Here is a 57208-nt window from a genome sequence, read left to right as displayed (position 1 = left end):
GATGTCCCCGCGCAGATGCAGGAAGAGCAGGAGCGCGACCATCGAGCCGAGCGTGCAGGACACCGCCGTGGAGGCGGCGGCGATGGCCGTCAGCCGGGCGGGGCCGAGACCGACCGCCGAGAGCCCCGGCCGCGGCCGCGTGCTGGGATCCGTACGCGCCACCGCCACCGCGAACTGCGCGGTGGCCGCCAGCGGGATGAAGCACCACAGCAGGCGCAGCGTCGAGGCGGCCGAGTCGTCGGGGTGGCCGACGGCGTACCCCAGCGTGCACAGCAGCAGGAACCCGACCCCCGCGGACGCCGCGGAGACGAGGAGCCGTCGCAGCAGGACGAGGGGGTGGGTTCCGCGGACTAGACGGAGAGCGAGCACGCGGTGACGCCCTCCGCCCCGGTCGTCGGTGCCACGGTGCTCACCCGGCGCCCGTCGAGCAGGGCGACCGTGCGGTCGGCGAGGGCGGCGACCTCGGTGTCGTGGGTGGCGAGCAGCACCGTGATGCGGTGCGAGCGGGCCGCGGCCGTCAGGGTGCGCAGCACCTGCGACCCGTCGGCGCTGTGCAGGGAGGCGGTCGGTTCGTCGGCGAACAGCACCGACGGGGTGGTGACGAGGGCGCGGGCGATGGCGATCCGCTGGCGCTGCGACTGGGTCAGGGCGTGCGGCCGCTTGCGCCCGCACATGCCGATGTCGAGCCGCTCCAGCCACTCCAGGGCGGAGGTCCTGGCCACCCGGTGGGAGACCCCGCGCAGCAGCAGCGGCAGTGCGGCGTTCTCCCAGGCGGTCAGCTCGGGGACGAGCCCGGGCTCGGGGTCGATCCAGCTGAAACGATCCCGCCGGAGCCGTTCGCGCTGGGCCTGACCCATGGTGTGCACAGGGGTGCTGTTGAACCAGACCTCGCCCTGCTGGGCGACCGCCTGCCCCGACAGGCAGTGCATGAGGGCCGTCTTGCCGCTGCCGCGCGGGCCGACGAGGGCGAGGATCTCTCCCTCGCGCACGCCCAGGGAGACGCCGCTGAGCACGGTCGTGTCGCCGAGGGAGTAGTGCAGGGAACGCGCCCAGAGCACGTCGTTGTCCGGTGGGGCCATCGCGTACACCTCGAAGTCGATCGAAGTCGGATCTGATCTCTGGTCCCCCGTGTTCCCCCGTACGGGGGAACGAAAGGACGGGCCTTTGGGTCACTGGGCACCGTAAGGATTCAGATCCGCTTGTACGGACAGCACGCGGCCCGGGCCGCCGCCATCCACTCGGATGGCGGCATGCCCGGGCCGGGGTCACGCCGTGAGGGCGGCGTGAGGTCGTACCGGTGTCAGCCGGACGGGATCAGAGCTTGGTCCACGCCTCGGTGAGCACCGAGCGCAGGATGCCTTCGATCTCGTCGAAGGTGCCCTGGTCGGCGATCAGCGGCGGGGCCAGCTGGATGACCGGGTCGCCGCGGTCGTCGGCACGGCAGTACAGGCCGTTGTCGAAGAGCGCCTTGGAGAGGTAGCCGTAGAGCACGCGCTCGGTCTCCTCGTCCGTGAAGGACTCCTTGGTGACCTTGTCCTTGACGAGCTCGATGCCGTAGAAGAAGCCGTTGCCGCGGACGTCGCCGACGATCGGCAGGTCGTGCAGCTTCTTCAGGGTGTCGAAGAAGTTGCCCTCCTGGTCCAGCACGTGCTGGTTCAGGCCTTCCTTGTCGAAGATGTCGAGGTTGGCGATCGCGACCGCCGACGACACCGGGTGGCCACCGAAGGTGTAGCCGTGCAGGAAGGTGTTGTCGCCCTTGTAGAACGGCTCCGCGAGGCGGTCCGAGATGATGCAGGCGCCGATCGGGGAGTAGCCCGAGGTCATGCCCTTGGCGCAGGTGATCATGTCCGGGACGTAGTCGAACTTGTCACAGGCGAACATCGTGCCGAGGCGGCCGAAGGCGCAGATCGTCTCGTCGGAGACGAGGAGCACGTCGTACTGGTCGCAGATCTCGCGGACGCGCTGGAAGTACCCGGGCGGCGGCGGGAAGCAGCCGCCGGCGTTCTGCACCGGCTCCAGGAAGACGGCCGCGACGGTCTCGGGGCCCTCGAAGAGGATCTGCTGCTCGATCTGGTCGGCGGCCCAGCGGCCGAAGGCCTCGGGGTCGTCGCCGTGGATCGGGGCGCGGTAGATGTTGGTGTTCGGCACCTTGTGCGCGCCGGGGACCAGCGGCTCGAAGGGGGCCTTGAGGGCGGGCAGGCCGGTGATCGACAGGGCGCCCTGCGGGGTGCCGTGGTAGGCGACCGCGCGGGAGATGACCTTGTACTTGGTGTGCTTGCCCTGGAGCTTGAAGTACTGCTTGGCGAGCTTCCAGGCGGTCTCGACCGCCTCGCCGCCACCGGTGGTGAAGAAGACCTTGTTCAGGTCGCCCGGGGCGTAGTGCGCAAGCCGCTCGGCGAGCTCGACGGCCTTGGGGTGCGCGTACGACCACACGGGGAAGAACGCGAGCTCCTGGGCCTGCTTGTACGCGACCTCGGCCAGCTCCTGGCGGCCGTGGCCGGCGTTGACCACGAAGAGACCCGCGAGACCGTCGAGGTAGCGCTTGCCCTTGTCGTCGAAGATGTAGGTGCCCTCACCACGCACGATGGTGGGGACAGGCGAGTTCTCGTACGACGACATGCGGGTGAAGTGCATCCACAGGTGGTCGTAGGCGGTCTTGGAGAGGTCCTTGCTCACGGCTATCGGGTTCCCCACATATAGGTCTGCTTCTTGAGCTTGAGGTAGACGAAGCTCTCGGTGGAGCGCACGCCGGGGAGGGTGCGGATGCGCTTGTTGATCACATCCAGCAGGTGGTCGTCGTCCTCGCAGACGATCTCCACCATCAGGTCGAACGAGCCCGCGGTCATCACCACGTACTCGCATTCGGCCATGGCAGTCAGCGCGTCGGCGACCGGATCGAGGTCACCCTCGACGTTGATGCCGACCATCGCCTGCCGCCGGAATCCCACGGTGAGCGGGTCGGTGACGGCGACGATCTGCATGACGCCCTGGTCGAGCAGCTTCTGGACGCGCTGCCGTACGGCCGCTTCCGACAGGCCGACGGCCTTGCCGATGGAGGCGTACGGACGGCGACCGTCCTGCTGGAGCTGCTCGATGATCGCCAGCGAGACGGCATCGATCGTCGGGGACGAACCGGTTCCGGTTCTGGAGTTCGTGCTTTGACTGGCCACAACCTCACTGTGCACCGAGACTCGTCTGTCTGGCAAGCCCGAAGCGATGTAATTCGTTGTTTCGGCTTCGCGATCACACTGAATCCGAAGTTGTGAGGCGTCGGGCCTGTCGAAAGCGTCCGCCGAGCGACTACTGTGGGGGTGTCTCATCCATCGGGACAGACGAACTCTGAACGACAGGAGGGGTGGCAAGTGACCACCGAGCTGCGCCGGCTGCGTAACTACATCAACGGGGAGTTCCGGGACGCCGCCGACGGGCGGACCATCGAGGTGGTCAACCCGGCCACGGGCGAGGTCTTCGCCACGTCTCCGCTCTCCGGGCAGGCCGACGTCGACGCCGCGATGTCGGCCGCCGCGGCCGCGTTCCCGGCCTGGCGCGACACCACGCCCGCCGAGCGTCAGAAGGTCCTGCTGAAGATCGCGGACGCCTTCGAGGAGCGCGCCGAGGACCTGATCGCCGCCGAGGTCGAGAACACCGGTAAGCCGGTCGCTCTCACCGCGAGCGAGGAGATCCCGCCCATGGTGGACCAGATCCGCTTCTTCGCGGGTGCCGCGCGGATGCTGGAGGGCAAGTCCGCCGGCGAGTACATGGAGGGCCTGACCTCCATCATCCGCCGCGAGCCGGTGGGTGTCTGCGCCCAGGTCGCGCCGTGGAACTACCCGATGATGATGGCCGTGTGGAAGTTCGCCCCGGCCCTCGCCGCCGGCAACACGGTCGTCCTCAAGCCCTCGGACACGACCCCCGCGTCGACCGTCCTGATGGCCGAGATCATCGGCTCCATCGTCCCCAAGGGCGTCTTCAACGTGATCTGCGGCGACCGTGAGACGGGCCGCGCGATGGTCGAGCACCCGATCCCGGCGATGGCCTCCATCACCGGTTCGGTACGCGCCGGCATGCAGGTCGCCGAGTCGGCGGCCAAGGACGTCAAGCGTGTCCACCTGGAGCTGGGCGGCAAGGCGCCGGTCGTCGTCTTCGAGGACACCGACATCGACAAGGCCGTCGAGGACATCTCGGTGGCGGGCTTCTTCAACGCCGGCCAGGACTGCACGGCCGCCACCCGCGTCCTCGTGCACGAGTCGATCCACGACGAGTTCGTCGCCGCGCTCGCCAAGGCCGCGACCGACACCAAGACCGGTCAGCCGGACGACGAGGACGTGCTGTACGGCCCGCTGAACAACGCCAACCAGCTGAAGCAGGTCTCCGGCTTCATCGACCGCCTGCCGGCCCACGCCAAGGTCGAGGCGGGCGGCCACCGCGTCGGCGAGAAGGGCTACTTCTACGCCCCGACCGTCGTCTCCGGCCTCAAGCAGGACGACGAGATCATCCAGAACGAGGTCTTCGGCCCGGTCATCACGGTGCAGTCGTTCCGTGACGAGGAGCAGGCCCTGGAGTACGCCAACGGCGTCGAGTTCGCGCTCGCCTCCTCGGTCTGGACGAAGGACCACGCGCGGGCGATGCGCATGTCCAAGGCGCTGGACTTCGGCTGCGTGTGGATCAACACCCACATCCCGCTGGTGGCGGAGATGCCGCACGGCGGCTACAAGAAGTCCGGTTACGGCAAGGACCTCTCGGCGTACGGCTTCGAGGACTACACGCGCATCAAGCACGTGATGACGTCCCTGGGCTGATCACCACGGTGAGACGCGACGGGCGGCCGGGATTCCTCCCCGGCCGCCCGTCCGGCTTTTCCGGGGTGGCCCCAGCGGCACCCCTCTTTTTGAACGCGTTCAGACGGGGCGTACGCTGCCGTCATGAGCGACACGAACGGGCCGAGAGCCCTTCTCAAGCGCATCCGCGTCTGGCTGGCCGTCTTCATCGTCTGCCTGGTCCTCAGCGGGGCGACCGCCTTCCCGCTCGTCACCGAACTCCGCCTCGCCGACGAGGCGCTGACCTCCTGGGCCGGGCCGGTCGCCGACGCCTTCCCCGGACTCCTGGAGTGGATACAGCGGGTGCGGGTGGGGGTGGACACCGCCGACGCCCAGTACCCGTTCCTCCTCTACGGCACCGACTGGCTCGCCTTCGCCCACCTGGTCATCGCCGTCGCCTTCTACGGGCCCTACCGCGACCCGGTCCGCAACATCTGGGTCATCGAGTTCGGCATGATCGCCTGCGTCGGCATCATCCCGCTCGCCCTGATCTGCGGGCCGATCCGGGACATCCCCTTCTGGTGGTCCGTCATCGACATGTCGTTCGGCGTCCTCGGGATCGTCCCGCTGCTCGTCGTACGGCGGATGATCAAGCGCCTGGAGGCGCTCCAGGCCGCCGGAGCGCCGTAGGGCCTCTCGTGTGGATCGTGCCGGGCTCGGGGGTCCGCTACGGCTTGCGTCCCACCGCGCCGAACTGCGCCACCTCGCTCGCCGGGGCGAACCGCCAGCTCGCGCACGACACCACGCCGGGCTCCAGGATGTCGAGACCGTCGAGGAACGAGGTGAACTCGGCGCGGGTGCGGGCGGTGATCGGCGGGGTCGCGTTCTCGTTCCAGAACTCCATCGCCGCCACGTTGCCCTCACCGCCGAGCTCGGGCTCCAGGGTGGGGTGGGTCAGGACGAGATGGCTCCCGGACGGCATCGCGTCCATCAGCGTGCGCACGATGGTGCGCGCCTCGTCGGTGTCCAGGACGAAGTTGAGGATGCCGAGCATCATCACCGCGACCGGCCGGCCGAGGTCCAGTGTCTTCGCCGCCGCCCGCAGGATGCGCTCCGGCTGCCGGGCGTCGGCGTCGACGTACTCGGTGACACCCTCCGGGGAGCTGGTCAGCAGGGCGCGGGCGTGCGTGAGCACGATGGGGTCGTTGTCGACGTACACGATCCGGGCGTCCGGCGCGACGCGCTGGGCGACCTCGTGGGTGTTGTCCGCGGTCGGCAGGCCCGTGCCGATGTCCAGGAACTGGCGCACCCCCCGGTCGGCGGCCAGGTGGGTCACGGCGCGGCCGAGGAACGCCCGGTCGGCGCGGGCCACTTCGCCGATGCTGGGATAGAGCCCGGTGACCTGGTCGCCGACCGCCCGGTCCACCGGGTAGTTGTCCTTGCCGCCCAGCCAGTAGTTCCACACCCGGGCGTTGTGGGCGATGTCCGTACGGATCCTGTCGGTTCCGGTCACCTCGGAGTACCCCTTCGCAGTTCGGCGGCGAGCGCGTCCACGCGGTTGGTGGTGATGGCGTCCACCCCGCACGCGATCAGCTTACGCATCGTGCGCCGGGTGTCCGCCGTCCAGGCCGAGACGAGGTAACCGTCCCGGTGGACCCGGTCCACCAGCTCGCGACTCACCAGTCCGAAGCGGTAGTTGAGCCAGCGCGGCCGGACCGCGTCCAGGAGCACGGCGCGGGGCGGGGAGAGCGTCGTCCAGGTCAGGGCGATCTCCGCGGCCGGGTCGGCGGCCCTGATCTGGAGCATGGCGACGCCGCCCGCGCAGTAGTACACCCGCTCGGCCGCCCCGCACTCGCGGACCGTGCGGACGATGGTGCGGACCGACGTCTCGTCACCGCCGGGCAGATCGAGCAGCAGCCGGTGCGGCGCGGCCGCGATCAGCGCCTCCCGCAGGGTGGGGACGCCGTCGTGGGTGAGCTCGCGGAGCTCCGCGAGGGAGAGCCCCGAGAGCCCGCGGTCGTGGCCCCACAGCCGCTTGAGGGTGTCGTCGTGGAGGAGGACGGGAACGCCGTCGCCGGTGAGCCGTACATCGATCTCGACGGCGTCCGCACCGGCCTCGATCGCCGAGACGATCGAGGGGACGGTGTTCTCGCGGACGCGGTACGGGTCGCCGCGGTGGGCTACGACAGTGACGTGGTCCATGGGCCCATTGTCGCGGCTGTCAGCGCGCCAGCCAGTTGTCGGTGTACGTGTCGATCTCCGCGTTGATCCGGTCCTTGCCGGCCGCGTCGAGGAAGGACGCCTCCACCGCGTTCTTGGCGAGGGCGGCCAGACCGCGCTCGTCGAGGTCCAGGAGCCGGGCGGCGACCGCGTACTCGTTGTTCAGATCCGTGCCGAACATCGGCGGGTCGTCGCTGTTGATCGTCACCAGGACACCGGCGTCCACCATCTGCTTGAGGGGGTGCTCGTCGAGGTGCGCGACCGCGCGGGTCGCGATGTTCGAGGTCGGGCAGACCTCCAGGGGGATCCGGTGCTCGGCGAGGTGGGCCAGCAGGGCCGGGTCCTTCACGGCGCTGGTGCCGTGGCCGACGCGCTCGGCGCGCAGGTCGTTCAGGGCGTCCCAGATCGTCTGCGGGCCGGTCGTCTCGCCCGCGTGCGGCACGGAGCGCAGACCGGCCGCGATCGCCCGGTCGAAGTACGGCTTGAACTGGGGACGCGGCACGCCGATCTCCGGGCCGCCGAGGCCGAAGGAGACCAGGCCCTCGGGGTGCAGGTCCACGGCGAGCCGGGTGGTCTCCTCCGCGGCGTCGAGGCCGGCCTCGCCGGGGATGTCGAAGCACCAGCGCAGCTCGACGTCCAGCTCGCCCGCGGCGGCCTTGCGCGCGTCCTCGATCGCCGCCATGAAGGCGTGCTCCTCGATCCCGCGACGGGTCGAGCTGAAGGGCGTGATCGTCAGCTCCGCGTACCGGATGTTCTGGCGGGCCATGTCGCGGGCGACCTCGTAGGTCAGCAGCCGGACGTCCTCCGGGGTGCGGATCAGGTCCACGACGGAGAGGTAGACCTCGATGAAGTGGGCGAAGTCGGTGAAGGTGAAGTAGTCGGCGAGCGCCTCCGGGTCCGTGGGGACCTTGGAGTCGGGGTGGCGGGCGGCCAGCTCGGCGACGATGCGGGGGGAGGCCGAGCCGACATGGTGGACGTGCAGCTCGGCCTTGGGGAGTCCGGCGATGAAGGGGTGGAGATCGGTCATCGGATCATCGTAGGCCGGGCCGTTCCGGCCGCGGAGGGAGGTCGTAGCATGGCGGAACCACGATGGGGGAGGGCCCATGTCTGACAACAGCGACCAGCCGCGGGGCGGGTACGACCCGGCGGATCCGTGGGCTCCGCCGAACCGCGACGGGGTGGAACTGAGCAAGCCGGCGACGCCGCCGGCGCAGGACCGTCCGCCGGTGCACGACCAGCCGACGATGACGTCGATGCCGGCGGGGGACTCGGACACGGGCCGGCTGCCGCCGCCTCCGGTCGCACCCGGCGGCCCGGCCGCGGCCCCCGGAGCCTACGGCTACCCGACGGGCCCGGCAGCGCCGATGGCGCCCTCGGGCACGGCCGGGTACGGCTACCCCGGCTACCCGGCGTACGGCACGCCCGGTTACGGCGCCGGCGGCTACGGCCGGCCCGGCTGGCAGCAGCCCCCGTCCAACGGCATGGGTACGGCGGCGATGGTGCTCGGCATCGTCGCCGTGTTCGGCTTCTGCCTGTACGGGTTCGGCGTCGTCCTGGGCATCCTCGCGCTGATCTTCGGGATCATCGGTGTCAAGAAGGCCGGCCGGGGTGAGGCGACGAACCGGGGCATGGCGATAGCCGGCATCGTGCTGGGCGCGGTCGGCATCGTGGTCGGCGCGGTCTTCCTGGGCTTCATCGTCTGGGCGATCCAGCAGGACCCGTCGACCTTCGAGGACAACCCGGAGGACCCCTTCGCGACGACCCTGGTGGTCGACGCGCGGTAGGGCGTGACGGGCGCGGATCAACGCCGGGAAAGGGGCGGGCGGTTCGGAAGGCCCCCGCCCCCGCCTGCCTTCCGCCCCCCGTCCCCGGGGTCAGCGCAGGCGTTCCCGCGCCTCCATCAGGGCGAAGCCCAGGAGGTTGAGCCCGCGCCAGCGGGAGGGGTCCTTCGCGCGGGGGTCGTCGGCGGCCAGGCCGATGCCCCATATGCGGTCCAGCGGACTCGCCTCCACCAGCACCCTCCCCCGGCCTTCGGCCGGGGGTACCCCCATCTCGCTTCGCCCGCCCGTGCCGACCAGGAACCCCCGCAGCGCCTCGTCCGAGGCGAACTTGTGGACGCTGCCCTCGACGACGATCCCGAAGCGCTCCCGCTCCCACACCGCCTCGTCGAAGCCCCGCACCAGGCGCCCCGCCTTCTTCGCCGCCGCGGGCGAGCGCGCGGCCAGGGCCGCCCGCTCGGCCTCCTCGTCGCCGAAGAGCCGCGCCTTCGCCGCCATCATCCAGTGCTCCGCCGTCGCGTACCGCACCCCGTCCACCTCGAACGGGGACGGCCACCACTGGCTCAGACAGCTCGCCGAGAGCTGCCCGTCCGGCCTCGGCCGGTGCCCCCAGAAGTGCAGCCACTTGACCTTCTCACCCCTGCTGACCTGCTGCGTCAGCTCCTCGATCTTCCCCATGCACGCGAGTCTGGCAGTCACCACTGACACTCCGTACGGGTATTTCGCGGCACCCTCGACACTTGGTCGACCGATTCCGTCGCGTAATCAAAAGGCAACAACGGAATCCCTTGTTGAGTGAGAAGCCCTCTGTCAGGATCGGCACTCAATTCGAGCTGGGACAACGGAGAGCGTCATGGGCAACCGCTTCCAGGTGACGGACCGCTTCGCGGACGGCGCGCAGTACATCGGCGGGCGGCTGAGGCCCGGAACCTCGGGTGAGGAACACAGCGTCGTCGATCCGGCCACCGGCGAGAGCGTGTACACCTACGCGCTCGCCTCCACCGACGACGTCGACGCCGCCGTCGCGGCCGCCGCCGACGCCTTCCCCGCGTGGGCCGCCGCCACCCCCGGCGAGCGCTCCGACGCCCTGCACCGCTTCGCCGGCGTCCTCGCCGAGCAGGCCGAGGAGTTCGCCCGCGCCGAGTCCCTCCAGTGCGGCAAACCCATCAAGCTCTCCACCGGGTTCGACGTCCCCGGCACCGTCGACAACACCGCCTTCTTCGCCGGCGCGGCCCGCCATCTCCAGGGCCAGTCCGCCGGTGAGTACAGCGGCGACCACACCTCGTACGTACGGCGCGAGCCCATCGGCGTGGTCGGCTCCATCGCCCCCTGGAACTACCCCCTCCAGATGGCCGCCTGGAAGATCCTCCCGGCCATCGCCGCCGGCAACACGATCGTCCTGAAGCCCGCCGAGATCACCCCGCTCACCTCGCTGATGTTCGCGCGGGCGGCCACGGAGGCCGGCATCCCCGACGGCGTCGTCAACATCGTCACCGGCGCGGGGCGGACCGCCGGCGAGCACCTCGTCGGCCACCCCGGCGTGGCCATGACCTCCTTCACCGGCTCCACCCCGGTCGGCAAGCGGGTCGCCGAGATCGCCACCTCCACCGTGAAGCGGCTGCACCTCGAACTCGGCGGCAAGGCCCCCTTCGTCGTCTTCGACGACGCCGACCTGGAGGCCGCCGCGCGGGGCGCCGTCGCCGCATCGCTCATCAACACCGGCCAGGACTGCACCGCCGCCACGCGCGCGTACGTGCAGCGCCCGCTCTTCGACGCCTTCGTGGCCCGGGTCGCCGAGCTGATGGAGACCGTCCGCCTGGGTGACCCCTTCGATCCCTCCACCGACCTCGGTCCGCTGATCAGCCACGCCCAGCGCGACCGCGTCGCCGCCTTCGTCGAGCGCGCCCGCGGCTACGCCACGGTCGTCACCGGCGGCGAGGCCCCGGGCGGTGACCTGAAGAACGGTGCGTACTATCGTCCGACCCTGATCACCGGCGCCGCGCAGGACAGCGAGGTCGTGCAGTCGGAGATCTTCGGACCGGTCCTGGTGGCCCTGCCGTTCGACAGCGACGACGACGGCATCCGGCTCGCCAACGACACCCCGTACGGCCTCGCGGCCTCCGCCTGGACCCGCGACGTGTTCCGGGCGGGCCGGGCCACCCGCGAGATCAAGGCCGGGTGCGTCTGGGTCAACGACCACATCCCGATCATCAGCGAGATGCCGCACGGCGGCTACAAGGCCTCCGGATTCGGAAAGGACATGTCGGCCTACTCCTTCGAGGAGTACACGCAGGTCAAGCACGTGATGTACGACAACACGGCGGTCGCCGCGAAGGACTGGCACCGCACGATCTTCGGGGACCGATAAGCATCGATATGCGGCTACCGCCGCGTGGCCCAGCCGCCCGACCAGCGGCCCAACCTCCCGAAAGGGCACAGCGCATGGAGCAGTACGAGCCCGACAGCCTGTCCGCCGCGCAGCTCGCGGCGGTGCGGCGCAGCCTGACGAGCGGCCGGGGCGCCCTCACCCGCCGTTCGATGCTGCGCGCCGGAGGTGTCGGCGCGCTCACGGTCGGCGGCCTCGCCTCCTTGAGCGCCTGCGGCATCCCCCCGGCCAAGCGGGAGGGCCAGGGGCCGGCCTCCACCGACTTCTCGGCCAAGGAGAAGCAACTCACTTTCTCCAACTGGACGCAGTACATCGACATCAGCGAGGACGAGAAGTCCCGCCCCACCCTGGAGGCGTTCACCAAGCGCACCGGGATCACGGTCAAGTACACCGAGGACATCAACGACAACGTCGAGTTCTTCGGCAAGATCCAGCCCCAGCTCGCCGCCGGCCAGGACACCGGCCGTGACCTCATCTGCGTCACCGACTGGCTCGCCGCCCGCATCATCCGCCTGGGCTGGGCGCAGAAGCTGGACCCGGCCAACCTGCCGAACGCGTACGCCAACCTGGCCCCGCAGTTCCGCCGCCCCGACTGGGACCCCGGCCGCTCCTACTCGTACCCGTGGACCGGCATCTCGACCGTCATCGCGTACAACGTCAAGGCCACCGGCGGCCGCAAGGTCGACTCCGTCACCCAGCTGCTCGACGACCCCACCCTCAAGGGCAAGGTCGCCTTCCTCTCCGAGATGCGCGACACGGTCGGCATGACCCTGCTCGACATGGGCAAGGACCCGGGCACCGTCACCGACGCCGACTTCGACGCCGCCCTCGGGCGGGTCCAGAAGGGCGTCGACACCAAGCAGATCCGGCGCTTCACCGGCAACGACTACACCTCGGACCTCAGCAAGGGCGACATCGCGGCCTGCCTCGCCTGGGCCGGAGACCTCATCCAGCTCCAGGTCGACAACCCGGACATCCGGTTCGCGATCCCGGCCGCCGGTTACATGACGTCCACCGACAACCTCCTCGTCCCCGCCAACGCGCGGCACAAGACGAACGCCGAGAAGCTCATCGACTACTACTACGAGCTTCCGGTCGCCGCCCAGCTCGCCGCGTACATCAACTACGTGTGTCCGGTCGACGGGGTGAAGGCCGAGCTCGCCGAGATCGACCCCGAGCTCGCGAACAACACGCTGATCCTGCCCGACAAGGCCATGGCCGCGAAGTCGCACGCCTTCCGCTCGCTGACCAGCGAGGAAGAGACGGCGTACGAGGAGAAGTTCGCCAAGCTCATCGGTGCCTGAGCAGCCGTCGACCACCCCTTACGAACCGGGATCGCAACCCATGACTGACACGAACACCGGCGGCGACGTCCGTCTCACCGGCATCAGCAAGACCTACGGCTCCTTCACCGCCGTCCACCCGCTCGACCTGACCGTCCCGCAGGGCTCGTTCTTCGCCCTCCTGGGCGCCTCCGGCTGCGGAAAGACCACCACCCTGCGCATGATCGCCGGCCTGGAGGAGCCCACCACCGGCACCGTCTTCCTCGGCGACAAGGACGTCACCGACCTCCCGCCGTACAAGCGGCCGGTCAACACCGTCTTCCAGTCCTACGCGCTCTTCCCGCACCTGGACATCTACGAGAACATCGCCTTCGGCCTGCGCCGCCGGGGCGTCACGTCCGTGAAGAAGCAGGTCGGCGACATGCTCGACCTCGTCCAGCTCGGCGACAAGGCCAAGCACAAGCCGCACCAGCTCTCCGGCGGCCAGCAGCAGCGCGTCGCCGTCGCCCGCGCCCTCATCAACCACCCGCGGGTCCTCCTCCTCGACGAGCCGCTCGGCGCCCTCGACCTCAAGCTGCGCCGCCAGATGCAGCTGGAGCTCAAGCGGATCCAGACCGAGGTCGGCATCACCTTCGTCCACGTCACCCACGACCAGGAGGAGGCCATGACCATGGCCGACCAGGTCGCGGTGATGAACGGCGGCCGGGTCGAGCAGCTCGGCGCGCCCGCCGACCTCTACGAGAACCCCCGGACCACGTTCGTCGCCAACTTCCTCGGCACCTCCAACCTCATCGAGGCGGAGGTCGTCGAGACCGGCGGCACGGACCTGGTCGTGGCGGCCGGCGGCGGCAAGCTCAAGCTGCCCGCCGACCGCTGCTCCGCGACCGTACGCACCGGCGGCAAGGTCCTCGTCGGTGTCCGGCCCGAGAAGATCTCGCTCGCGCACGCCGACGACGCGGGGGAGATCGCCGAGGGCCGCAACCGGGTCACCGGCCGGATCGCCGACTCCTCCTTCATCGGCGTCTCCACGCAGTACGTGGTGAACTCGCCGGCGGGCGCGGAGCTGCAGGTCTACGAGCAGAACATCGAGCGTGACACGCGCCTGGCGCCCGGCGCCGAGGTCGTCCTGCACTGGAACCCGGCCCACACCTTCGGCCTGGACGCGACCCAGTCCCTGCTCGCAGGGACAGTGGGCGACGCGGGCGTGGAGACGGTGGAGGACGCCTCGTGACCATCACGGAAGCTCCACCCGTACCGGACCTCCCGGTCCGCAAGGCGGCCACCCGCAAGCGGCTCACGCCGTACTGGCTGCTCCTGCCCGGCATCGTCTGGCTGCTCGTCTTCTTCGCGCTGCCGATGGTCTACCAGGCCTCCACCTCCGTGCAGACGGGCTCGCTGGAGAAGGGCTTCGAGGTCACCTGGCACTTCCAGACGTACTGGGAGGCCTTCCAGGAGTACTGGCCGCAGTTCGTCCGCTCGCTGCTGTACGCCGGTACCGCCACGCTGCTGTGTCTGCTGCTCGGCTACCCGCTGGCGTATCTGATCGCCTTCAAGGCCGGCCGCTGGCGCAATCTGCTCCTCGTCCTGGTGATCGCGCCGTTCTTCACCAGCTTCCTCATCCGGACGCTGGCGTGGAAGACGATCCTCGCCGACGGCGGACCGGTCGTCGACGTCCTCAACACCCTGCACGTCCTCGACGTGACCAGCTGGCTCGGCTGGACCGAGGGCGACCGGGTCCTCGCCACCCCGATGGCGGTGGTCTGCGGACTGACGTACAACTTCCTGCCGTTCATGATCCTGCCGCTGTACACCTCTCTGGAGCGGATCGACGGCCGGCTGCACGAGGCGGCCAGGGACCTGTACGCGTCACCCGCCACCACCTTCCGGAAGGTGACGTTCCCGCTCTCGATGCCGGGTGTCGTCTCGGGCACGCTGCTCACCTTCATCCCGGCCAGCGGCGACTACGTCAACGCCGAACTGCTCGGCTCCACCGACACCAAGATGGTCGGCAACGTCATCCAGTCGCAGTTCCTTCGAGTGCTCGACTACCCGACGGCGGCCGCGCTGTCCTTCATCCTCATGGCGATCGTGCTGATCATGGTCACCGTCTACATCCGCCGTGCGGGAACGGAGGACCTGGTCTGATGCGTTGGATCCGCCGGAACCTCGTCGCCATCGCGGGCCTGCTGACGCTCGCGTACATGATCCTGCCGAACATCGTCGTGATGGTGTTCTCGTTCAACAAGCCGAACGGGCGCTTCAACTACGCCTGGCAGCGCTTCTCCCTGGATGCCTGGAAGGACCCGTGCGGCGTCGCCGACCTGTGCGGCTCGCTGACCCTGTCGCTCCAGATCGCGGCCTGGGCCACCCTCGGCGCCACGATCCTCGGCGCGATGATCGCCTTCGCGCTGGTCCGCTACCGCTTCCGGGCGCGCGGCGCGATCAACTCGCTGATCTTCCTGCCGATGGCGATGCCCGAGGTCGTCATGGCCGCCTCGCTGCTCACCCTCTTCCTCAACATGGGGGCAGAGCTGGGCTTCTGGACGGTCCTGATCGCCCACATCATGTTCTGCCTGTCCTTCGTCGTCACCGCCGTCAAGGCACGCGTGATGTCGATGGACCCGCGCCTGGAGGAGGCCGCGCGCGACCTCTACGCCGGCCCCGTCCAGACCTTCGTACGGGTCACCCTGCCGATCGCCGCCCCCGGCATCGCCGCCGGAGCGCTGCTCGCCTTCGCGCTCTCGTTCGACGACTTCATCATCACCAACTTCAACGCGGGCTCGACCGTCACCTTCCCCATGTTCGTCTGGGGCTCGGCCCAGCGCGGCACGCCCGTTCAGATCAACGTCATCGGCACGGCGATGTTCGTCATCGCGGTACTGGTGGTCCTCGGCGGCCAGATCGCCGCCAACCGCCGCAAGAAAGCACAGCTCAGGTAGTCCCGCGATTCCATGGTTCCGTAAGGAGTTGGAAGACATGGCCCCAGTCGCCATGCGTACCGCTGCTCGATCTCTCTCCGACGCCCGGCCCGTCTCCTTCTGGCTGGACGACCCCGGCAAGCCCGCCGCCCTGCCCGCCCTCACCACCACCGAGACGTGCGACCTTCTCGTGGTGGGAGGCGGCTACAGCGGACTGTGGACCGCGCTCCTCGCCAAGGAGCGGGAGCCGGACCGGGACGTCGTACTCATCGAAGGCCGCGAGGTGGGCTGGGCCGCCTCGGGCCGCAACGGCGGCTTCTGCGCCGCCTCTCTCACCCACGGTCTGGGCAACGGGCTCGCCCGCTGGCCCGAGGAGCTGGGCACGCTGGAGCGGCTCGGCGAGCGCAACCTCGACGCCATCGAGGAGGCGGTCGCCCGCTACGCCCTCGACTGCGAGTTCGAGCGCAGCGGCGAGATCGACGTCGCCACCGAGCCGCACCAGCTCGACGAACTCGCCGCGATGTACGAGGAGGCCCGCCGGCTCGGTCTCGCCGACGGCCTGGAGCTCCTGGACCGGGACGCCGTCCGCGCGGAGGTCGACTCGCCGACCTTCCTCGGCGGCCTCTGGGACCGCCGGGGGGTCGCCATGCTCCACCCCGCCAAGCTGGCCTGGGGACTGAAGCGGGCCTGCCGGGACCTGGGCGTACGGATCTTCGAGAACACCCCCGGTCTCGAGCTGGTCCCCGTCGGCGCGGGGATGGGGGTGCGCACCCCGTACGGCAGGGTCGTCGCCCGCCGGGTCGCGCTCGGCACCAACGTCTTCCCGTCGCTGGTCAAGCGGGTGCGGCCCTACACCGTCCCGGTCTACGACTACGCCCTGACGACCGAACCGCTCACCCCGGAGCAGCTCGCCTCCGTCGGCTGGAAGAACCGGCAGGGGCTCGGCGACAGCGCCAACCGGTTCCACTACTTCCGGATCACCGCCGACCACCGGATCCTCTGGGGCGGCTTCGACGCGGTCTACCCCTTCGGGGGCCGCGTCAGCGCCGAGCTCGACCACCGCCCGCAGACGTACCTCACCCTCGCCGAGCACTTCTTCCGCTGCTTCCCGCAGCTGGAGGGAGTCCGCTTCAGCCACGCCTGGGGCGGCGCGATCGACACCTGCTCCCGCTTCTCCGCCTTCTTCGGCACGGCGTACCAGGGGAAGGTCGCGTACGCGGCCGGGTACACCGGCCTCGGAGTCGGCGCCACCCGCTTCGGTGGCGACGTGATGCTCGACCTGCTCGCGGGCGAGCGCACGGAACGCACCGAGCTGAAGATGGTCCGCTCCAAGCCGCTGCCCTTCCCGCCCGAGCCGATCGCCTGGGCCGGCATCGGCATCACCAAGTGGTCGCTGGCCCGCGCCGACGAGAACGGCGGCCGGCGCAATCTCTGGCTGAAGGCGATGGACCGCCTGGGCCTCGGCTTCGACAGCTGACCCGACCGCGTGGTGTGCGCCGGGGGTACGCCCCCGGCGCACACCACTTGATCATGGGGTGACCCCGGTTCACCACCATCGGGTGACCGAACCCGCGTCATGATCGTCGCCAACCCCGCTCTCTGGGTGTGGACAGCGCGTCCGCGTGGTCCGCACACGGAATGGAGGCCGTTGGCGATGAGTGGTTCCGGGGCCAGGCCCGCAGTGGAATGGCTGGTATCGGTGGCGCCGGATCCCGACGCCTGCCGGTGGGAATGGGAGCGCAACCCCCTCGGGGTCGCCCTGCTGCCCGCAGGCAGGCGCTGGGACGTTCTGATCCTGCCGGGGGAGCTCGGCCGCCCCACGCTCGACGTACTGTGCCGGCTGGTGGACCGGCCGGGCCCGGTCCTCAGCGACTTCGGCGACGCGCGGACGGGCTTCTTCGTGCCCCCGGGTACGGCCGCCGGCTGGCTCGGCACGGGGGTGCGCGGCGCGGGCCGCGGCAGCTGGGTCGTCGTGCCGTACCCGGGACGGGCGGCCGGGGGAGTGCGCTGGCTGGTGCCGCCGGACGGAAGCGGGCTCCTCAACGACGCCTCCCTGCTGGAACTGGCGATGCACGAAGCGGTGGGCCTACTGGCGAGGGAGGACGGGGAGACGGGCGGCCGGTGAACCCGGAGGTCAGTCCAGCACCTCGTCGAACAGCCGGGCCGGGGCCGTCCACGGCTCCGGCCCCGCCAGGCCGGCCAGCACCGCACGCAGATCCACCGGGACCGACCGCACCCGCGCCGCGACCGGCCCGTGCGGGCGCTGTACGGCGACCCGTTCACGCACCGCCGTGGCGCCGCCCGGATACAGCAGCACGCAGACCGGAGGCTCCGCACCGGGCAGCCGGCCCAGGGCCTGCGCGTACACGAACGCCTGGTACAGGTCCTCCGGCGCCAGCTTCCTCTCCCCGTACAGCTTGTACTTGACGTCCACGGGCAGCCCGAACGGCTCGCCTCCCCGCTCCCCGGACACCAGCAGATCGGGCCGCACCTCGCCGTAACTCCGCGCGGCCCGCTCGTCGTACAGCACCTCCCGCCGCCGGGGCTGCGCGGTCACCCGCAGCCCCGAACCCGCCGCGCCCCACTCCAGGAGCCGGGTCACGAACGCCTCGAACAACTGGTTCATGTCCACCAGGAAGGTCCGCGCGGAGAGCGGACCGGACGTGAAGAGGCCGTCGACGCCACCCCCGCGCAGCAGCAGCCCGGACCAGCGGTGCGCGGGCCGGTAGTGCTCGTTGTGCCGGTGGTACTCCAGAGCGGACAGAGCGGCCCGCACGTCCCCGGCCGGGGTCGGCGCGTGCCGCGCGAACTCGCTCGCGGCCCGCCGGGCACGGGCCCGCACGGACGCGGCGCGAGCCGTCCGCGCGGCCACGGCGAGCGCGGCCGCGCACAGCCGGTTGTCGGCGATGTCCGCGTCGTGCTCCCGGAAGCGGCAGGCCAGCCTGTCCAGCCGGCCGTGGTGGCGCAGCAGCTGGCGGTCGGGCAGGAGCCTGCCGCGCACCACGCGCAGGTCGTCCTCGACGGTCACGTAGTCGCGCCGGACCCCGTGCCGCAGAAGCCGCTCACCGTGCTCGACGACCATGAGGCACACCAGGTCGCGCAGGTTCGGCGCCCCTTCCCGGAACGCCCCGGGCGTGGGCAGCGGGTCGGGGACCCGGCTCCAGGCGTGGTCGAGCATCCGCAGGACGTCGAGATCCGTTCCGAGGTACTTCGGCCGGACGCGGATCTCGCAGCCGTCCAGCCGGACCACGCCCACGTACGAGGAGGCCGTCACCTCCAGCAGGTCACCCGCGAGCCGGCGGATCCGGAGCCGGGAGTCGAGAGCGCCGCCGGCCAGGAGCCGCCGGTCGGCGTCCGTGAGACGGACGCCCTCGAAGACCTCGGAGCCGTACTCGGTCAGTTCGCACACCCGCTCACCGGCCACCGGCGCCGACCTGCAGTTCGTCGTAGAGCAGGGAGAGGAGTCTCTCGTCGCCCACGTCCCTCAGGGTGTGGGCGACCGGGTCGACGAGTTCCTCGCCCAGGAACGCGGCGAGCAGGGTGTAGTCGTCGTAGGCGTACTCCTGGAGCAGCGGCAGGATCTCGCCCCTGATCACCGCAGCGAACTCGGCCGGGGTGGACACGGCCTCGCCGTCCGGCAGGAAGAAGGCGTGCCCTATCTGCTTCTCGCGGTCCAGATGGGTCCTGATGCGCCGGTTGAGCTCGTCGAGGAAGTCGGCGAGGTGCAGTTCTCCGACCCGGCGGCCCAGCAGCGGCCCCGAGTCCGGGAGGAGTTCGAGGAAGGTGAACCGGCGGCGGATCGCGGAGTCCAGCATCCTGATGGAACGGTCGGCGGTGTTCATCGTGCCGAGCAGCCGGACGTTCGGGGGAACGCGGAACGTCTCGCCGGTCAGCGGCAGGGTGACGGGCAGGCCGCGCTTGTCCTTCTCCAGAACCGTGACCAACTCGCCCAGGATGCGCGGGAGATCACCGCGGTTGAGCTCGTCGACGATCATCAGGTACAGCTGACCCGGGTCGGCCTCGGCGTGCGCGCAGACCCGCTTGAAGACGCCGGGCACCGGTTCCAGGCTGAACCCCGAGTCCCCCTTGACGGGCCGCAGGCCCTCGACGAAGTCCTCGTAGCCGTAGCTCGGATGGAAGGTGACCATCGTCAGCCGCCCCGACCGGGTCAGCGCCTCCAGGGTCGCGGCGAACTCCTTGCTGCCGGGCTCCGCGAGCGGATCCACCGCCGCCAGGTCCTCCGAGAGCTCGCCCAGCCGGCGCACGGCGTACCGCAGCGCGTGGTACGTCTTCCCCGTGCCGGGCGGGCCGAAGAGCACCGCCTGGCCGCGCCGCTCCAGGGCGTCGTCGATGCGCTGGAGACCGTCGTCGAGCGGCGGGATCTCCGCGTCCGCCGCGTCCCGCGCGATCTCGTCGGCCATGTCGGAGAGATGCGCCGTGAGCGGTGCGCCGGCCAGCGCCTGGATCCGCTTCCAGAGCGCCGACGGCACCTCCGAGACGGTCCTGACCCCCCAGTCGGCCACCGGCTGGGCCAGCGTGCCCGCGTATCCCTCGTCCCACTCGACCGCGACCGTGTGCGGGGTCTCGCCGAACTCCGGCCGCCAGGCGTAGCCGCCGCCGACGACCTTGCCGACCGCGAGGACCTCGCTCCTGCCGTGGGCCGCCACCACGCGGTCGCCCAGGCGCAGGTCGAGCAGCTGCCACACCTCGGCGGCCTGGGCGGCGAGCCGGTGCGGGGGTGTTCCGTCGAGAGCGTAGGCGTCCGCGTACGCGGCCTGGAACTCGTCCAGGTCGGCGTACCGGTGCAGATCGCCGACCCGGTCGCCGTGGACGGCGATCAGGCCCCCGTCGAGGAAGGCGGGCCAGTGCTCGATGAGAGAGCCCGTCCCGATCTTGAGCACGCGCGCCGCGGACCGGCGCACGGGCGCCCACCAGTCGAGGAAGTACCAGACGAGCTGGGGCGGCCAGCCCTCGAACCGGGGGTCCCGGTCCACCAGGGATTTGAGCAGCTCCTTGCGGGCGAAGGGCTGGAGCCCGGCCGAGGTCCCGGGCGCGAGACGGTCCAGATAGTGCTGGGTGAAACTGTCGGCGTAGACCGGCAGCGTCGCCTCGGGCGCGTAGATCCGCAGGGTCTTGGCGATCACCGTGATGCCGGAGCGGACGGCGGGCAGGTCGTCGATGTCCCGGACGCGGCCCTGGCGAGCGGCCTCGACGGCGGAGACGATCCCGGCGCGGACCTCCTCCCACGCCTCGGTGACGTCTCCGTACCGCTTGTCGTGCCACCAGGCGCCGTTGTTCTGCCGGTAGACCAGGTGCTTCTTGGCCGTACCGCCGGTGATGCTGCCCAGCGCCTTGCTGCCGAACTCCAGGGCGTGGCTGTAGACCTGGCCGGGGGCGTCCGGCTGGCCCAGGGCGTAGCGGTCGAGGGACAGCTTCGGCCAGTCCTCCCAGGGGAACGCGGCCCGGATCGCCTCGGCCTCGCGGTCGGCCGCCTCGACGGCGGCCTGGTGGCGTTCACGGTCGAACACGCGCAGCGCGTCGTCGACGGGCCAGTACGGCAGGGTCTCGGCGTGGCTCTCCGCGACGGGGCGCAGAGCGCACGAGCAGACCCCCGTGACCAGCCGGTTCTGCCCGTTGCGCAGACCGATGGAGAGCGCGTACGCGGCCGGGTCCGCGGCGTCGAGCAGCCGCCGCCACAGCAGACCGTCCCGGTCGGGGTGGCGTGGCAGCGTCCCCGAGTCGGTCAGATGCGTACAGGACGGATCGTGGTGGATCTTGCTGCCGTGTCCGGGCAGGATCACCTCGCCGCCCGACGGATTCAGTTCGTACGGCCGTCCCTCGACCGTGACGGCGCAGCGCCCCCGCTCGTCCCCCATGTCCCCTCCCTCTGCCGGTCCTCCGGCGAACGTCGACCGTATCGCGCGGCGACGACAGGCCACCGCAGAAGGGGCAGACACAGGGCGACCGAGGCCACCACGTCCAGGGGCCAGTGGTAGCCGCGCAGCACCAGTCCGGTCCCCGTAGCCGCCGTCAGCGCGGCCGCGACGGGGATCAGACGGTTCGACAAGAGGAACGCCGCGCCGACGTACGCCACCATCGCCGTCGCCGTGTGGCCCGACGGGTAGTAGCCCGCGGCCCACGGTTCCAGGGGGCCCGGGCGGGCCGTCCACTCCTTGAGCGGGATGACCAGGAGCGGTACGAGAGCCATCGCCGCGCCCGCGTACAGGGCCGCCGCACGCCGGCCGCGCCATGCCGCGTACGCCATCGCGCAGCCGAGGACGGGGAGGGCGACCGCCATCTCGCCCAGGTCCGCGCCGAGTTCGGAGAGCCCGCGCGGAACGGTGCCGACGACGGAGCGGGAGGCGCGTTCGTCCCACCGGACCAGCGGCCCTTCGACGAGGACCTGCCAGGTGACGAGGGCGAGGAGGAGGAGCGCCGAGAAGACAGCCGGCCTCCCCGGAACAGGGGGGGTGGTTCCGGGGAGGCCGCCTTGACCGGGCTGCCGCGCGCCCCGGGGGGTGTGGGGCGGGCGGCCATCCGATCGGTGAGGAGTTCCGGAGCCGAAGGCTCCAGCGGTGTGCGCGAAGGCACGGTCAAGGCGGGGCTGGGGAGGCTCCGCCCTGTTGTCGCCCGCGGTGCCCTGCGAGCGGGGTGTTTCTCTCATCTGCGGAAACCGTACGGCACGGAAAGGGGGGCCGACAGCGGGATCTCCATCCCGCCATCGGCCCCCCACACGTTCTTCACAGGAGGTGTCGTACGCCTGGATTCCGGCGGACGCGTCAGATGCCGGCGAACGCGTTCTCGATGATGTCGAGGCCCTCGTTCAGCAGGTCCTCGCCGATCACCAGCGGCGGCAGGAAGCGCAGCACGTTGCCGTAGGTGCCACAGGTCAGTACGAGCAGGCCCTCGGCGTGGCAGGCCTTCGCCAGCGCGCCGGCGGCCTCCGGGTGGGGCTCCTTGGTCGCCCGGTCCTTCACCAGCTCGATGGCGATCATGGCGCCACGGCCGCGGATGTCGCCGATCGCGTCGAACTTCTCGGCCATCGCCGACAGGCGCGCCTTCATGACCGACTCGATGTTCTTCGCCTTGGCGTTGAGGTCGAGCTCCTTCATCGTCTCGATGGAGCCCAGCGCACCGGCGCAGGCCACCGGGTTGCCGCCGTAGGTGCCGCCCAGACCGCCGCCGTGCACGGAGTCCATGATCTCGGCGCGGCCGGTGACGGCGGCGAGCGGCAGGCCGCCCGCGATGCCCTTGGCGGTCGTGATCAGGTCCGGGACGATGCCCTCGTCCTCGCAGGCGAACCACTGGCCGGTACGGCAGAAGCCGGACTGGATCTCGTCCGCGACGAAGACGATGCCGTTGTCGTTGGCGAACTTCACGATCGCCGGCAGGAAGCCCTTGGCCGGCTCGATGAAGCCGCCCTCACCGAGGACGGGCTCGATGATGATCGCGGCGACGTTGTCGGCGCCGATCTGCTTGCTGATCTGGTCGATCGCCTGGGCCGCGGCCTCGGGACCGCAGTTCTCGGCGCCGGTGGGCCAGCGGTAGCCGTAGGCGACCGGCACGCGGTAGACCTCGGGCGCGAACGGACCGAAGCCCTGCTTGTACGGCATGTTCTTCGAGGTCAGCGCCATCGTCAGGTTCGTGCGGCCGTGGTAGCCGTGGTCGAAGACGACGACCGCCTGGCGCTTGGTGTACGAACGGGCGATCTTGACCGCGTTCTCGACGGCCTCGGCGCCGGAGTTGAACAGCGCGGACTTCTTGGCGTGGTCGCCCGGGGTCAGCTCGGCCAGCGCCTCGCAGACCTCGACGTAACCCTCGTACGGCGTGACCATGAAACAGGTGTGCGTGAAGTCGGCGAGCTGCGCGGCGGCGCGGCGGACCACGGCCTCGGCGGAGGCGCCGACGGAGGTCACGGCGATGCCGGAGCCGAAGTCGATCAGACGGTTGCCGTCGACGTCCTCGATGATGCCGCCGCCGGCCTTGGCCGTGAAGACGGGCAGCACGGAGCCCACGCCGCCGGCCACGGCGTCGAGGCGGCGGGCCTGAAGCTCCTGCGACTTCGGACCGGGAATGGCGGTGACGACGCGCCGCTCCTGCGGGACAGCGTTCATGCGGGGCTCCTGGGATGTTCGGGACGCACTGGTGGTCTCTTCGCAGGCTAGGCGTGGGGGAGGGGGGTGGGCATGCGCCGATAGGGAGTGTTGCGTGGTCGGTCGTTGTCCGCCACGGACATAGGCGCGTGGCGACGACACCGACGCGAGTCGCTGAACTCACTCCCGTGGGGGCACTAGATTGACCGTGCACAGACGGGCGTGGCTGGTCAGGGGGCAGCGGTTCATGGAATCCGAAGGCACATACGACGCGCGCGGCACACGGCCCGATGCGGTGCCACGCCCGGCGGCGCCACCACACCTCCCGCCCGCCGCCCCGGCCGGACCGCCACCGCCGGCGGGGCCGCCGTCGTACGGCGCCGCGGAGCCGGGTTCGCACGGGCCCGCGGGGCTGCCTTCGCAGGGGCCCGCGCAGCCGGGGCCCTCTGCTGGGCAGCCCTCGTACGGGCCTGCGGGAACGCGTCCGCCCACTGGACCAGGTCCGTCCGCCGGACCTGGTCCGTCCGCCGGACCTGGTCCGTCCGCCGGCCCCGGTCCTTCCGCGTCCGGCGGGGCGCCCTCGCGTCCGCTCGCCTCCGCGCCCGCCGGTTCGCCCGCGATGCCGCTCCACGCGCCCACCACCCGCCCGGCCGTCGCCGACTGGCTGCGCGTGCCGCGACCGGCCGCCGCCCCCGGTGTCTGGCGGCTCGGCCACCGCGAGCGGCCCGCCGAGGAACCGGACCTCGTCCCCGGCCGCCAGCTGCTCACCGGCGCCTTCATCGCCTACCTCTGCGGCTGGCTGCTCTGGTCACTGCTCTTCAACGGCTACCTCGAAGGGTGGTGGATCTTCGTCGACGACTGGTGGCTGCTGCCGATGACCCTGCTCGTGCCCGACTCCTGGCAGTCGGTGCACAGCCCCCGGATCCACCTCTTCGTCGCCGCGACCTACCTCTGGAACGCGATCGTCCTCTCCCTGCTCGCCGTCGGCTTCGGGCGGATCGGCAACTGGCGTGAGGTGTGGCAGCGCTACGGCGTGCCGCTGTGGCCCCTGTTCGTGCTCGTGCAGGGCGTCTGGCAGGAGATGCCCCGCGACCGGGAGACCTGGCTGACCTGGACCTCCAACGTCTACTACGTCCTGCTCGCCGCCGCCGTCGCCGCCGCCGTGACGCGGGTCGGCACCTGGCCGGCCGTCCGCCGGCGCCTGGGAACGTCCGACCCGGCCGCCGAGGCGGCGGCCCCGCCCGCCGCCGACCCCGTGGAGTGGCCCGAGCTGCGCGAGGCCGGGCTCACCGAGGCCGCGAGCACCCTCGCCGACGCCACCCGCCGAGGCGTCCTCGGCGACGTCGACTACGCCCGGATCCGGCGTGCCTGGCAGGGCGTACGGACCCGGCCCGAGCGGCTCGCCGCCTTCGACGACGCCGTGCGCACCCGGGGCGCCGCCGCCTGCGCCCACCCCTCCGGCCTCCGCGACCTGCCCGTCCGTACCGCCACCCACGACCTGGCCACCGCGCAGGTACGCATCGGCACCGCCGCCGACCACCCGCGCAACCCGTACGCGCGCCGCACCACCGGCGTCGCCCTGGAGCCCGGCTTGCTGGGCACCTCGCTGCTCGCCGTCGGCCCCGCCGGGTCCGGCAAGACCGTGCGTCTCGTACGGCCCGTCGTCGAGTCGCTCTGTCTGCAGGCGCTGGCCAACCGGGCGGCCGTCGTCGCCGTCACCGCCCACGGCACCGCCCTCGGCCCCGACGACTCCTTCGACGCCGTCGTCTCCGTCGGCCGCGCCGACTCCACCCACGACCTCGACCTGTACGGCGGCGCCGACGACCCCGACGAGGCCGCCCGGGTCCTCGCCGAGGCGCTCGTCGGGGACCTCGTCGCCGACAGCCGCCGGGCCGCCACCGCGCTCGCCCAGCTCCTCGGGCCGTTCCACAGCGCGTACGGGCGCTTCCCGGCCGTTCCCGAGCTGCGCGAGCTGCTCGCCGGGTCACCGGAGGCGACCGCCGCGCTGCGCCGGGCCGTCGCCGGTGACCCGGCCCAGCTGCGCGAGCTCGACGCCCGCGCCCGCCAGGCCGAACGCGCCGACGACGTCGCCGTGCTGCTCGCCGAGCGGATCGCCTTCCTCGACCGGCCGGCCTTCGCGCGGTTCTTCCGTACGGATACGGAGGGGCCGCGGCGGCAGTTCTCCCTCCGGGCCGTCGAACACCCGCTCAGGGTCCGCGTCGACCTGCCCGAACGGGGCCACGCCGAAGCCTCCCGGATCGTCTCCCGGCTGCTGCTCGCCCAGTTCGCCGAGGCCGCCCTCGCCCGCCGCGACCGGTCGCTGTTCGCCTGTCTGGTCCTCGACGACGCCTCGTACACCGTCACCGCCGACTCGGTGCGGGCGGTGCAGCGGCTGCGCTCGGCCAACGCCGGTGTCGTCCTCGCGCTGCGCAGCCTGGAGGACGTGCCCGAGGCGCTGCGCGGCCCGCTGCTCGGCGCGGTCGGCTGCCGGATGGCGTTCGCGGGGATCGCGCACTGGGACGGAGGACGGTTCGCCGAGACGTGGGGCACCGAATGGGTGCAGACGCGGGACGTCACCAACCGGCAGATCATCTCCGACGAGCCCCTCACCAAGGCCCTGCACTTCATGCGGCGCGTGGTGACCGGCAAGGCGGCGACGGCGGAGGCCGTGACCGTACGCGAGGTGGAGCGCGAGCGGTGGTCGGCCTCCGACCTGGCGCACGCCGTCCCGGCCGGGCACGCGGTGCTCTCCCTGACCGATGTGCGGGGCGAGCACACGCCACCGCTCCTGGTGGAGCTGCGGAGCTGACGCCCTCGAGCGCCGGGCTGACGCCGGAGCCGGCGGCTTCAAGGGCGGAGGCGACGCCGCGAGCCGACGCGCCGGGCAGTGGGCCCTGGCACAATCGGGGGCGCCGCTCGGCTGAGCGGCCCTCCCCTCGCTCAAAGGTCCGACGGTCCCCAATGCCGCCCACGCTCGCCTCCCTCGTCCAGCACTCGGCGCTCAAGCTCACCGTCCGAGCCGGTGAGGACCGCCTCGACACCCCCGTGCGCTGGGCCCATGTCAGTGAGCTCACCGACCCCGTCCCCTACATGGAGGGCGGCGAACTGCTGCTCACCACCGCGCTCACCCTCGACGCCGAGGACCCCGAGGCGATGCACCGCTATGTGCGGCGGCTGCTCGCCGCCGGGGTGGTGGGGCTCGGATTCGCGATCGGCGTCAACTACGAGGACATCCCGGGGGCGCTCCTCGAGGCGGCACGGGCCGAGGGCCTGCCCCTCCTGGAGGTGCCGCGGCGGACGCCGTTCCTGGCGATCAGCAAGGCGGTGTCGGCGGCCATCGCGGCGGACCAGTACCGGGCCGTGACCGCCGGCTTCGAGGCGCAGCGCGAACTCACCCGGGCGGCGCTCGCCGAAGGGCCGGACGCGGTGGTGGCCCGGCTCGCGGCGCATGTGGACGGGTGGGCGGCGCTGTACGACACCTCGGGCACGGTCCTCGCCGTGTCACCCGAGTGGGCGGCGCGCCGGGCCGCGCGGTTGACGCCCGACGTCGAGCGGCTGCGGGAACGTCCCGCGCCGGCGAGCGCGGTGGTCGGCGGCACGGACGACCGGGTCGAGCTGCAGTCCCTCGGGACGGGGCGGCGGGTCCGGGGCGCGCTGGCGGTCGGGACGGGGGCGCCGCTCGGGACGGCGGAACGGTACGCCGTGCACTCCGCGATCGCCCTGCTGACGCTCACGACCGAGCGCTCCCGCTCGCTCCAGGCGGCCGAGGGGCGGCTGGGCGCGGCGGTGCTGCGGATGATGCTCTCGGGGCAGCCGGACCACGCGCGAGCCGTGGCGGGCGACCTGTACGGCGGGCTCCTCGACGCGCCCTTCCGCCTGCTGATCGCGGAGCCGGCGACGGGCGAGCCGGAGGGCGAAGCGCCGCTTCCGGTGCTCGCGGAGGCGCTGGAGTCGGCGGCGGCCCGGGCGGGCGAGACGGTCCTCGCGGTGCCGGAGGGCGAGGAGCGGCTGCTCGTCCTCGCCACCGACGGCGGAGCGGTCGTCACGGCGTGCGAGGCGTACGCCGAGCGGGAGGCGGAGGAGGCCGGGGTCGTCGTCGGGCTCTCGGCGCCGACGGGCCCCATCGCGGCGGCGGCCGCGTACAAGCAGGCCGAACAGGCCCTGTCGGTGGCGCGGCGGCGTGGCCGGGCCCTGGTGGAGCACGAGGACCTGGCGGCGGGCTCGATCCTGCCGCTGCTCGCCGACGACGCGGTACGGGCCTTCGCCGACGGCATGCTCCGCGCCCTCCACGAGCACGACGCCACGGGCCGCGGCGACCTCGTCGCCTCCCTGCGCGCCTGGCTCTCCCGCCACGGCCAGTGGGACGCGGCCGCCGCCGACCTGGGCGTGCACCGCCACACCCTGCGCTACCGCATGCGCCGGGTGGAGGAGATCCTCGGCCGCTCCCTCGACGACCCGGACGTCCGCATGGAGCTCTGGCTGGCCCTGAAGGCGACGGGCGGCGACACGCCGGGCGCCTCCTCAGCCTCGTAGGCCGCGTCCGGGCGGGGTGCCCGGGGGAGCGGAGCGACGACCCGTGCGGCGCCGCGGCCGAAACCCGCCTCACCTGCCCGCTCGCGGGCAAATTCCTTGGTCATCAGCTCCGCGATTCCCTAATCTCCTGAGCATGCCAAGCCCCGCCGTCGAACCGGCCTCCGAGGTCCAGACGTCCGCCTCCGCCTCCCCCGGCACCCCCGCCCGCACGCCCCGCCGGATCTCCGGTGCCGTGTGGGCCGCCCTCGGGATCGTGTACGTCGTCTGGGGGTCCACGTACCTCGGCATCCGGATCGTCGTCGAGACGATGCCCCCGTTCCTCTCCGCCGGCGCCCGCTTCGTCACCGCCGGGCTGATCCTCGCCGGGCTCATCGCCTGGCGGCGCGGCCCCGCCGCCCTGAAGGTGACCCGCAGGCAGCTCGCCTCGGCCGTCGTCGTCGGCCTGCTGCTGATCCTCGGCGGCAACGGCCTCGTCGTGCTCGCCGAGACCTCCATCCCGTCCGGCCTCGCCGCCCTGCTCATCGCCGTCGTGCCCGCCTGGGTCGTCCTGCTGCGGACCGCGTCGGGCGAGCGCCCCGGCGGGTCCGCCGTGCTCGGCGTCCTCCTCGGCCTCGCCGGCCTCGCCGTGCTCACGCTCCCCGGCCTCAGCGGCGACGTCCACCTCGGCGGCGTCCTCCTCGTGATCCTCGCCGCCCTGCTGTGGTCCGTCGGCTCCTTCTCGTCCGGCCGGATCCCGATGCCGTCCAACCCCTTCACCGCCAGCGCGTACGAGATGATCGCCGGCGGTCTCGGCGGCATCGTCGTCGGCCTGGTCCGCGGCGAACAGCACGGCCTCGACCTGTCCGCCCTCTCCACCCGCTCCTGGGTCGCGCTCGCCTACCTCGTCCTCTTCGGCTCGCTGATCGGGTTCACGGCCTACGCGTGGCTGCTCCAGAGCGCACCGCTGTCGCTCGCCGCCACCTACGCCTACGTCAACCCCGTCGTCGCCGTCCTCCTCGGCGCCCTCGTCCTCAACGAGGCCCTGACCTGGCCGATCGCCCTCGGCGGCGGCATCGTCGTCGCGGGCGTCTGCCTCATCGTCTCCACCGAGCGACGGTCGTGACCACGCTCTTCCTCCAAACCGTCAGGGCCGCCACCCCTCACCACTCCACAGCGGACAAACCACACGCCGCCCCCTCGGCCCTACCGTGGCACGCAGACACGTCAGCGACCCCACTGACGGCACGACACCACCGATACGAAAGGGCCGGGACGCAATGACTGCCACCCACGCCTTCTGGCTCGCCGGCCGCGAGGCCACCGGCGAGGCCACCTTCGACGTCACCTCCCCCTGGGACGGCCGTCTCGTCGGCAAGGTGAGCGTTCCCACCGAGGCCCAGGTCGAGGAGGCCGTCGCCGCCGCGCACGCCATCGTCGACGAGTTCGCCGCCACCCCGGCACACGTGCGCGCCGCCGCCCTCGACCACGTATCGAAGCGTCTCGCCGAGCGCACCGAGGAGATCGCCCAGCTGATCTCCGCCGAGAACGGCAAGCCCATCAAGTGGGCGCGCGGCGAGGTCGGCCGCGCCGTCTCCGTCTTCCGCTTCGCCGCCGAGGAGGCCCGCCGGTTCAACGGCGGCGAGGCCCAGCGCCTCGACACCGACGCCGGCGGTGTCGGCCGGCTGGCCCTGACCCGCCGTATGCCCAAGGGTGTCGTCCTCGGTATCGCGCCGTTCAACTTCCCGCTGAACCTCAGCGCCCACAAGGTCGCCCCGGCCATCGCCGTCGGCGCCCCGATCATCCTCAAGCCGGCCCCGGCCACCCCCATCTCGTCCCTGATCCTGGGCGAGCTGCTGGCCGAGACCGACCTGCCGGCCGGCTCCTGGTCCGTCCTGACCGTTCCGAACGACCGGATGCCGGCCCTCGTCCAGGACGAGCGCCTCCCCGTCATCTCCTTCACCGGTTCCGACAAGGTCGGCTACGCCATCCAGCAGTCGGTGCCGCACAAGCACTGCACCCTGGAGCTGGGCGGCAACGCCGCGGCCGTCGTCCTCGGCGACTGGGCCTCCGAGGCCGACCTGGACTGGGCGGCGACCCGTATCGCCACCTTCTCCAACTACCAGGGCGGCCAGTCCTGCATCTCCGTGCAGCGCGTGATCGCCGACGCGTCGGTCTACGACCGGCTCGTCCCGAAGATCGTCGCCGCCGTCGAGGCGCAGGGCACCGGCGACCCGTCGGACGACACCACCGACGTCGGCCCGCTCGTCAGCGAGGACGCGGCCAAGCGCGTCGAGTCCTGGGTGGACGAGGCCGTGAAGGACGGCGCGACCCTCCTCACCGGCGGCAAGCGCGACGGCGCCACCTACGCCCCGACCGTGCTCGCCGACCTGCCGGCCGGCACCACCCTGGCCTGCGAGGAGGTCTTCGGACCGGTCCTCACCATCAAGAAGGTCGACGGCGAGGCCGAGGCCTTCGCCGAGGTCAACAACTCCAAGTTCGGCCTCCAGGCCGGCGTCTTCACCCACGACCTCCAGACCGCCTTCCGCGCCCACCGCGCGCTGGAGGTCGGCGGCGTGGTCGTCGGCGACGTCCCGTCCTACCGCGCCGACCAGATGCCGTACGGCGGCGTCAAGCAGTCCGGCGTGGGCCGCGAGGGCGTCAAGTACGCCATGGACGACTACACCTACGAGCGCGTCCTGGTCCTCACGGGCCTCGCGCTGTAACCCGTACCCCACCTGTACGGACCAAGACCGGCGGCCGGAGCCCACTGTGCGGGGGCTCCGGCCGTCTCCCTTGTCCAAGCTCTGACCTGCGAGAAACGTCGGATCTTGGCTGAACCTCGTGAACGCGTGGGAACACCGGCCCAGTGGTCTTGGCCAAGGTGATCGTGCTTCCGCGAGCGGTCGCTACGCCCCACGCGCGCCGGAAGCCGCATCCTGCAACTCTTGGCGCAGTCCATGTGTGCCCACCGCTGCTAAGGCCCACAGGGCGCTGATGGATTGCGCATGCCCCCACGGCGGCCTCGACGTCTCCGGTGGCAGGAAGGGCACGACAGCCACGCCCGCGTCCGAGAAGGCACGGTGCTCGACGTAGCGCATGCCGCCGCGGCCACACAGGTACGTTCTGCTGCGCATAGCCACGGTGAGGTCCGCGAGGCGTGTGGATCGGCCGGCGCGAGCGGTCAGTGCGCTGCTTCGGACGACGGTCCCGGACCACCCCACGGCCGCCAGGAGCGCCAACGTGGACGCCTCTGCGACAGAGGCCGTCCGCTTCGTGGAATCGAACTCCTCCAGTACCCACTCCACGACCGCCTTTACAGTGGGCCAGTTCGAGCTTCGCCCGTACAACTGGTGCGTGAGCTGCTGGACCCGCCGACGGCAGCGTTCGGGATCGGCAAGCTGCGCGTCGCGGATCAGCGTGCTGCGACCTTGAGGCAGGTGGGTGGCCAGAGACAGCCACCGCCCGTCGCCGGGGTCTTCAAGGCTGGTCAGCCGGGTGCGGTGCTGATAGTCCCGGCGGGCGAACTGGACGTCGTCCAGGACGATCCACACGTCCGAGGCGAACAGCTTCGCCAGCGTGGACAGCCGTGGGAGGAAGTTCGGCTGGTGGATCGCGCACACCGCCCCCGGAGGGGCGGTGACGGTGTCAGGAGCTGATGAGCCTGCTGTCGAAGCCGGCGCGCAGCAGGCGCTCGTACGCGTCATGGACATCCCCCGGTACGTCCTGCTCGAGGGCGAAGCCGAGCGCCGGGTACTCGATGACCCGTTGCAGGTCGCCCACGAGCATGTCCACGACGAGCTTCTCGTCGCCGATGGACTTGATGTAGTCGTCGAACTCCAGCGGCTCGGAGGCGCAGACGACCTCTACCTCCGGCCAGAGCTTGCGGCACGTGGCGTATGAGCGGCGCTCCATGTACGGCTTGGAGATCAGGAGCAGCGACTCCACCTCTACGCCGGCCTCGCGCAGCACCTCTCGGGACAGCGTGATGTTCTGGCCGGTGTTGCCGGCCTTGGTCTCCAGCAAGATCGCCTCGTCGGGCACGCCCAGGTCGAGGGCGTGCTCGCGGTAGTGGACCGCCTCGCCGCGCGGGAAGCGGGCCGCCGTGGTCGGGCTGTTTCCGCCGCTGAAGACGACGACGGGGAACAGGCCGGCGCCGTAGAGGTCGGCGGTGGCGGTGGCGACACCGAGATCGTGGCTGCCCAGGCCGATGGCCGCCGAGCAGGGGCGTACCTCGTGGCCCATCTGGTGATAGCGCCAGATCAGCACGGCGTCGTTCCACTGCTCGTCGGTGATGGTGCGCTCTGCGTGGTCCGCCACGGGGACTCCCTCGATCATCGCTGCCTTCACCTCGACACGAGGGTCCGCGGGTCGTCGTACGACCGCCGGATTCCCTCAATGCTGCGGAGCTGGTGGCTCAGGCCGTGCTGGGAGGCCATGCGCGCCGCGTCGTCGAGGACGGTCAACCCATCATCGCGGGTGGCCGGGTCGGACAGAAGGATGTGCGAGTACGCGGTGTCCAGCCGGACGCGCTGCATGGGGGAGTCGACGGATCCGGTCGAGCGGGCGATGTCGATGTAGTGCAGCGCCTGACCGAGCTCGGCGGCCCCGCGATGTGCCAAGGCGAGCTTCTGGTGGGCGACCGACCAGTCCTCGGGCTCGCCCAGCTCCTCGAAGTCCCTGATCGCGGAACGCATGACCTTGGTGGCGTACTCGTTGTCGCCGTGCTTGCTGAGGGCTGTGCCCACCCACAGACGGGCGCGGGCCCGGTCGCGGTGGCTGAGACGGTCGTCAGTGGCCAACTGCTCGTACTGGCGTGCCGAGGCTTCGAGCTGCCCGGCCATCTCCGTGACCACGCCGAGGGAGAGTTCGATCTGTGCCGTGCGTCGCGGGATGGCCAGGTCGTGGAACAGGCGGTGAGCTCGCAGATAGGAGTGGCGCGCGGAGAGCGGACCGAGGATGGCGCCCTGGTCGCGCTGTAAGTCACCGAGGAGGACGAGGGAACGGCCGTATAGATAGGCGCCCTTGTCGTCGAGGCCGCGCGGCTCGTGGCGGCCCAGCCACCTGTTCAGCAGGTCCGAGGCGAAGGTAAACCGCTGGTGACTGAGGCAGATGATGGCGCGGTCGATGTCCTCCGTCCATGCCTCGTGATCCACGGACGGGGCGGTCCGCCGGCCGCGCAACACCTTCTCGAAGCGCGCGTGCGCAGCCTCGTCGGCGCGGGCGAGAGCGGTGTCGAGGATGGCCTGTGTGTCGGGGCGCGGGTGGGTGTCCGCACCGTGCTTCTCCCACTTGGCCACGGTGCGCAGCGCCACGCCCAGGTGCTCGGCGAAGGCGCGGGTGCTCATCCGGAGTGCCGAGCGCAGTGCTTTGGCCTCTCGGCCGGTCCATTGCTGCACGTTGACCACGGGCTGCCTCCCTCCGCCGCGTATCGAAGCACGCCGAGTGCACGCGAGGGGCGGGAAGTGCAACGGAAGTACAACAGACGGTCATTTCGAGGCCGTTCAGTCACCGGGACGCTCAATGCATGGAACCCATCACGGAACACCGCGAGGTCGGTGAGGTCCACGTCTACGGCTACCTGCGCCATACGAATGGCTCGGCGGCCCGCCACACGGCCCTGGTCGACTCCCTCGCCGAATACTGCCTCCAGCACGAGTTGACGCTGCACGGCTTCTTCACCGAGCGCGAGGCGACCACGAACCCGCTTGCCCCGGCCTTCGTCGGCCTCCTCGACGTCCTCGCCCTGGCCGGCACCTACGGAGTGGTCGTGCCCTCGCGTAGCCACCTGGGGCCGAAGGGGCTCGCTGCCGAGCGCGGGCGCCGCATCGAGAAGGCCAGGGCCTGCCTGATCGTCGTCCGGGGAAGCAGCCCCCGACCTGGCAGGAAGCGTCCGGTCGAGGCCCGGCCGGTCGTCCGGCAACGCGGAGGTGTCTGATGTCCCTCCGCGATTCCCTGAGGAGCGCCGCCCAGGTCGACAAGTTCCCCGACCTCCGCCTCCTTCCTCTCGGCCAGGACTGGGACGCGGTGCGGGTGTCGGCGGAGACGGGCTTCTTCACACTCGCCCGGCTCCGGGCAGCCGAGGAGGGACTCGGCCCCGTGCTGTACGACCGCCTGAGCCAGCGCCTGTACTTCTCCGTACCCACCGGGAGTGGAAGCCTCTGGCAGGACCTGCCCGTGCGCGTGCTGAGCGTCGGCGCCTGGCTCGTGGCCCCGGACCCGAACTGCTTGGACGGCCACACCGGCGGATGGTGCGAGCTGCCCGATGACGAAACGCTCACCGACCCCGCCGCGCTCCGCCGCGCCCTGGAGCAACAGCACACCGACCCCGTGCGCCACCTCACCGCCGTACCGGAGGAGACACCGCCATGGACACCCTGGAACGGGCCCGTCTCGACACGTACTTCGAGCGCATCGCCCGACGGTTCACGCCCGCTGAGCGCCCTGCCTCGGTCCTGATCACACACGTGCTGCCCGAGCGGCCGGCCTTCGTCCGCGGCGTGGGCACGGTCACCGACCTGCGGACCGTCCTGCCCAAGCCGAAGTCTGTCGACCCGCACGCCCTGCGCAAGATCGAGGACGACGGGTACAGCTGCGCCGAACTGTCCCGCGAGCTGTTCACCGACCCCGACCGGGCGCTCGGCTTCCTGGAGGCACGGGCCGCAGGCCGACCGGTCGTCCTGCTCGACGTCGGCGGCTACTTCGCCCACACGCTCGGCGCGCTCTGCGACCGCTTCTCCGGCCAGATCCTCGGCGTCGTCGAGGACACGGAGAACGGCCACCGCCGGTACGCCGAACTCGGCAAGCTGCCCTGTCCGGTCGTCTCCGTGGCCCGCTCGCCGCTGAAGGATCCCGAGGACTACCTCGTCGGTCAGTCGATCGTCTTCTCGACCGAGGCGCTCATGCGCTCCCGTGGCGACATCCTGATCGGCCGCTCTGCCCTCGTGGTCGGCTTTGGAAAGCTCGGATCAAGTATCGCCCGCCTGCTCCACGGCAAGGGCGTACACGTCACCGTCCACGACATCGACCCGGTCAAGCGCACCCAGGCCCTCTCACAGGGCTTCGCGGTGACCTCCGACCGCGATGCCAGCCTCGCCGAGGCTGGCATCGTCCTGTGCGCCACCGGCTCCCTGGCACTCCGGGGCCAGGACTTCCCGAGGCTGCGCGTCGGCGCCTACGTCGCCACGGTGACCAGCAGCGAGGACGAGCTCGACCTCGCAGGGCTGCCGCCGATCTATCAGCGCGTCCACGTCGGCGAGCACGTCACCCGCTACCTGACCGCCGACCACCACTTCGACCTGCTCAACGGCGGCAACGCCGTCAACTTCCTGCACGGCGCCAGCGTGGGTCCGTTCATCTTCCTCGTCCAGGCCGAGATACTCGCCGCCTCCGCCGCCCTCGCACGCGGCGGCTTGGAGCCCGGCATGCACGAGATCAGCCCCACCGACCGCGCCGCCATCGCCGCGACGTGGCTCGACCACTTCCACCACTGAGGAGACGCCTTGCCCATCAAGCCCGACCAAATCCGCGAAACGCTCTACGAGTACCTCGACGCACATCCCGACGAGAAGTGGCGCCTCTCACTCATCGGCGAACTGCTCGACGCCGACCACGACGTCACCAGCCGCAAGACCTTCGACGGCCACCTCACCGCCGGAGCGATCCTCGCCGACCCCGCTGGCCGCGTCCTCCTGATCAAGCACCGCGCGCTGAACCGGTGGCTGCTCCCCGGCGGCCACCTGGAGCGCCAGGACGAGAGCCTCCTCGAAGCCGCACAGCGCGAGCTCACCGAGGAGACCGGCATCCCAGTCTCGGCGGTCATCCCCGTCGGCCACCGCCCCCTCCACGTCGACGCCCACCACATCCCCGCGAACCCGGCCAAGGACGAGCCGAGCCACCGTCACTTCGACTTCCGCTTCCTCTTCCGCACCCACTCCGACGCGGTTGAGCTCCAGGAAGAGGAGGTCACGGCGGCGGCCTGGCGCTACGCAGACGAAATCGAGAACGAGACCCTGCGCACGCGCGTTCTCGAAGCCCTGCGCTGAAGCACCCGGAGTCGCCTGGTCCCGGCCTACGGGGTAGGCGCGGGGCCAGGCGGTCCGGGTTCCCGAATAGCCTCGGTGAGGGTGACCTCCATCTGAATGACTTCTCGGTTGTCGTTGATCCGTGCCGCGAGGCCGTTTATGGACTTGCTGTCGAAGTAGTACGGCGGCGGCCAGTCCAGAACCTTGCCTGACGGGGGCCAGAGCCTGACCACGGAGCCATGGAAGTCCGGGAGCGGAGCGAGGTCTCCTTCCGCGAACGGGATGAACACCTGAAAGGCGACCCGCAGCATGGAGAACGTGGCACACCAACCATCGAGCTGATCACTGCCTCCTTCCACCCCATGGGCTGCGTAGACAGGCCGAACCACCAGGGACAGCGGGTTGCTGTCGTGGTATGCGGCGATCCATACGTGCATGCCGGGGTGCGGATGACGGAAGAGCTCCAGGCTCTGACCGAACCCGTGAGGTATGACGGCCTCGCCAGCGGAGTCGAACAGCACCGCCTTCATGGCTGCCCACAGAGCCAGCCTCACCTGCTCTGGCTCACTCACGAGACGCGTGCTGAAGAACATGGGGAGCAAGATCGAAGAGACGTCGTTCTCGAGAACGGACATCCAGTTGTTGTTGCACTGCTGGCAGACCGGAGTGGTTGGCCATTCGATCTTCCGCTGTCGTGGATCTGGCGAACCGTTCCTCACGCCGAGTCGGCGCAGCTCCCGGATCAGCCACTTCGGGTAGATGTCCTCCTTCGTGGGGTTCGGCTCCAAGTCCTGGCAGAAGGGGCACCGGCCGCGCTGCGCTGGTAGCCAATCGGCGGGCGTTTGGCCATGAGGCGGTACGTCGACAAACGCCTCCTGGAGAGGGTGATCGAAAATAGCGAGTCCCTGTCGAAGCAACTCGACCGCTGGGTCCAGGCACGCCCGGTGCGCGCCTCCGAGCATGTACAGCGGCTCATCGGAAGGCGGCGGAAGAGGGTCGGCGAGTCCCTGCCCTGCGTCAATGCGGGTGGCAGAGAGCCAACTGCCCGACTGTGTCCCGTACAACTCCACCCACGCATGCACGGCGCGCTTTACGGGTTCACCGCAGCCTGCGAGACACCGGAGCCGACGCCACTCCCAGCTCCATGGGTCATATGACCTTGTCATGCGTGCTTCATGGCCCCGGTGTGCAGGCCCGAAACCCCTCGCAGGACCTCTTAGTCGGCGCGGGAGTGTGGGCAAGGGGGAACCTGTGAGCCCAGACGCACGGACCTCGTGAACTGGCCCGCCGGAAGACCCGCTGGGCGGTCTGCTGCCGTTGAGGACGCCTGCGAGTCTCGCGTGCTTCCGGAGTGGGTGTTCCCAAGGTGTTCCCGCGGGAACATAGGTGAGGGCGTATGCGAAGAGATACGGCCGGATGAGTGGAGATGCGGGCCGAAACGCTGGACCGTTCGTGCAGGTCAGAGCCAAATCGCAGGTCAGGGATGGTTTGAGGAACGCACTGTGCGGGGGCTCCGGCCGTCTTCTCCTGTTTCCCCACGCTGTGAAATCGGGTACTACGGACGGGTAGCCACAAGCCCCACGAGCCCCCGATGAGCGGCGAGGTGAGCTCCGTATGTCCGCACCCACCCAGCGGCCCAAGGTCACGGAACGAGAAGCGCGGCAGGTCGCCGAGGCCGCGCGCGAGCAGGACTGGCGCAAACCCAGCTTCGCCAAGGAGCTCTTCCTCGGCCGCTTCCGGCTGGACCTCATCCACCCGCACCCCCTCCCCTCCGAGGAGGACGTACGGCGCGGCGAGGCCTTCCTCGCCAAGCTGCGGGACTTCTGCGAGACGCGCATCGACGGCCGGCTGATCGAACGCGAGGCCCGCATCCCCGACGAGGTCGTCTCCGGCCTCAAGGAACTCGGCGCGCTCGGGATGAAGATCGACCCGAAGTACGGCGGGCTCGGCCTCACCCAGGTGTACTACAACCGCGCCCTCGCCCTCGTCGGAACCGCGAGCCCCGCGATCGGCGCCCTGCTCTCGGCCCATCAGTCGATCGGCGTACCGCAGCCGCTGAAAATCTTCGGCACGCCGGAGCAGAAGGACACCTTCCTGCCGCGCCTCGCCCGCACCGACATCTCGGCCTTCCTGCTGACCGAGCCCGACGTGGGGTCCGACCCGGCCCGGCTCGCCACCACCGCCGTGCCGGACGGCGACGACTACGTCCTGGACGGGGTGAAGCTCTGGACGACCAACGGCGTCGTCGCCGACCTGCTCGTCGTCATGGCCCGCGTCCCGAAGTCCGACGGCCACAAGGGCGGCATCACCGCCTTCGTCGTCGAGGCGGACTCGCCCGGCATCACCGTCGAGCACCGCAACGCCTTCATGGGCCTGCGCGGCCTGGAGAACGGCGTCACCCGCTTCCACGCCGTCCGGGTACCCGCCGCGAACCGCATCGGACCCGAGGGCGCCGGCCTCAAGATCGCCCTGACCACCCTGAACACCGGTCGCCTCTCGCTGCCCGCGATGTGCGTCGGCGCGGGCAAGTGGTCGCTGAAGATCGCCCGGGAGTGGTCCGCCGTACGCGAGCAGTGGGGCAAGCCCGTCGCCCGCCACGAGGCCGTGGGCACCAAGATCTCCTTCATCGCGGCGACCACGTTCGCCCTGGAGGCCGTCGTCGACCTGGCCTCGCAGATGGCCGACGAGGACCGCAACGACATCCGCATCGAGGCGGCGCTCGCCAAGCTCTACGGCTCCGAGATGGGGTGCCTCATCGCCGACGAGCTGGTCCAGATCCGGGGCGGCCGCGGCTACGAGACGGCGGACTCGCTGGCGGCCCGGGGCGAGCGGGCGGTCCCGGCCGAGCAACTCCTGCGCGATCTGCGGATCAACCGGATCTTCGAGGGCTCTACCGAGATCATGCACCTGCTCATCGCCCGGGAGGCGGTGGACGCGCACCTCGCCGTCGCGGGCGACATCATCGACCCGGAGAAGTCCCTCTCCGACAAGGCGCGGGCGGGCGCGCGGGCGGGCGGGTTCTACGCCCGCTGGCTGCCGAAGCTGGTCGCCGGGCAGGGGCAGGTGCCGGGCGCCTACCGGGAGTTCGGCGACCTCGCCACCCATCTGCGGTACGTCGAGCGGACCTCGCGCAAGCTGGCCCGGTCGACGTTCTACGCGATGTCCCGGTGGCAGGGGCGGATGGAGCTGAAGCAGGCGTTCCTCGGCCGGATCGTGGACATCGGCGCGGAGCTCTTCGCGATGAGCGCGGCGTGCGTACGGGCGGAGTCGCTGCGGTCGACGGACGACCACGGCCGCGAGGCGTACCAGCTCGCGGACGTGTTCTGCCGTCAGGCGCGGCTGCGGGTGGAGGAGCTCTTCGGCCGCCTGTGGTCCAACACGGACGAGGTGGACCGACGGGTGGTGGAGAGCGTGCTGGCGGGCGCGTACGAATGGCTGGAGGCCGGAGTCGTCGACGCGAGCGACGACGGCCCCTGGATCGCGGACACCCCGCCGGGCCCCTCGACGAAGGAGAACGTCCACCGCCGCATCGGCTGACGGGCGCCGCTGCCCATCCGCCCCCCACCCCTGTGGGCACGCGTCCCGCGGGGGTGGGGGCGGGTGGGCACCACCCACGGCCCCGGCGCCCGACGCCCCGGCCGCGTACGGAAGACCTTCCCCGACTTCCACCACGTCTTCGAGGCGTTCACCCGCACCCCGTGAAGGCCGCCCCCTCTTTGCGGTGAGAATGGGGGCATGAGCGACCGCCCCTCTCCTCTCGCCGATCCGCACATCGCCTTCGATCCAGCCGAAGGCCGTCGGGACATCGTCGTCCTCGGCTCCACCGGATCCATCGGCACCCAGGCCATCGACCTGGTCCTGCGCAACCCCGACCGCTTCCGGGTCACCGCCCTCGCCGCGTCCGGCGGCCGGGTCGGGCTGCTCGCCGAGCAGGCGCACCGGCTGCGGGTGGCCACGGTCGCCGTCGCCCGCGAGGACGTGGTGCCGGAGCTGCGGGACGCGCTGAGGCGCTGGTACGGCTCCGAGCCGCTGCCCGAGATCCTCGCCGGCCCGGACGCCGCCACCGAGGTGGCCGCCTCCCCCTGCCACACCGTGCTCAACGGCATCACCGGCTCCATCGGCCTGGCGCCCACCCTCGCCGCCCTCGAAGCCGGCCGCACCCTCGCCCTCGCCAACAAGGAGTCGCTGATCGTCGGCGGCCCGCTGGTCAGGGAGCGGGCCAAGCCCGGGCAGATCATCCCGGTCGACTCCGAGCACGCCGCACTCTTCCAGGCGCTCGCCGCGGGCACCCGCGCCGACGTCCGCAAACTCGTCGTCACCGCCTCCGGCGGCCCCTTCCGCGGCCGTACGCGCGACGAGCTGGCGCACGTCACCCGCGAGGACGCGCTCGCCCACCCCACGTGGGCGATGGGCCCCGTCATCACGGTCAACAGCGCCACCCTGGTCAACAAGGGCCTGGAGGTCATCGAGGCGCACCTCCTCTACGACATCCCCTTCGACCGCATCGAGGTCGTCGTGCACCCCCAGTCGTACGTCCACTCGATGGTCGAGTTCACCGACGGCTCCACCCTCGCCCAGGCCACCCCGCCCGATATGCGCGGCCCGATCGCCATCGGCATCGGCTGGCCCGAGCGGGTCCCCGACGCGGCCCCCGCCTTCGACTGGTCCACGGCCTCCACCTGGGAGTTCTTCCCGCTCGACACCGAGGCGTTCCCGTCCGTCGGACTCGCCCGGCACGTCGGCACGCTCGGCGGCACCGCCCCGGCCGTCTTCAACGCGGCGAACGAGGAGTGCGTCGAGGCGTTCCTCGCCGGAAGGCTGCCGTTCAACGGAATCATGGATACGGTCACCGCGGTCGTCACCGAACACGGCACCCCCGCCCGGGGAACCTCGCTCACGGTGGCGGACGTCCTGGAAGCGGAGACCTGGGCCCGCGCCCGGGCCCGGGAACTGGCAGCGAAGGCAACCGCGGAGGCACGCGCATGACCGCACTTCTCTACGTCCTCGGCATCGTGCTGTTCGCGCTGGGGCTGCTCGTCTCCATCGCCTGGCACGAGCTCGGCCACCTCTCCACGGCCAAGCTCTTCGGCATCCGCGTGCCCCAGTACATGGTCGGTTTCGGCCCCACGATCTGGTCCAAGCGGAAGGGCGAGACGGAGTACGGCATCAAGGCCATCCCGGCAGGCGGGTACATCCGCATGATCGGCATGTTCCCGCCCGGCAAGGACGGCCGGATGGAGGCCCGCTCCACCTCCCCCTGGCGCTCGATGATCGAGGACGCCCGCGAGGCCTCCTTCGAGGAGCTCAAGCCGGGCGACGAGAACCGGCTCTTCTACACGCGCAAGCCCTGGAAGCGCGTCATCGTCATGTTCGCCGGACCCTTCATGAACCTGGTCCTGGCCGTCGTGCTCTTCTTCGGCAGCATGATGGTGCTCGGCATCGAGGGCCAGACCACCAAGGTCGCCGGCGTCCAGAAGTGCGTCATCGAGCAGAGCGAGAAGCGCGACACCTGCGGTAAGGACGACCCGGTCTCCCCGGCCCACGCGGCGGGCCTCAAGGAGGGCGACAAGATCGTCGCCTTCAACGGCACGCCCGTCGACGACTGGAACACCCTCTCCGACCACATCCGCGACACCATCGGCCCCGCCACCCTGACCGTCGAACGCGACGGCCGGCAGCTCGACCTGCACCCCACCCTCGTCGCCAACCAGGTGTTGAAGAAGGACGAGGACGGCCGGGTCGTCAACCCGCCGGCCTACGTCAAGGCCGGATACCTGGGCTTCGCCTCGAAGAGCGAGGTGATGCCCCTCACCTTCGGCGAGACCACCGCCCGTATGACGGACCTGCTGCAGACCGGCGCGGAGTCCGTGATCGCCCTGCCCAGCAAGATCCCGGCCCTGTGGGACGCCACCTTCGGTGACGGCGAACGCGCCGCGGACTCCCCGGTCGGCGTGGTCGGCGCGGCCCGGCTCACCGGCGAGCTGATGACCGTCGAGGCGCCGCCGGAGCGGATCCTCGTGATGTTCATGAACGTCCTCGTGATGTTCAACGTCTCGCTGTTCCTGTTCAACATGCTGCCGCTGCTTCCCCTCGACGGCGGGCACATCGCCGGCGCCCTGTGGGAGTCGGTACGACGGCACACCGCGCGGATCTTCCGCCGGCCCGACCCCGGCCCGTTCGACGTGGCCAAGCTGATGCCGGCCGCCTACGTGGTGGCGGGCGTCTTCATCTGCTTCACGCTGCTCGTCCTCGCCGCCGACATCGTCAATCCGGTGAAGCTCACGTGACGCACGGGCGGCCGGAGCCCCGTGGTGTCCGGCCGCCCACCGCCGGGGCGGTAACCTCGAAGACCTGAGCCCGCCGACGTACGGGATCTCGATCCGCATCTTGGCCACACCTTGGGGTTGCACAGCTGATGACCGCGATTTCTCTCGGTATCCCGTCCGTTCCGACCAGGCTCGCCGAGCGGCGCAAGAGCCGCCAGATCCAGGTCGGTTCCGTGGCCGTCGGCGGCGACGCGCCCGTTTCGGTGCAGTCGATGACCACCACCCGTACCTCCGACATCGGCGCCACGCTCCAGCAGATCGCCGAGCTGACCGCCTCCGGCTGCCAGATCGTCCGCGTAGCCTGCCCGACGCAGGACGACGCCGACGCGCTCGCGATCATCGCGAAGAAGTCGCAGATCCCGGTCATCGCCGACATCCACTTCCAGCCGAAGTACGTCTTCGCCGCGATCGACGCCGGCTGCGCCGCGGTCCGCGTCAACCCGGGCAACATCAAGCAGTTCGACGACAAGGTCAAGGAGATCGCCAAGGCGGCCTCCGCGGCCGGCACCCCGATCCGGATCGGGGTCAACGCCGGCTCGCTCGACGCCCGCCTGCTGGCGAAGTACGGCAAGGCCACCCCCGAGGCCCTCGTCGAGTCCGCCCTGTGGGAGGCGTCCCTCTTCGAGGAGCACGGCTTCCAGGACATCAAGATCTCGGTCAAGCACAACGACCCGGTCGTCATGGTCAACGCCTACCGCCAGCTCGCCGCGCAGTGCGACTACCCGCTGCACCTCGGCGTCACCGAGGCCGGCCCCGCCTTCCAGGGCACCATCAAGTCCGCCGTCGCCTTCGGCGCCCTGCTCGCCGAGGGCATCGGCGACACCATCCGTGTCTCGCTGTCGGCGCCCCCGGCGGAGGAGATCAAGGTCGGCATCCAGATCCTGGAGTCGCTCAACCTGCGCCAGCGCCGCCTGGAGATCGTCTCCTGCCCCTCCTGCGGCCGGGCCCAGGTCGACGTCTACAAGCTCGCCGAAGAGGTCACCGCGGGCCTGGAGGGCATGGAGGTCCCGCTGCGCGTCGCCGTCATGGGCTGCGTCGTCAACGGCCCCGGCGAGGCCCGCGAGGCCGACCTCGGCGTCGCCTCCGGCAACGGCAAGGGCCAGATCTTCGTCAAGGGCGAGGTCATCAAGACCGTCCCCGAGTCGAAGATCGTCGAGACCCTCATCGAGGAGGCGATGAAGATCGCCGAGCAGATGGAGAAGGACGGCGTGATGAGCGGCGAGCCCGAGGTCGTCGCCGTCGGCTGACCCCCCGGAGGGGGCCCGAGGCCGCAGCCGTCGGCCGACCGCCCGGAGGGCCCGAGGCCGCAGCCGTCGGCCGACCGCCCCGCACCACCCGAGTACGTACGCCGTGAAGCCCCGCCGCACCCCGTGGCGGGGCTTCGCCGTACCCGTCCGTCCGCTCACCCGACACCTCCCCGACGCGCCAGGTACAGTGCGGAGACCAGCAGACCGTATGGTGAGGCCCCCTCGTGTTGACGCAGACCACCACCCGGGTCCTCGAACCCGCCGACCTCGGCGCCGCGCTCGCCGTCCTGGAGAGCGCCCCCGTCGAGAACGCCTTCGTCGCGGCGCGCGTCCAGGCGGCCGGACTCGACCCCTGGCGCCTCGGCGGCGAGATGTGGGGCTGGTACACCGACGGGCGGCTGCGGTCCCTGTGCTACTCCGGCGCCAACCTCGTCCCCATCTGCGCCACCCCCGAGGCCGTCCGCGCCTTCGCCGACCGGGCGCGCAGGACCGGCCGCCGCTGCTCCTCCCTCGTCGGCCCCGCCGAACCCACCGCCCAGCTCTGGCGGCTCCTGGAACCCGGCTGGGGCCCCGCCCGGGACATCCGTCCGCACCAGCCGCTGATGGTCACCGAGGAACCCTCCGCCACCGTCGAGCCCGACCCCTTCGTCCGCCGCGTCCGCAAGGACGAGATGGAGGTGATCCTGCCCGCGTGCGTGGCCATGTTCACCGAGGAGGTCGGCATCTCGCCCATGGCCGGCGACGGCGGACTGCTCTACCAGGCCCGCGTCGCCGAACTCGTCGGGTCCGGACGCTCCTTCGCCCGCATCGAGGACGGCAAGGTCGTCTTCAAGGCGGAGATCGGCGCCGCCACCCGCCATGCCTGCCAGATCCAGGGCGTCTGGGTCGCCCCGGAACACCGCGGCAGGGGCCTCTCCGAGACCGGCATGGCCGCCGTCCTGCGCTACGCCCTCGCCGACGTCGCCCCGGTCGTCAGCCTCTACGTCAACGACTACAACACCCCCGCCAGGGCGGCGTACCGCCGGGTCGGCTTCCGCGAGGTCGGCGCCTTCATGAGCGTGCTGTTCTGAGCCCGGGGACCGACTTGTAGGGTGCGCGCATGGATGACGCTGACGTCACGATCGGACCGGTCAATCTATCCGCTCGGGTGGACGACGCCCTCGCCGTGCAGGCGCTCGCCTTCGGACTGAGCGAGGACGAGATCGCCGTACGACGCCACATCGTGCTCCGCCATCTCCTCAACCCCGGCGCCCGCGCCTACGGCGCCACCACCGCCTCCGGCCGCCTCGTCGGCTTCGTGTACGGGATGCCCAACGACCGCGCCCACTGGTGGTCCGGCGTCGTGGAGCCGTACCTCCGCGCCACCGGCACCGCGGACTGGCTCGACGACTCCTTCGTCATCACCGAACTCCACGTCCACCCCGCCCACCAGGGGCGGGGAGTGGGCCGCGCGCTGATCACCACCATCACCGACCAGGCCGAGCAGCCCCGCTCCATCCTCTCCGCCATCGACACCGAGAGCCCCGCCCGCGCCCTGTACCGGGCCCTCGGCTACACCGACCTCGCCCGGCGGGTGCACTTCCCCACCGCGCCCCGCCCGTACGCCGTGATGGGCGCCCCGCTGCCGCTGCGGAGGAAGGCGCCGGGGAGGAACTGATTTCCGCCCGCGCGGGCCGCCCGGCTAACCTCCTAGCCATCACACTTTTATCCGCAGGAGAGTTCCCCATGGCCCAGGTCCAGCGCATGTCCCGGTTGATGGTCAAGACACTGCGCGACGACCCGGCGGACGCCGAGACGCTCAGCCACAAGCTGCTCGTCCGCGCCGGTTACGTCCGCCGCAACGCCGCGGGCATCTGGTCCTGGCTGCCGCTCGGCATGAAGGTCCTGGAGAACGTCTCCCGCGTGGTGCGCGAGGAGATGGACGCGATCGGCGCGCAGGAGGTCCTGCTGCCGGCGCTGCTGCCCAAGGAGCCCTACGAGGCCTCCGGCCGCTGGGAGGAGTACGGCCCCGAGCTGTTCCGCCTCCAGGACCGCAAGGGCGGCGACTACCTCCTCGGCCCGACGCACGAGGAGATCTTCACCCAACTGGTCAAGGACCAGTGCACGTCCTACAAGGACCTGCCGGTGATCCTCTACCAGATCCAGACCAAGTACCGCGACGAGGCGCGTCCCCGCTCGGGCATCCTGCGCGGCCGCGAGTTCCAGATGAAGGACTCGTACTCCTTCGACACCACGGACGAGGGCCTGGCCGAGTCGTACGCGTTGCACCGCCAGGCGTACATCAGGATCTTCGACCGGCTCGGACTCGACCACAAGATCGTCTCCGCGATCTCGGGCGCCATGGGCGGCTCGGCCTCCGAGGAGTTCCTGGCCCCGGCCGCGGCCGGCGAGGACACCTTCGTGTACTGCCCGAACTGCGAGTACGCCGCCAACACGGAGGCCGTGACCTTCAAGGCCGAGGCGGCGGACGCGTCCGCCGTCGGCCCGGTCGAGGAGCTGGACACCCCCGACACCCCGACCATCGAGACCCTCGCCCAGCACCTCGGCGTCCCGGCCTCCGCCACGCTGAAGAACCTGCTGGTCAAGGTCGACGGCGAGATCGTCGCCGTCGGCGTGCCCGGCGACCGCGAGGTCGACCTCGGCAAGCTGGAGGACCACCTGTCCCCGGCCGTCGTCGAGCTGGTCACCGCCGAGGACTTCGAGGGCCGGCCCGACCTGGTACGCGGCTACGTCGGCCCGCAGGGCCTCGACAAGGTCCGCTACATCGCCGACCCGCGCGTCGCGGCCGGCACCTCCTGGATCACCGGCGCCAACAAGGAGGGCAAGCACGCGAAGAACGTCGTCGCGGGCCGCGACTTCCAGGTCGACGACTACCTCGACGTCGTCGTGGTCGAGGAGAACGACCCCTGCCCGAACTGCGGCACCGGCCTGAAGATGGACCGCGCGATCGAGATCGGCCACATCTTCCAGCTCGGCCGCAAGTACGCCGACGCCTTCCAGCTCGACGTCCTCGGCCAGAACGGCAAGCCGGTCCGCGTGACGATGGGCTCGTACGGCATCGGCGTCTCGCGCGCCGTCGCCGCCCTGGCCGAGCAGCACGCCGACGACAAGGGCCTGTGCTGGCCCGCCGAGGTGGCCCCGGCCGACGTCCACGTCGTCGCGGCCGGCAAGGCGCTCCAGACCGAGCTGGCCCTGGAGGTCTCCGAGAAGCTCAAGAACGCGGGCCTGCGGGTCCTCGTCGACGACCGCGCGGGCGTCTCGCCGGGTGTGAAGTTCACCGACGCGGAGCTCATCGGCGTCCCGAAGATCCTGGTCGCCGGCCGCCGCTCGGCCGAGGGCGTCCTGGAGCTGAAGGACCGCCGCACGGGCGAGCGCGAGGAACTGACGGCCGACGAGGCGATCGCCCGCCTGAGCGGCTGACGGCGCGGCCCGCGGGTGGTGGGCACCGGTCCCGACGGGGCGGTGCCCACCACCCGCGGGCCCCCGTCGTCAGGGGCCGATCCGGGACTCGGGATCCGGGTCGACCGGGGGGCCGGTCACGGTGTCGTCCACCGGCTCCGGCAGCGAAGCACCCGGTTCGCCCGGGAGGGGCGGCAGCGGGTCCTCGAACCTCTCGGTCGGCGCACGCGGCGCCTCCGGACGCGCCACGCGCACATGGTCCGCCGCCCCCGGCTGGTTCTGCGCCGCCCGCTCCAGGAACCGCAGCAGCTCCACCGGGAACGGCAGCACCAGCGTCGAGTTCTTCTCCGCCGCCACCGCCACCACCGTCTGCAGCAGCCGCAGCTGGAGCGCCGCAGGCTGGTCCGACATCACGCCCGCCGCCTCCGCCAGCTTCTTCGACGCCTGCAGCTCCGCGTCCGCGTTGATCACGCGCGCCCGCCGCTCACGGTCCGCCTCCGCCTGCCGGGCCATCGACCGCTTCATCGTCTCCGGCAGCGACACGTCCTTGATCTCCACCCGGTCGATCTGCACCCCCCACCCGATCGCGGGCGAGTCCAGCATCAGCTCAAGACCCTGGTTGAGCTTCTCCCGGTTCGACAGCAGATCGTCGAGATCGCTCTTGCCGATGATCGACCGCAGCGACGTCTGCGCCATCTGCGACACCGCGAAGCGGTAGTCCTCCACCCGCACCAGCGCCTCGGCCGCGTCGACCACCTTGAAGTACACGACCGCGTCCACCCGCACCGTCACGTTGTCCCGCGTGATGCCCTCCTGGGCCGGCACGGGCATCGTCACGATCTGCAGGTTCACCTTGTGCAGCCGGTCGATGACCGGAACGATCATCGTGAACCCGGGACCCCGCACCTGGGGGCGGAGCCGCCCGAAGCGGAAGACGACACCCCGTTCGTACTGCTTCACCACACGCGCGGCGGCGCCGACGTAGACCACCACGGCCGTTCCGACACCTGCCGCCGCCGTCAACAGCTCCTCGACCATCACGGCCCCCTCACGGTCCGCGCCGAGCGTCACAAAAAGCGTTACAAAAAGGGTATTCCCCTACAGCCAGCCCGCGAACTCGAGCAACAGCTCCGCGTCCTGCCGCCGCCCCACCGCCAGCGCGCGCGTGCCCGACTCCACCGCCCGGAACAGCGACCAGCCACGCAGCCGCTCCCGGTCCACCTCCAGGGAGTCCGCCAGCTTGTTCACCCGCCGGCGCGCCGACGAGGCCCCCGCCGAGGACGCCACCAGGTCCTCGACCCGGTCGCGGACCAGCCGCGCCAGGTCGTAGGCGCGCTCGCCGACCAGCGGGTCGGGCCCCACGGCCAGCCACGGCGCCCGGTCACCGGCCAGGACCTTGCCCTGCCGGAAGCAGCCGTGCAGCAGCAGTGTCTCGGGGGAGTCCGCGACCAGCTCCTCGCGGATGGCGAGCGCCGCCGCCGCCAGATCGCCGGCCACCGCGTCGCCCCGATGGGCCGCCATGGCCGTCGCCTGCCGGGCCGTGCGCTCGGCGACCGACTCGAAGCCGTGCCCCGCCGGCGGCTCGACCCACAGCCGCCGTACCGTTCCGGCCGCCTCCAGAAGCGCCTTCGCCTCCGGCAGGGAACGCAGCGAGACCTCGGTGTGCAGCCGCTCCAGGAGCAGCGCGCCGCCCTTCGCCTCCCCGAGCAGCCGCACCGCCCCCCAGCCGTTCCAGTGCGCCAGCGCGTCCCGCTCCAACGCGGGGCGGGTGAACCCGGGGGCGATCTTCAGCGCCGCCGGAGAACCGTCCGGCTGCCGTACGAGCACCACCAGGCTGCTCCGTCCGCCCGGCGCCACCACCCGTTCGACGTCCAGGGACGCCTGGTCCAGCGTGGCCTCAGCGAGTTCGGGAAGCCTGCCGAGCCAATCCTGCGCGACCGCGTCCCCGTACGTCTCGCCGAGCGCCCGCACCAGTCGCTGCGGCGGTTCGAAACCCATGCGTGCGTCGTTCCTTCCGCGGTTCGGAGCCTGGTCGGGGCCCGGCTCATACCCGCTCGGCGAGCCCAGGAAAGGTTACGTCTCCGCCGCGCCAGCGGACGGCCCGCACCGCTGCGTCGCGCAACGCGGCCGCCGCGTCCCGCCGCAGCGGCCCCGGCGCCGCCCGTACGAGGTCGGCGTAGACGCCCGCGATCCGGTCCTCCAGCAGGGCGGCGAGGCGCACGGCCGCCGCGGTGTCCGGCACGGCGAACGGCAGCTCGTAACCGGCCGCCGCGACGGCCGGCTCGCCGCCCAGGTCCCGTACCGTCCGGCGCAGCGCGTCGCGCCGGGCCCGGTGGCCGTCGTACGCCGCCGCGGCCTCCGCGCGCCGCTCCGCGCCGATCCGGCCGCCGACGACCCCGTACCCGTACACCGCCGCGTGTTCGGCGGCCAGCGCGGCCTGTGCCGCGTCGAGAGCGCTCATGCCCGGCCTCCGTCGGTCAGCAGATAGGCGTGCGCCGCACCGGCCGCCGCCACCGAGGCCAGCAGCCGGGCGTACTCGGGCGGCGCGTCGAGCAGCGCGTCCGTGTGCGCGTCGGCGGCCTTCCGGGCGGCGGCGGTCAGCTCCCGCAGCGCGGCGGCCGGATCGGCCGGCACGGCAGGGCCCGCGGCGGTCGCCGGCGGCCGCGCACCGGGGGGCCCGCTCGGGCCCGTGGCGGCGGAGGAGCCCGGTGCGGCGGGGGTCGCACCGCCGTCCGTGGCGGCACCGGTCGGAGCGTCGGTGAGACCCTCCCCGAGCGCCTTCGCGTGCGCCGCCACCGACGCCCGCAGCGGAGTCAGCCGCGCCGCCAGCGAGGGATGCGCGGCGAGCACCGCGTCGTAACGTTTCAGCAGGTCCTGGCTGGTCGCCACCGACGCGCGGCGCAGCGCCGCCTCGGCGCGCGCCGCCCGCTCGGCCGCGGACGGCTGCCTCGGGCGATCGCGGCCGCCGTCCCCGTCGGAGGTGCAGCCGGCCAGCGTCACGGCGCCCGCCGCCAGGAGCGCGCGCCTGCCCAACGTCCCCGTGCGCCCCACGTTCACTCCCTCGTGCCTCGGTCCAAGATCTCGAAGATCACCGCAGGCGAGCGTACCCGCGGCCGGCGGCCCGTGGACGGCAACACCCCTCCGGACCGGATACCCTTTGGTCTGACACGCGACGAAACCCACAACAGCACACGCGGCCGAGGAGTCACCCGGATGAGCACCACCCAGAGCGACAGGCTGCGCGGACTCCTGGAGCCGCTCGTCCACGCGAAGGACCTGGATCTCGAAGAGATCGAAGTGTCCCGGGCCGGCCGCCGCGGACTGCTGAGGGTCATCGTCGACTCGGACGAGGGCGTCGAACTCGACGCCTGCGCCGAGCTGAGCCGCGCCATCTCCGAGAAGCTCGACGAGACGGACGCGATGGGAGAGGGCGAGTACGTCCTCGAGGTCAGCTCGCCCGGCGCCGACCGTCCGCTCACCCAGCACCGGCACTACGTCCGTGCCACGGGACGCCTGGTCAAGCTTCAGCTGCACGAGGGCGACGACGTGATCGCCCGGATCCTGACCGTGGACGACGACGGCCTCGACCTCGAAGTGCCGGGCCTGAAGGGGCGCAAGCCCACCGCCCGCCGGGTCGAGTTCGCCGACATCGCCAAGGCGCGTGTCGAGATCGAGTTCAACCGCAAGGACAAGAAGGAAGAGGAGGCGTAGCCGTGGACATCGACGTGAAGCTCCTGAAGGGCTTGGCACAAGAGAAGGAGATCTCCTTCGACCTGTTGGTCGAGGCGATCGAGTCGGCCCTCCTCATCGCCTACCACCGCACCCCCTCCGCCCGCCGCCACGCGCGTGTGGAGCTGAACCGGCAGACCGGTCATGTGACGGTGTGGGCGAAGGAAGACCCCTCCGAGCTGGAGGAGGGCCAGGAGCCCAAGGACTTCGACGACACTCCGTCGGACTTCGGACGGATCGCCGCGAGCACCGCCCGCCAGGTCATCCAGCAGCGGCTGCGCGACGCCGAGAACGACGTCACCTTCGGCGAGTACGCCCGCCGCGAGGGCGACATCGTCGCCGGTATGGTGCAGCAGGGCAAGGACCCGAAGAACGTCCTCGTCAAGCTGGACGACAAGCTGGAAGCCATCCTTCCGGTGCAGGAGCAGGTGCCGGGCGAGGACTACACGCACGGTCTGCGGCTGCGTACGTACGTCGTCCGGGTGGCCAAGGGTGTCCGCGGTCCGTCCGTCACCCTGTCGCGCACCCACCCCAATCTGGTGAAGAAGCTCTTCGCGCTGGAGGTCCCCGAGATCGCGGACGGTTCCGTGGAGATCTCGGCGATCGCCCGTGAGGCCGGTCACCGCACCAAGATCGCCGTGCGGTCCACCCGGTCGGGCCTGAACGCCAAGGGCGCCTGCATCGGCCCGATGGGCAGCCGCGTGCGCAATGTCATGGCGGAGCTGCTCGGCGAGAAGATCGACATCGTCGACTGGTCCGACGACCCGGCCGAGATGGTGGCCAACGCGCTCTCCCCGGCCCGGGTCTCCAAGGTCGAGATCGTCGACCTGGCCGCCCGTTCGGCCCGCGTGACCGTGCCGGACTACCAGCTCTCCCTCGCCATCGGCAAGGAAGGGCAGAACGCCCGGCTCGCCGCCCGCCTCACCGGCTGGCGCATCGACATCCGCCCGGACACCGAGCAGCCGTCCGACGGTGACCGCGACCACCGCTGAGCCGTCGAAGGAATGGATCGCGCCATGGTGACGTTCTGCCATGGCGAAATCACGACAAACGACCGTTCGATTTTTGCCCCGCACGGGTGAGGTCGCTACGGGGAGGTAGACTTAAGCGTGTCTGGCCGGACGCATGCCCGCGTGTGCCCTGAGCGAACCTGTGTGGGATGCCGGGAGCGAGCGGCCAAGAGCGATCTGCTGCGCATCGTGGCGATCGAGGGCACCTGTGTCCCCGATCCTCGCGGTACGCTGCCCGGCCGGGGTGCGTATCTGCACCCCGCCTCGGTCTGTCTCGACCTGGCGGTCCGCCGCCGGGCGTTTCCGAGGGCCTTCAAGGCCCAGGGACCGCTCGACACCGCGGAAATCCGCTGTCATGTCGAGCAGGCGACACCGTAAGAAGAAGTACGGCACGGAACACCGTGCGGTCAGGTACCTCGCGAGTTGGAAGTAGGTCGAGATTGCGATGAGCACTCGATGAGTACGCGATGAGTACGCCCATGAAGTAGCGACGGTCCGGCGGTAACCGGACCTAAAAGGAGCGAAGTGGCTAAGGTCCGGGTATACGAACTCGCCAAGGAGTTCGGTGTGGAGAGCAAGGTCGTCATGGCCAAGCTCCAAGAACTCGGTGAATTCGTCCGTTCGGCGTCCTCGACGATCGAGGCGCCGGTCGTGCGCAAGTTGACTGATGCACTGCAGGGGCCCGGCGGCAACGCCGGCAAGTCCGCTGCCAAGCCGGGGGCGCCTCGCAAGGCCGCCCCCTCGAAGCCCTCGGCGCCGTCTCAGGCCGCCGCGGCACGTCCCGCTGCCCCCAAGCCCGGCGCACCGGCCCCCAAGCCGGCTCCTGCCGCGCCCGCGGCGCCGGCCCCGGTCACGCCGGCCGCGCCGACGAGCAGCACCCCCTCTCCGGCTCCGGCCGCCTCGGGCCCCCGCCCGGGCCCGAAGCCCGCGCCCAAGCCGGCCACGCCGGCTCCGGCGGCCCCCGAGTTCACCGCGCCCCCGTCGGCCCCGGCCGCCGGTCCGCGTGCCGGTGGCGGTACCCCGGGTCCGCGTCCCGCCGGCGAGCGTCCCGCCCGTCCGGGTCAGCAGGGCCAGCGTCCGCAGGGCCAGGGTGCCCCGCGCCCCCAGGGCCAGGGCGCTCCGCGTCCCGGCGCTCGTCCGGCCGGTCCCCGTCCGGGCAACAACCCCTTCACCTCGGGTGGCTCCACCGGAATGGCGCGTCCGCAGACGCCCCGTCCCGGCGGCGGCGCTCCCCGTCCCGGCGGCCCCGGTGCCGTTCCGGGCGCCCCGCGTCCGCAGGGCGGCCCCGGCGGCGCCCCGCGCCCGCAGGGTCAGGGCGGCGCCCGCCCCACCCCCGGTGGCATGCCTCGCCCGCAGGCTCCCCGTCCGGGAGGCGCTCCCGGTGGTAACCGTCCCAACCCGGGCATGATGCCGCAGCGTCCCGCTGCCGGCCCGCGTCCCGGTGGTGGCCCCGGCGGCGGCCGTGGCCCCGGCGGCCCCGGTGGTCGTCCGGCAGGCGGCGGCGGTCGTCCCGGCGGCGGCGGCTTCGCCGGCCGTCCGGCCGGTCCCGGCGGTGGCGGCGGCGGCTTCGCCGGTCGTCCCGGCGGTCCCGGTGGTGGCGGCGGCGGTCGTCCGGGTGGTCCCGGCGGCGGTGGCGGCGGCTTCGGCGGTCGTCCCGGCGGCTTCGGTGGCCGTCCCGGCGGTCCGGGTGGCCGTGGTGGCACGCAGGGCGCCTTCGGTCGCCCCGGCGGTCCCGCGCGTCGCGGTCGCAAGTCGAAGCGGCAGAGGCGCCAGGAGTACGAGGCCATGCAGGCCCCGTCGGTCGGCGGCGTGATGCTGCCTCGCGGCAACGGCGAGACCATTCGCCTGTCGCGCGGTGCGTCCCTCACCGACTTCGCCGAGAAGATCAACGCCAACCCGGCGTCGCTCGTCGCGGTGATGATGAACCTCGGCGAGATGGTCACGGCCACGCAGTCTGTCTCCGACGAGACGCTGCAGCTCCTCGGCGACGAGATGAACTACACCGTTCAGATCGTCTCCCCCGAGGAGGAGGACCGCGAGCTGCTCGAGTCCTTCGACATCGAGTTCGGCGAGGACGAGGGCGGCGAAGAGGCCCTGGTCTCGCGTCCGCCGGTCGTCACCGTCATGGGTCACGTCGACCACGGTAAGACCCGACTGCTCGACGCCATCCGCAAGACGAACGTCGTCGCGGGCGAGGCCGGCGGCATCACCCAGCACATCGGTGCCTACCAGGTGGGTACCGAGGTCAACGGTGAAGAGCGCCGGATCACCTTCATCGACACCCCGGGTCACGAGGCGTTCACCGCCATGCGTGCCCGTGGTGCGAAGTCGACCGACATCGCGATCCTCGTAGTGGCGGCCAACGACGGTGTGATGCCCCAGACGATCGAGGCGCTGAACCACGCCAAGGCGGCCGGTGTGCCGATCGTGGTCGCGGTCAACAAGATCGACGTCGAGGGCGCGGACCCGACCAAGGTCCGTGGTCAGCTGACCGAGTTCGGTCTGGTGGCCGAGGAGTACGGCGGCGACACGATGTTCGTCGACATCTCCGCCAAGCAGGGTCTCAACATCGACTCCCTGCTGGAGGCCGTGGTCCTCACCGCGGACGCCTCGCTCGACCTTCGGGCCAACCCGAACCAGGACGCGCAGGGTATTGCGATCGAGTCCCACCTGGACAAGGGCCGCGGTGCCGTCTCGACCGTCCTGGTCCAGCGCGGAACGCTGCGCATCGGCGACACGATGGTCGTCGGCGACGCGTACGGCCGTGTCCGGGCGATGCTCGACGACAAGGGCAACAACGTCGAGGAGGCGACCCCGTCGACTCCCGTCCTCGTGCTCGGTCTCACCAACGTCCCGGGTGCCGGCGACAACTTCCTGGTGGTCGACGAGGACCGTACGGCCCGTCAGATCGCCGAGAAGCGCGCTGCGCGTGAGCGCAACGCCGCCTTCGCCAAGCGCGTCCGCCGGGTGTCCCTCGAGGACCTCGACAAGGTGCTCAAGGCCGGTCTGGTCCAGGAACTCAACCTCATCATCAAGGGCGACGCGTCCGGTGCGGTGGAGGCTCTCGAGTCCTCGCTGCTCCAGCTCGACGTCGGTGAAGAGGTCGACATCCGTGTCCTGCACCGCGGTGTGGGCGCGGTCACCGAGTCCGACATCGACCTGGCGATGGGCTCCGACGCCATCGTCATCGGCTACAACGTCCGCGCGGCCGGCCGTGCCGCGCAGATGGCGGAGCGCGAGGGCGTCGACGTCCGGTACTACTCGGTGATCTACCAGGCCATCGAGGAGATCGAGGCGGCGCTCAAGGGCCTCCTCAAGCCGGAGTACGAAGAGGTCGAGCTCGGTACGGCGGAGATCCGCGAGGTCTTCCGCTCGTCCAAGCTGGGCAACATCGCCGGTGTCCTCATCCGCTCGGGCGAGGTCAAGCGCAACACCAAGGCGCGCCTCATCCGCGACGGCAAGGTCATCGCGGAGAACCTCAACATCGAGGGTCTGCGCCGCTTCAAGGACGACGTCACCGAGATCCGCGAAGGCTTCGAGGGCGGTATCAACCTCGGAAACTTCAACGACATCAAGATCGACGACGTCATCGCGACGTACGAGATGCGCGAGAAGCCGCGCGCCTGATCGCAGAGTCGAGTCGGGGCCGGTCGGCGGAGGTTATTTCCGTCGATCGGCCCCGGCCGTTGCGTGTACGGTTCTGGGGTCCCCGCCGAGTCGTCGGAGGGGTCACCGAACCCGAACCGGCGGGACATCCGGACACACATGTATGTGGGGACTCTGTCCTTCGATCTGCTCCTCGGCGATGTTCGTTCGTTGAAGGAGAAACGCTCCGTGGTACGGCCGATCGTCGCCGAGCTCCAGCGCAAATTCGCGGTGAGCGTGGCGGAGGTCGGCGGCCAGAACCTCCATCGGCGGGCCGAGATCGGCGTCGCCATGGTCTCCGGCGACACGGGGCACCTCACAGACGTACTGGACCGGTGCGAGCGCCTCGTCGCCGCCCGGCCCGAAGTGGAGCTGCTGTCGGTGCGACGCAGGCTCCACACTGATGAAGACTGAACGAGCAAGGCAAAGAAGGAGAAGGACCAGTGGCCGACAACGCGCGGGCGAAGAAGCTGGCGGACCTCATCCGGGAGGTGGTCGCCGAGAAGCTGCAGCGCGGCATCAAGGACCCGCGCCTGGGTACGCACGTGACCATCACGGACACCCGCGTCACCGGTGACCTGCGGGAGGCCACGGTCTTCTACACGGTCTACGGCGACGACGAGGAGCGGGCCAGCGCGGCCGCCGGACTGGAGAGCGCCAAGGGCATCCTGCGCTCCGCCGTCGGCGCCGCCGCCGGGACGAAGTTCACCCCGACGCTGACCTTCGTCGCCGACGCGCTCCCCGAGACCGCCAAGACGATCGAGGACCTCCTCGACAAGGCGCGGGCCTCGGACGCCCAGGTGCGACAGGCGTCCTCGGGCGCCACCTACGCCGGCGAGCCCGACCCGTACCGCAAGCCCGGTGACGAGGACGAAGAGGGCACCACCGCCGAATGAGCAACGCAGGAAAGACCCCCGACGGGCTTGTCGTCGTCGACAAACCGTCGGGCTTCACCTCGCACGACGTCGTGGCCAAGATGCGCGGGATCGCCAGGACCCGGCGCATCGGCCACGCCGGCACGCTCGACCCCATGGCGACGGGCGTCCTCGTCCTCGGTGTGGAGCGGGCGACCAAACTGCTCGGGCACCTCGCGCTGACCGAGAAGGAGTACCTCGGCACCATCCGCCTCGGGCAGACGTCGGTCACCGACGACGCCGAGGGGGAGATCACGGCCTCCGTGGACGCCTCCCAGGTGACCCGCGACGCCATCGACGCGGGGGTGGCGAAGCTGACCGGCGCCATCATGCAGGTGCCGTCGAAGGTCTCCGCCATCAAGATCGACGGAAAGCGGTCCTACGCGCGCGTGCGAGGCGGCGAGGAGTTCGAGATCCCGGCCCGCCCGGTCACGGTCTCGTCCTTCCAGGTGTACGACGTGCGGGACGCGGTCGCCGAGGACGGAACTCCCGTCGTCGACCTGGTCGTCTCCGTGGTCTGCTCCTCCGGTACGTACATCCGGGCGCTCGCCCGTGACCTCGGCGCCGGGCTCGGCGTGGGCGGCCATCTGACCGCACTGCGCCGTACCCGGGTCGGTCCGTACAAGCTGGACGCGGCCCGTACGCTCGACCAGCTCCAGGAGGAGCTGACGGTCATGCCGGTCGCCGACGCGGCCGCGGCGGCGTTCCCCCGCTGGGACGTCGACGAGAGGCGCGCACGGCTGCTCCTCAACGGCGTACGCCTGGAGATGCCGTCGTATCCGGAAGGGCCGGTCGCCGTCTTCGGGCCGGACGGCCTGCTGCTCGCCCTGGTGGAGGAGCGGAAGGGCAAGGCCAAGAGCCTCGCCGTCTTCGGCTGACCCCTCGGGCCGGTTCGGCGGCGTGGGAGCGGGCACGCGCGCGTGCCCGCGAAGCAGGCCGCGATGCTCGACGGTACGGCCGCCATCGCCGC

52 protein-coding genes (1 of these 52 cut by a window edge) are annotated in these 57208 nt (G+C 71.2%); 32 read left to right on the top strand and 20 right to left on the bottom strand.

Annotated elements, in window-relative coordinates:
* The 4 genes from ACWDX6_RS22415 to ACWDX6_RS22400 all read right to left on the bottom strand — a co-directional run.
* Nucleotides 1–369: the beginning of a hypothetical protein gene (locus ACWDX6_RS22415; RefSeq protein ID WP_451486661.1), read on the bottom strand. It extends 771 nt beyond the left edge of the window; 369 of the gene's 1140 nt are visible here — the first part of the coding sequence; it begins with the start codon at nt 367–369; its stop codon lies beyond the left edge, outside the window.
* A complete protein-coding gene (locus tag ACWDX6_RS22410) occupies nt 351–1079 on the bottom strand; it encodes an ABC transporter ATP-binding protein (RefSeq protein WP_451486660.1) in 729 nt (242 codons plus the stop codon). Before ACWDX6_RS22410 ends, ACWDX6_RS22415 begins: the two co-directional genes overlap by 19 nt.
* Before the next feature lie 235 nt (nt 1080–1314).
* Complete coding sequence (locus ACWDX6_RS22405) at nt 1315–2694, bottom strand: aspartate aminotransferase family protein (RefSeq protein WP_451486659.1); 1380 nt, start codon at nt 2692–2694, stop codon at nt 1315–1317.
* Entirely contained in the window at nt 2679–3185 is a 507-nt protein-coding gene (locus tag ACWDX6_RS22400; protein WP_158990999.1) for an Lrp/AsnC family transcriptional regulator, read from the bottom strand. Before ACWDX6_RS22400 ends, ACWDX6_RS22405 begins: the two co-directional genes overlap by 16 nt.
* A 177-nt stretch (nt 3186–3362) precedes the next feature.
* Here ACWDX6_RS22400 and ACWDX6_RS22395 point away from each other — a divergent pair, with 177 nt between their 5' ends.
* Together ACWDX6_RS22395 and ACWDX6_RS22390 are read left to right on the top strand one after the other, a co-directional pair.
* Complete coding sequence (locus ACWDX6_RS22395) at nt 3363–4799, top strand: gamma-aminobutyraldehyde dehydrogenase (RefSeq protein WP_403294533.1); 1437 nt, start codon at nt 3363–3365, stop codon at nt 4797–4799.
* Nucleotides 4800–4922: 123 nt separating this feature from the next.
* On the top strand, nt 4923–5447 hold the full coding sequence (locus tag ACWDX6_RS22390; RefSeq protein ID WP_451486658.1) for a hypothetical protein: 525 nt from the start codon (nt 4923–4925) through the stop codon (nt 5445–5447).
* A gap of 37 nt (nt 5448–5484) precedes the next feature.
* Here ACWDX6_RS22390 and ACWDX6_RS22385 read toward each other — a convergent pair whose 3' ends face one another.
* From ACWDX6_RS22385 to ACWDX6_RS22375, 3 genes are read right to left on the bottom strand one after another with little or no spacing between them, the layout of a single operon-like run.
* Nucleotides 5485–6270 (bottom strand): SAM-dependent methyltransferase, encoded by a 786-nt coding sequence (locus ACWDX6_RS22385; protein WP_451486657.1) that lies wholly within the window; start codon nt 6268–6270, stop codon nt 5485–5487.
* A complete protein-coding gene (locus ACWDX6_RS22380; RefSeq protein WP_451486656.1) occupies nt 6267–6959 on the bottom strand; it encodes a glycerophosphodiester phosphodiesterase in 693 nt (230 codons plus the stop codon). Before ACWDX6_RS22380 ends, ACWDX6_RS22385 begins: the two co-directional genes overlap by 4 nt.
* Before the next feature lie 19 nt (nt 6960–6978).
* On the bottom strand, nt 6979–8004 hold the full coding sequence (locus tag ACWDX6_RS22375) for an adenosine deaminase (protein ID WP_451486655.1): 1026 nt from the start codon (nt 8002–8004) through the stop codon (nt 6979–6981).
* A 76-nt stretch (nt 8005–8080) separates the two neighbouring features.
* Here ACWDX6_RS22375 and ACWDX6_RS22370 point away from each other — a divergent pair, with 76 nt between their 5' ends.
* Entirely contained in the window at nt 8081–8761 is a 681-nt protein-coding gene (locus ACWDX6_RS22370; protein ID WP_451486654.1) for a DUF4190 domain-containing protein, read from the top strand.
* A 90-nt stretch (nt 8762–8851) separates the two neighbouring features.
* Here ACWDX6_RS22370 and ACWDX6_RS22365 read toward each other — a convergent pair whose 3' ends face one another.
* Complete coding sequence (locus ACWDX6_RS22365; RefSeq protein WP_451486653.1) at nt 8852–9433, bottom strand: NADAR family protein; 582 nt, start codon at nt 9431–9433, stop codon at nt 8852–8854.
* Nucleotides 9434–9608: 175 nt separating this feature from the next.
* Between ACWDX6_RS22365 and ACWDX6_RS22360 the strand changes: the two genes are divergently transcribed.
* The 7 genes from ACWDX6_RS22360 (at nt 9609) to ACWDX6_RS22330 (ending at nt 17467) form a co-directional block, all read left to right on the top strand.
* Nucleotides 9609–11123: a gamma-aminobutyraldehyde dehydrogenase gene (locus tag ACWDX6_RS22360; RefSeq protein ID WP_451486652.1), complete on the top strand. Its 1515-nt coding sequence runs from the start codon at nt 9609–9611 to the stop codon at nt 11121–11123.
* Between the two features lie 74 nt (nt 11124–11197).
* Entirely contained in the window at nt 11198–12445 is a 1248-nt protein-coding gene (locus ACWDX6_RS22355) for a polyamine ABC transporter substrate-binding protein (protein WP_451486651.1), read from the top strand.
* Between the two features lie 40 nt (nt 12446–12485).
* The gene (locus tag ACWDX6_RS22350; RefSeq protein ID WP_451486650.1) at nt 12486–13655 is read left to right on the top strand and encodes an ABC transporter ATP-binding protein; all 1170 of its coding nucleotides are present in this window, start codon (nt 12486–12488) and stop codon (nt 13653–13655) included.
* Entirely contained in the window at nt 13652–14569 is a 918-nt protein-coding gene (locus ACWDX6_RS22345) for an ABC transporter permease (RefSeq protein ID WP_451486649.1), read from the top strand. The genes ACWDX6_RS22350 and ACWDX6_RS22345 overlap by 4 nt, the downstream gene beginning before the upstream one ends.
* Nucleotides 14569–15363 carry an ABC transporter permease gene (locus ACWDX6_RS22340; protein WP_451486648.1) on the top strand — a complete coding sequence of 265 codons (795 nt, stop codon included), beginning with the start codon at nt 14569–14571 and terminating at the stop codon, nt 15361–15363. Before ACWDX6_RS22345 ends, ACWDX6_RS22340 begins: the two co-directional genes overlap by 1 nt.
* A gap of 37 nt (nt 15364–15400) precedes the next feature.
* A complete protein-coding gene (locus tag ACWDX6_RS22335; protein ID WP_451486647.1) occupies nt 15401–16819 on the top strand; it encodes an NAD(P)/FAD-dependent oxidoreductase in 1419 nt (472 codons plus the stop codon).
* A 177-nt stretch (nt 16820–16996) separates the two neighbouring features.
* Nucleotides 16997–17467, top strand: coding sequence for a hypothetical protein (locus ACWDX6_RS22330; protein WP_451486646.1), 471 nt, complete (start codon nt 16997–16999; stop codon nt 17465–17467).
* A gap of 9 nt (nt 17468–17476) precedes the next feature.
* On the opposite strand, the gene ACWDX6_RS22325 is transcribed toward ACWDX6_RS22330, so the two are convergent.
* The 4 genes from ACWDX6_RS22325 to gabT all read right to left on the bottom strand — a co-directional run bounded on the left by ACWDX6_RS22325 (nt 17477) and on the right by gabT (nt 23456).
* A complete protein-coding gene (locus ACWDX6_RS22325) occupies nt 17477–18766 on the bottom strand; it encodes an McrC family protein (protein ID WP_451486645.1) in 1290 nt (429 codons plus the stop codon).
* On the bottom strand, nt 18756–21218 hold the full coding sequence (locus ACWDX6_RS22320; protein ID WP_451486644.1) for an McrB family protein: 2463 nt from the start codon (nt 21216–21218) through the stop codon (nt 18756–18758). Before ACWDX6_RS22320 ends, ACWDX6_RS22325 begins: the two co-directional genes overlap by 11 nt.
* Entirely contained in the window at nt 21161–22006 is an 846-nt protein-coding gene (locus ACWDX6_RS22315; protein ID WP_451486643.1) for a phosphatase PAP2 family protein, read from the bottom strand. Before ACWDX6_RS22315 ends, ACWDX6_RS22320 begins: the two co-directional genes overlap by 58 nt.
* A gap of 115 nt (nt 22007–22121) precedes the next feature.
* Nucleotides 22122–23456, bottom strand: coding sequence for a 4-aminobutyrate--2-oxoglutarate transaminase (gene gabT, locus ACWDX6_RS22310; RefSeq protein WP_451486642.1), 1335 nt, complete (start codon nt 23454–23456; stop codon nt 22122–22124).
* Nucleotides 23457–24054: 598 nt separating this feature from the next.
* Between gabT and ACWDX6_RS22305 the strand changes: the two genes are divergently transcribed.
* From ACWDX6_RS22305 to ACWDX6_RS22290, 4 genes are all read left to right on the top strand, one after another.
* A complete protein-coding gene (locus ACWDX6_RS22305) occupies nt 24055–26244 on the top strand; it encodes an ATP/GTP-binding protein (RefSeq protein ID WP_451486641.1) in 2190 nt (729 codons plus the stop codon).
* 152 nt (nt 26245–26396) lie between these two features.
* Nucleotides 26397–27968, top strand: a complete 1572-nt coding sequence (locus tag ACWDX6_RS22300; protein WP_451486640.1) for a PucR family transcriptional regulator — start codon at nt 26397–26399, stop codon at nt 27966–27968.
* Between the two features lie 133 nt (nt 27969–28101).
* Nucleotides 28102–29070 (top strand): EamA family transporter, encoded by a 969-nt coding sequence (locus ACWDX6_RS22295; protein ID WP_451486639.1) that lies wholly within the window; start codon nt 28102–28104, stop codon nt 29068–29070.
* 154 nt (nt 29071–29224) lie between these two features.
* Complete coding sequence (locus ACWDX6_RS22290; RefSeq protein ID WP_451486638.1) at nt 29225–30670, top strand: aldehyde dehydrogenase family protein; 1446 nt, start codon at nt 29225–29227, stop codon at nt 30668–30670.
* Nucleotides 30671–30853: 183 nt separating this feature from the next.
* Here ACWDX6_RS22290 and ACWDX6_RS22285 read toward each other — a convergent pair whose 3' ends face one another.
* From ACWDX6_RS22285 to ACWDX6_RS22275, 3 genes are read right to left on the bottom strand one after another with little or no spacing between them, the layout of a single operon-like run.
* Nucleotides 30854–31567, bottom strand: a complete 714-nt coding sequence (locus ACWDX6_RS22285; protein ID WP_451486637.1) for a WbqC family protein — start codon at nt 31565–31567, stop codon at nt 30854–30856.
* A gap of 25 nt (nt 31568–31592) precedes the next feature.
* Complete coding sequence (locus tag ACWDX6_RS22280; protein ID WP_451486636.1) at nt 31593–32282, bottom strand: YdcF family protein; 690 nt, start codon at nt 32280–32282, stop codon at nt 31593–31595.
* 8 nt (nt 32283–32290) lie between these two features.
* Nucleotides 32291–33352, bottom strand: coding sequence for a helix-turn-helix domain-containing protein (locus ACWDX6_RS22275; RefSeq protein ID WP_451486635.1), 1062 nt, complete (start codon nt 33350–33352; stop codon nt 32291–32293).
* A 119-nt stretch (nt 33353–33471) separates the two neighbouring features.
* Between ACWDX6_RS22275 and ACWDX6_RS22270 the strand changes: the two genes are divergently transcribed.
* Genes ACWDX6_RS22270 through ACWDX6_RS22255 form a run of 4 tightly spaced genes read left to right on the top strand, consistent with a single transcriptional unit; the run spans nt 33472 to nt 35989 of the window.
* A complete protein-coding gene (locus tag ACWDX6_RS22270) occupies nt 33472–33882 on the top strand; it encodes a hypothetical protein (protein ID WP_451486634.1) in 411 nt (136 codons plus the stop codon).
* The gene (locus ACWDX6_RS22265) at nt 33882–34403 is read left to right on the top strand and encodes a hypothetical protein (RefSeq protein ID WP_451486633.1); all 522 of its coding nucleotides are present in this window, start codon (nt 33882–33884) and stop codon (nt 34401–34403) included. The genes ACWDX6_RS22270 and ACWDX6_RS22265 overlap by 1 nt, the downstream gene beginning before the upstream one ends.
* Nucleotides 34313–35437 (top strand): adenosylhomocysteinase, encoded by a 1125-nt coding sequence (locus ACWDX6_RS22260; protein WP_451486632.1) that lies wholly within the window; start codon nt 34313–34315, stop codon nt 35435–35437. The genes ACWDX6_RS22265 and ACWDX6_RS22260 overlap by 91 nt, the downstream gene beginning before the upstream one ends.
* A 9-nt stretch (nt 35438–35446) precedes the next feature.
* The gene (locus ACWDX6_RS22255; protein ID WP_451486631.1) at nt 35447–35989 is read left to right on the top strand and encodes an NUDIX hydrolase; all 543 of its coding nucleotides are present in this window, start codon (nt 35447–35449) and stop codon (nt 35987–35989) included.
* Between the two features lie 26 nt (nt 35990–36015).
* Here the strand turns inward: ACWDX6_RS22255 and ACWDX6_RS22250 are convergent, their stop codons facing one another.
* Nucleotides 36016–37038 (bottom strand): hypothetical protein, encoded by a 1023-nt coding sequence (locus tag ACWDX6_RS22250; RefSeq protein ID WP_451486630.1) that lies wholly within the window; start codon nt 37036–37038, stop codon nt 36016–36018.
* Nucleotides 37039–37582: 544 nt separating this feature from the next.
* Between ACWDX6_RS22250 and ACWDX6_RS22245 the strand changes: the two genes are divergently transcribed.
* The 7 genes from ACWDX6_RS22245 (at nt 37583) to ACWDX6_RS22215 (ending at nt 46961) form a co-directional block, all read left to right on the top strand.
* Nucleotides 37583–39505, top strand: coding sequence for an acyl-CoA dehydrogenase family protein (locus tag ACWDX6_RS22245; protein WP_451486629.1), 1923 nt, complete (start codon nt 37583–37585; stop codon nt 39503–39505).
* A gap of 198 nt (nt 39506–39703) precedes the next feature.
* Nucleotides 39704–40954 (top strand): 1-deoxy-D-xylulose-5-phosphate reductoisomerase, encoded by a 1251-nt coding sequence (dxr, locus tag ACWDX6_RS22240; RefSeq protein ID WP_451486628.1) that lies wholly within the window; start codon nt 39704–39706, stop codon nt 40952–40954.
* A complete protein-coding gene (locus ACWDX6_RS22235) occupies nt 40951–42255 on the top strand; it encodes a M50 family metallopeptidase (RefSeq protein WP_451486627.1) in 1305 nt (434 codons plus the stop codon). The genes dxr and ACWDX6_RS22235 overlap by 4 nt, the downstream gene beginning before the upstream one ends.
* A gap of 128 nt (nt 42256–42383) precedes the next feature.
* Complete coding sequence (ispG, locus tag ACWDX6_RS22230; RefSeq protein WP_451486626.1) at nt 42384–43541, top strand: flavodoxin-dependent (E)-4-hydroxy-3-methylbut-2-enyl-diphosphate synthase; 1158 nt, start codon at nt 42384–42386, stop codon at nt 43539–43541.
* A gap of 224 nt (nt 43542–43765) precedes the next feature.
* Nucleotides 43766–44611 (top strand): GNAT family N-acetyltransferase, encoded by an 846-nt coding sequence (locus ACWDX6_RS22225; RefSeq protein WP_451486625.1) that lies wholly within the window; start codon nt 43766–43768, stop codon nt 44609–44611.
* Nucleotides 44612–44640: 29 nt separating this feature from the next.
* Nucleotides 44641–45198 (top strand): GNAT family N-acetyltransferase, encoded by a 558-nt coding sequence (locus ACWDX6_RS22220; RefSeq protein ID WP_451486624.1) that lies wholly within the window; start codon nt 44641–44643, stop codon nt 45196–45198.
* Nucleotides 45199–45266: 68 nt separating this feature from the next.
* A complete protein-coding gene (locus ACWDX6_RS22215) occupies nt 45267–46961 on the top strand; it encodes a proline--tRNA ligase (RefSeq protein WP_451486623.1) in 1695 nt (564 codons plus the stop codon).
* 69 nt (nt 46962–47030) lie between these two features.
* On the opposite strand, the gene ACWDX6_RS22210 is transcribed toward ACWDX6_RS22215, so the two are convergent.
* From ACWDX6_RS22210 to ACWDX6_RS22195, 4 genes are read right to left on the bottom strand one after another with little or no spacing between them, the layout of a single operon-like run.
* Nucleotides 47031–47978 carry a slipin family protein gene (locus tag ACWDX6_RS22210; protein ID WP_451486622.1) on the bottom strand — a complete coding sequence of 316 codons (948 nt, stop codon included), beginning with the start codon at nt 47976–47978 and terminating at the stop codon, nt 47031–47033.
* A 60-nt stretch (nt 47979–48038) separates the two neighbouring features.
* On the bottom strand, nt 48039–48938 hold the full coding sequence (locus ACWDX6_RS22205; protein ID WP_451486621.1) for an aminoglycoside phosphotransferase family protein: 900 nt from the start codon (nt 48936–48938) through the stop codon (nt 48039–48041).
* Between the two features lie 46 nt (nt 48939–48984).
* On the bottom strand, nt 48985–49401 hold the full coding sequence (locus ACWDX6_RS22200; RefSeq protein WP_451486620.1) for a ferritin-like domain-containing protein: 417 nt from the start codon (nt 49399–49401) through the stop codon (nt 48985–48987).
* Nucleotides 49398–49991 carry a hypothetical protein gene (locus ACWDX6_RS22195; protein ID WP_451486619.1) on the bottom strand — a complete coding sequence of 198 codons (594 nt, stop codon included), beginning with the start codon at nt 49989–49991 and terminating at the stop codon, nt 49398–49400. The genes ACWDX6_RS22200 and ACWDX6_RS22195 overlap by 4 nt, the downstream gene beginning before the upstream one ends.
* A 162-nt stretch (nt 49992–50153) precedes the next feature.
* Here ACWDX6_RS22195 and rimP point away from each other — a divergent pair, with 162 nt between their 5' ends.
* The 7 genes from rimP to truB all read left to right on the top strand — a co-directional run bounded on the left by rimP (nt 50154) and on the right by truB (nt 57116).
* Nucleotides 50154–50651 (top strand): ribosome maturation factor RimP, encoded by a 498-nt coding sequence (gene rimP / locus ACWDX6_RS22190; protein WP_451486618.1) that lies wholly within the window; start codon nt 50154–50156, stop codon nt 50649–50651.
* Nucleotides 50652–50653: 2 nt separating this feature from the next.
* The gene (gene nusA, locus ACWDX6_RS22185; protein WP_451486617.1) at nt 50654–51661 is read left to right on the top strand and encodes a transcription termination factor NusA; all 1008 of its coding nucleotides are present in this window, start codon (nt 50654–50656) and stop codon (nt 51659–51661) included.
* A gap of 117 nt (nt 51662–51778) precedes the next feature.
* On the top strand, nt 51779–52057 hold the full coding sequence (locus tag ACWDX6_RS22180) for a YlxR family protein (protein WP_451486616.1): 279 nt from the start codon (nt 51779–51781) through the stop codon (nt 52055–52057).
* A gap of 147 nt (nt 52058–52204) precedes the next feature.
* Nucleotides 52205–55306, top strand: coding sequence for a translation initiation factor IF-2 (infB, locus tag ACWDX6_RS22175; protein ID WP_451486615.1), 3102 nt, complete (start codon nt 52205–52207; stop codon nt 55304–55306).
* A 138-nt stretch (nt 55307–55444) separates the two neighbouring features.
* Nucleotides 55445–55738 (top strand): DUF503 domain-containing protein, encoded by a 294-nt coding sequence (locus ACWDX6_RS22170; RefSeq protein ID WP_451486614.1) that lies wholly within the window; start codon nt 55445–55447, stop codon nt 55736–55738.
* Between the two features lie 29 nt (nt 55739–55767).
* Nucleotides 55768–56220 carry a 30S ribosome-binding factor RbfA gene (rbfA, locus tag ACWDX6_RS22165; protein WP_451486613.1) on the top strand — a complete coding sequence of 151 codons (453 nt, stop codon included), beginning with the start codon at nt 55768–55770 and terminating at the stop codon, nt 56218–56220.
* Complete coding sequence (truB, locus tag ACWDX6_RS22160; protein ID WP_451486612.1) at nt 56217–57116, top strand: tRNA pseudouridine(55) synthase TruB; 900 nt, start codon at nt 56217–56219, stop codon at nt 57114–57116. The genes rbfA and truB overlap by 4 nt, the downstream gene beginning before the upstream one ends.
* Nucleotides 57117–57208: the final 92 nt, after the last annotated feature.

Source organism: Streptomyces sp. NPDC003027, from assembly GCF_053591435.1.
The sequence above is the reverse complement of the archived record's forward strand: the minus strand, read 5'-3'. Positions and strand labels throughout refer to the sequence as shown.

Coding starts and splice junctions, on each gene's coding strand:
- ACWDX6_RS22410 (WP_451486660.1), bottom strand. CDS start 1,079: ATGGCCCCACCGGACAACGACGTGCTCTGGGCGCGTTCCCTGCACTAC.
- ACWDX6_RS22390 (WP_451486658.1), top strand. CDS start 4,923: ATGAGCGACACGAACGGGCCGAGAGCCCTTCTCAAGCGCATCCGCGTC.
- ACWDX6_RS22380 (WP_451486656.1), bottom strand. CDS start 6,959: ATGGACCACGTCACTGTCGTAGCCCACCGCGGCGACCCGTACCGCGTC.
- ACWDX6_RS22375 (WP_451486655.1), bottom strand. CDS start 8,004: ATGACCGATCTCCACCCCTTCATCGCCGGACTCCCCAAGGCCGAGCTG.
- ACWDX6_RS22370 (WP_451486654.1), top strand. CDS start 8,081: ATGTCTGACAACAGCGACCAGCCGCGGGGCGGGTACGACCCGGCGGAT.
- ACWDX6_RS22365 (WP_451486653.1), bottom strand. CDS start 9,433: ATGGGGAAGATCGAGGAGCTGACGCAGCAGGTCAGCAGGGGTGAGAAG.
- ACWDX6_RS22360 (WP_451486652.1), top strand. CDS start 9,609: ATGGGCAACCGCTTCCAGGTGACGGACCGCTTCGCGGACGGCGCGCAG.
- ACWDX6_RS22355 (WP_451486651.1), top strand. CDS start 11,198: ATGGAGCAGTACGAGCCCGACAGCCTGTCCGCCGCGCAGCTCGCGGCG.
- ACWDX6_RS22350 (WP_451486650.1), top strand. CDS start 12,486: ATGACTGACACGAACACCGGCGGCGACGTCCGTCTCACCGGCATCAGC.
- ACWDX6_RS22340 (WP_451486648.1), top strand. CDS start 14,569: ATGCGTTGGATCCGCCGGAACCTCGTCGCCATCGCGGGCCTGCTGACG.
- ACWDX6_RS22335 (WP_451486647.1), top strand. CDS start 15,401: ATGGCCCCAGTCGCCATGCGTACCGCTGCTCGATCTCTCTCCGACGCC.
- ACWDX6_RS22330 (WP_451486646.1), top strand. CDS start 16,997: ATGAGTGGTTCCGGGGCCAGGCCCGCAGTGGAATGGCTGGTATCGGTG.
- ACWDX6_RS22320 (WP_451486644.1), bottom strand. CDS start 21,218: ATGGGGGACGAGCGGGGGCGCTGCGCCGTCACGGTCGAGGGACGGCCG.
- ACWDX6_RS22315 (WP_451486643.1), bottom strand. CDS start 22,006: ATGAGAGAAACACCCCGCTCGCAGGGCACCGCGGGCGACAACAGGGCG.
- gabT (WP_451486642.1), bottom strand. CDS start 23,456: ATGAACGCTGTCCCGCAGGAGCGGCGCGTCGTCACCGCCATTCCCGGT.
- ACWDX6_RS22305 (WP_451486641.1), top strand. CDS start 24,055: ATGCCGCTCCACGCGCCCACCACCCGCCCGGCCGTCGCCGACTGGCTG.
- ACWDX6_RS22300 (WP_451486640.1), top strand. CDS start 26,397: ATGCCGCCCACGCTCGCCTCCCTCGTCCAGCACTCGGCGCTCAAGCTC.
- ACWDX6_RS22295 (WP_451486639.1), top strand. CDS start 28,102: ATGCCAAGCCCCGCCGTCGAACCGGCCTCCGAGGTCCAGACGTCCGCC.
- ACWDX6_RS22290 (WP_451486638.1), top strand. CDS start 29,225: ATGACTGCCACCCACGCCTTCTGGCTCGCCGGCCGCGAGGCCACCGGC.
- ACWDX6_RS22280 (WP_451486636.1), bottom strand. CDS start 32,282: ATGATCGAGGGAGTCCCCGTGGCGGACCACGCAGAGCGCACCATCACC.
- ACWDX6_RS22270 (WP_451486634.1), top strand. CDS start 33,472: ATGGAACCCATCACGGAACACCGCGAGGTCGGTGAGGTCCACGTCTAC.
- ACWDX6_RS22265 (WP_451486633.1), top strand. CDS start 33,882: ATGTCCCTCCGCGATTCCCTGAGGAGCGCCGCCCAGGTCGACAAGTTC.
- ACWDX6_RS22260 (WP_451486632.1), top strand. CDS start 34,313: ATGGACACCCTGGAACGGGCCCGTCTCGACACGTACTTCGAGCGCATC.
- ACWDX6_RS22245 (WP_451486629.1), top strand. CDS start 37,583: ATGTCCGCACCCACCCAGCGGCCCAAGGTCACGGAACGAGAAGCGCGG.
- dxr (WP_451486628.1), top strand. CDS start 39,704: ATGAGCGACCGCCCCTCTCCTCTCGCCGATCCGCACATCGCCTTCGAT.
- ACWDX6_RS22235 (WP_451486627.1), top strand. CDS start 40,951: ATGACCGCACTTCTCTACGTCCTCGGCATCGTGCTGTTCGCGCTGGGG.
- ispG (WP_451486626.1), top strand. CDS start 42,384: ATGACCGCGATTTCTCTCGGTATCCCGTCCGTTCCGACCAGGCTCGCC.
- ACWDX6_RS22220 (WP_451486624.1), top strand. CDS start 44,641: ATGGATGACGCTGACGTCACGATCGGACCGGTCAATCTATCCGCTCGG.
- ACWDX6_RS22215 (WP_451486623.1), top strand. CDS start 45,267: ATGGCCCAGGTCCAGCGCATGTCCCGGTTGATGGTCAAGACACTGCGC.
- ACWDX6_RS22210 (WP_451486622.1), bottom strand. CDS start 47,978: ATGGTCGAGGAGCTGTTGACGGCGGCGGCAGGTGTCGGAACGGCCGTG.
- ACWDX6_RS22205 (WP_451486621.1), bottom strand. CDS start 48,938: ATGGGTTTCGAACCGCCGCAGCGACTGGTGCGGGCGCTCGGCGAGACG.
- ACWDX6_RS22200 (WP_451486620.1), bottom strand. CDS start 49,401: ATGAGCGCTCTCGACGCGGCACAGGCCGCGCTGGCCGCCGAACACGCG.
- rimP (WP_451486618.1), top strand. CDS start 50,154: ATGAGCACCACCCAGAGCGACAGGCTGCGCGGACTCCTGGAGCCGCTC.
- ACWDX6_RS22170 (WP_451486614.1), top strand. CDS start 55,445: ATGTATGTGGGGACTCTGTCCTTCGATCTGCTCCTCGGCGATGTTCGT.
- truB (WP_451486612.1), top strand. CDS start 56,217: ATGAGCAACGCAGGAAAGACCCCCGACGGGCTTGTCGTCGTCGACAAA.